A 57671-nucleotide genomic window follows, 5' to 3' on the forward strand; every position below is an offset into this window, starting at 1 on the left:
AGGTAGACGGTAATATCAGCGCCGACGACTTGAACGGTTTGTCCAAAAACAACCCCGGGCTCTCGGGGGCGCTCAAGCAATCCTGCAACACGTGGGCACAGCCGGGCTTTCTCGGCCAGCTTGACGAGGCGGGGATGAGCGGGCGCGCCAAGGCCGCACACAGCCCCGACCTGTTGTTCAACGCCAAGAACCTGAGTGAGTGGATCAAGAAGAGTGCCCCCACCAACGGCGGGCAGTTCGCCGGCATGCTCAGCGATGCGGCAACCCTCAATGCAGTGGCCGGCATCGATATCAGCAAGCTTGATGAGAAGGTGTTCACCAAGCCCAAGTCCTACACGGGGGCGCAGAAAGCCGCCGTCATGGTCAAGTTGCAACAGACCCAGCAGAGCGTGATTGCCGGACGCGGCTTGCGCAACACCGAAAAAACCGAGCAGGGCCTGGCCGATAGAATCGCGCAACTACAGGCCGATCCAGACGTGCAGGCGTACCTCAACAAGAGTATTCCCGAGCAGGAACGCGCCCTGGTGGGCAGCGATGCCGCACTGCAAAAAGCGGTGAAAGAACAGGCGAAGAACGTCAACAGCGGCAAGGCGTTGCAAACCGACATGGAGACAGCCGACCGGGCCGTCGACAAACATAACCCCGTAGCCGACTACAGTGACGCCATCAGCGGACTCTCTGCCCAGTTGGAGTTGCAGAAAGACCTGTTTCCGCAAACCAAGGTGCCCAGCGCTGCCGACGTACTGGATCGCCGGGTGGACCTGCACGCGCGAATCGGCGACTCCTATGCGCGTAACTTCAGTGAAGGTGGCGCACTCAAGCAATTGCTCGGACAGAAAAAAGTCGATGCTGATCTGGCCCTGCAAACAGCGGATGCACGCAAGGCTATCTACGACAGTGTGATGCCCAGCGATCTCACTGAAGGCCAGCACGAGAACTATCTGGACGCCACGTTTGCCCAGCTACAGAACTCGAAAAAGGGCCGCAAGCTGCTCGAAGGCAAGACCGATGACGGTGATAAGGGGCCCTCGATGGCGAGCCAGATCGCCGCGCAAATGGGCCCCAAGGCGCTGCAGTCGGTCATGGGCTTCGCCTCGGTCTCCGACATGCTCGCCCACGGCGACAAGCTGGGCGCCGCGCAAACCATTTACGACAGCACCAAACTGGCTGGGCAGGCGGCCAAGGAGGGCGTCGAGGTCGGGGCCAAGCTGCTCGGACGCGAGGCTTCGGGTGGCCTTGGCCGCATGGCGGGTCAACTGGTCGGCCGTGCCGTGGGCATGGTTGCCGGCGAAGCCACCGGCCTTGCTGCCGGGGCCGCGCTGGGGGCGGCGATTCCGGTGATCGGCTGGGCCATCGACGGTGCCATGGCGTTGGGGTTCGGCATCTCGATGATTGTCGACGCCGTGAAGAAGCACAAGGCGCAGAAGGCGTTCGACCATAACGTCGACCCGGTACTGAACCAGTTCGGTATCGCCAAGGCGCATTGATCCATCCGCGGAGATTATTTGATGAGACCCATCGGTGGCCCTGGGCCGCGTTACCAACCACCTGAACCTTTAACGCAGGCCTCGGCTTCGCGACCGACCCAACAGCCGCAGACTCCAACCAACGCTTCGGAAGAAGCGCCTGCGGCGCCGAGGTTGGGCAATCTGCAGCGCTACCCCGGTGGGCGCTATGCCCATCTGGGCGAAGCGATCGTTCACATGAAGGTTGCCGACCCAGGCAAGAAGCGCCAGGGCGAACATGGAGCGAGTGCCGCTACCGCAACACCCGTGGCCATTCCTCAGAATGTTGCTTCATCCTCTCGGCAGACCGCCGGGGGAACGGTTGAAAGCGTTTTCTGCGCAGACCTTGCAGAGTTGGCGAGCAGGAGCGAGAGAACGCATACCTATCTGGCTGATCCCGCCGTAGCTTATGGCCATGCCGCAAAAGTACCTCATGCGATAGGCCATAAGATTCTTGGTGATGCAAAACGGTATATGGAATCGAGACTTCAACCGTATGGGCTGAAACTGGACGATGTGTTGACGAAGGCCACCGATAAACGCCTTGAGATTAATCTCAATTACCTCGAAATGAGGGATTACGTAGGCCGGGAGGGGGTCTGGGTTCAAGCAGATGGCGATCGACTCAGAGAAAAGCTGATGGACAAAGCGGATGCTTACCTCAATCACTTCCTTGCCCTGGACCTGCCCGCGCTTGCTCCACTGGCTGGGTTAAAGAGCAAAAACAGCCTTGGCGTCATGCGCGAGCTGCTTCAGGACGCCCCAGGCCTGGTGATTGGCGAAGCGCACAGCTCCACATCCAGCAAGCGTGTGGTGATCGACAACATTAAAGCGTTGAAGGCCGCCGGCGTGACCACGCTCTACCTTGAGCACCTGTGCGCAGATTCCCATGGCAAGGCTCTGGACGATTATCTGGCGGCGCCCAAAGGCAGCCCGATGCCTGCCAGGTTGAAGGTCTACCTCGACACGCTGACCATGGGCAATCTGCCTCCCAATGCAAAAAAACCTGCGCAGGGTTTCACCGAGCTGGTCCAGGCGGCGAAGGAGGGCGGGTTGAACATCATCCCACTTGATACTGCCGAAACCTATGCCACGTCAGAGGCCTCCGGCAATACGCGCACCAAAGTGATGAACTACTATGCCGCAGAAAAAATACGGTTGAGCAAACCCGAAGGCAAATGGATTGCTTTCGTTGGTTCTACACATGCCACCACTTTCAAGGAGGTGCCGGGGCTTGCGCAGTTGCACGGGGTCAGGAGTTTGATTGTGGATGATTTCGGCAGTAAGTCCCGGGGGGCGGAGATTGAGGTAAATGTGAAGGGCTATGGCGAGGAGATTAATCCGGATGTGGTGATGTCTTATAAGGTTTGATGGGCAGGTGCTGCTGACTATTGAAAACCTCCAGGTTGGGCTGGTTTAGCGAACTCCAGGGAGGTGAGTGAACGGGTGCTAAGCCAAGTCCAGCGTTCCTGACTGCTGAACGTGAATGGCATGGCGAAGAAAAGCAGCCGCTACGGGACTGTGGTTGTCAAAAGGTCGGTCGCTCTCCTTGGAATCCCTCTTGAGACACCCCAAAAACAGGTCCAGAATCAAGACTTTTCCTGCTCCGGCAAGAAAATAAACCCCGCTCCAATTATTGTTCTATTGGCCTCCATTGAAGTCTGTAGAAATTGAAAAAAGAGACTTCGGTCTCTTTTTTTGTTTCCGGTAAGTTCCACTCGATACCACGACTAGCCGCTCCGTTTCACCTAGTCTCATTCCTCGCATTCGATCGATCCGTTCAGCTACCTGGTAAGCCGCCTCCAACTCCGAGCAGCCGGTGTTCTGCATGATTCTCCAACGTTCGGCTTTTTCCTCTGGCTCCGTCATAGCCAGGGCGAGGTAAAGACTCGGCGGCACGGCTCGAAACAGCGTTTCGAGCTTCTTCGACGTATCCGTCCGGCCAACACACCTTCCTGACGCAACCGCCGAAGGCCACACTGCGCTTATCTGTTCGCCAACCGCCGCGCCACCCGCATGAAAGTCCTGGTGCACGACGGGTTGGGCATCTGGTTAGCGGCGCGTCGGCTCCACCAAGGCAAATTCGCTTGGCCTGGCACGCGCCACGGTTCACAAATGGAGCTGAGTGCCGAACTCGCGGTCTGACTTTCCACGCTGAAAAAATCCAAAGTAACATGCGGACACATACCAGCATCCCCTTACCCAAAAATCAGCTCCCGCTGATGGCGGCTGATTCTGCAAGACTGCATCCTTGAACCCATGTCAACTAAGAGGTGTAGGTTCCCTCTCTCGGCTTTGCCGTGCGTTCGACATGTTACGTGCCGCTCCCAGGAAGGAAGCCCGTGTTCGGTTGTCTATGTGCCCCTACATAGCTCAGCCGAACATGGGGTCCCTGCGACTCGCGGGGATGGCAGTTTTGTGCCGCTCCTAGGAAAGGAGTCCATGGTCTGTTGTTTATGTACCCCTACATAGCTCGACCGAACATGGGTCCCCGCTACTTGCGGGGATGGCTTTTTTTGTTTTTTCGGTAATCCGTGAAGAACCTTTTTCACGCAGCTATCAAGAGACAGGCGCCGGAAAATCCGTCACGTCACTGTGCAATATCCTGCGGGGCAGTCGCTAACCAGGCGGCATGTGACGATGGAAGACGGATGCTGCTGGCCTGTTATTGGTGCTAGCAATGCAAAAGCAATGTACGGCAGGGAAGGATAGTCGAGCTGGCATTTAATCACCCGAAGCGGATGTTCAATCTTCGTATGCGTCCGGGCTTTGCAATAGTCGAATTTCCGTTGGCCTTGTAGTTCAGGCTGCGCTGACTCATCTATACATCAATGTGGCGGCCAGCGAGCGAGGGTGCATCCAGCACATCTCAGGACTTGTTCGGAGAGTCCAAGACACCCCTTGCAAGAGAAAATCTGAAGGAATTTAAGAAGGGCTGCCGATACAGGTGATGTCCTGATATCGCCTGGGCTCCTTCGTGAAGAACCGTTTAAACCTCTATCTCTAATCCATCGAGTTTGTCACGTGAGCCTTCTGAATCAGTCCAAATTCTCGACCAAGCTTTTGTCCTCGTTCGTCATTTGCGCCCTGATCACCCTAGCCGTTGGTGGGGTGGGAATGGTGGGGATCAATCGTTTGGCCGCTGCACTGTCGTTGACCTTTTCCAACAACCTGGTTTCAGCGAGCAACACCGGCGAGGCCTTGATCAGTCTGACCAATCATAATCGCGGGCTCTATCAGTTGCTCGACGCTCAGATCAGCGACCTGCCCGAAGCGGACAGAATGCTTGTTCGCCAGGCCCTGACGACGGATTTGGCCCGCGCAGAAAAGGCCTTTGCGACCTACCGTACCACGCCCATGGAGGCGGATGAGCAGGCCGCGGGGGACAGGTACGAAGAACTGTGGCCCACTTATGTGGTAAGTGCCCAGAAAGTCATTGAGTTGATGGACGCCGGCGATGTTGCTCAGGCACGCACTCGTTTGCACGCGCTGTCGGCGGGCGCGTTCAAGAGTGCCCGCGAGTACCTACGGGTCATGATCGACTCGACCAATCGACAGATCAAAGAACGTGCTGAAGACGCCCGGGAACTCGAAGCCAGTTCCAGGCTGATGTTGCTGGTCGGGATCGGGGTCGCCTTTCTGGTGGCCGTCGCTCTGGGCATTCTAAGTACGCGAATGATCACTCGCCCACTAGCAGTGGCGGTCGCTAGTGCCCGGCGCATTGCCAGTGGCGATCTGACCCAAAGCATTTCCACTACCCGTGGCGATGAAGCGGGGCAACTGCTTAATGCCTTGGCGGACATGCAGGGCGGTTTGAGGCGCACCATTCAGCAGATCGCCAACGCTTCGAATCAGTTGTCCTCGGCCTCCGAAGATCTGAGCGCTGTGACCGAGGAGAGTACCCGGGGTCTGACGCGGCAAAATGACGAAATCCAGCAGGCGGCCACGGCTGTCAATGAAATGACCGCGGCAGTCGAGGAGGTGGCGCGCAACGCTGTGTCGACTTCCGAGGCCTCTAAAGCCGCGACCGAAGACGCCGCTCATGGCCGCAGTCGGGTCGACCAGACGTTCATGGGCATCAGCACCATGGTGGAAGAGATCACCGTGTCGACCGAGACGGTGACCGAGCTGGCTGGACACATTCTGGAAGTCAGCAAGGTGCTGGACGTGATCCGTAGCATCGCCGAACAAACTAACCTGCTGGCGCTCAACGCTGCCATTGAAGCCGCCCGTGCTGGCGAACAGGGACGTGGGTTTGCGGTGGTGGCCGATGAAGTACGCGCGCTCGCTCACCGCACCCAAGCCTCGACCGTCGAAATCGAAGGCATGATCAGTACCGTGCAATCGGGTGCTGATGGAGCCGTCGTTGCTATGGGCAAGAGTCTGTCGCTGGCCACCAACACCCAGAAACTGGCCCAGAGCGCCGGAGCGGCGCTGGAGAAAATTACAGACAGGGCCGTGACCATCAACGAGCGCAATCTGGTGATCGCTTCGGCGTCCGAAGAACAGGCCCAGGTCGCCCGTGAGGTGGACCGTAATCTGCTGAATATCCAGGGCCTCTCGACCCAGACCGCTGCGGGTGCCAACCAGACCAGCGCCTCCAGCCAGGAACTGTCGCGGCTGGCCGGGTCCTTCAATGTCCTGGTAGCGCAGTTCAAGCTTTAAGGTTCTGAGCACTGTTTCACGTCGCCCAGCGGCCCATGTCCATTGGCATCATGCGGTTGGGCGTGGCGATGTCGGAACGCGAGAAGCGGGGCGGGGGAAGCGCGGGGGGGGGCTAACGGCCAGCGCTGCTTGGATAGACGGGGCATCGGTTGTCTGGGCACGGCCTCGCCGAGTTCTCTTGACCAGCAATCATCCGAGGGCGATTCATCGAGCGCTGGTTGGCACGGGCACGCCACATGGCCTGCGCGGTCAGCCACAGCACGCCGTGCTCAATGTAGGGCAATCCTTACTGCCGACTCCAAAATGCTCACTCAAAAACCAGCAGGGTCTGATAGCTGATCGTTGGTTATAACCTACATCATGACTACTGGCATTCTGCCGTAAATCTTTCGACGCATAGCGAGCGATACCGGTATCCCCCAGCGACCCGATCAATATGTGGCGGATCCGTATCGAGCATGGCATTCGATCATGCCGTGGTCCGCGCATCTTTCCAGTTTTCGTCGCCTGGCGATTCCGCGTGTCGCCTGCACCCTGGTGACAGGGGGGCGGGCGTCCATGGCAGGCGCGACTATGTTGGCTCGGAAAAGTCAGGTCTATTAAAGGTAGTAAGAAATGAAGAGTGTTTCCGTTGCGACGAAGCTGGGCTTGGGCTTCGCATCCGTTATATCAATCACTTTGATTATCGCGTTGGTCGGTTTGGCGAGTGGCAATAACATCAACACCATGCTCAACGAAATGTACGCCAATAACCTGACCCCTATCAAAGACGTGGCGAATGCCAACATGCAGGCCATTTACCATAACCGTGGGCTTTATGACTACCTGATTTCCGACAAGGCCGAGCAGGACAAGATTGTCGAGAACATGGAAAAAAATAAAGTACGGATGGCTGAGCTACTCGATAAATATAAAAAGACCTATCTGACTGATCGCGAAAAGGATCTGCTGAAGAAATTTGATACCGCCTGGGGCCCTTATGAGTCTTCGGCTAAGAAGGTCTTGATCCTCGCGCAAACCGATAACCTGAAAGCTACGGATCTCATGAATAACGAGACCACGCAGTTGTTTCAGGTCGTTGATGATCTGTTGTCAGATATCGTCGATTTCAACGACCAGTTGGCTAAAGAGGCTTACGATCAAAGTGATGTGGCCGCAAACAGAGCGCAGCAGATTCTCATCGGTCTGCTGATTGCTGCGGTATTGGTTTCAGTCTTGATCGCCTTCTTTATTACCCGTGGTTTACTCAGGCAGTTAGGCGGCGAGCCGGCGTTTGCGGCGCAGGTGCTGTCCAGGGTTGCAGCGGGGGATCTCGGTGTAACGATACCTTTGCGCAACAACGATACCAGCAGCATGCTCGCCGCAATGAAGAGCATGGTAGAGAAGCTTTCACAAATCATCGGCGAGGTGCGTGGATCGGCCAATGCCTTGACCAGCGCCTCCGAGGAGGTTTCCGCTACCGCACAGTCCTTGAGTCAGGCCTCCAGCGAGCAGGCAGCCAGCGTCGAGGAAACCTCGGCCTCGGTCGAGCAGATGTCCGCTTCCATCGAGCAAAACACCGCAAACGCCCGGGTCACCGACGGTATGGCGGGCAACGCGGCCAAACAGGCCGTTGAAGGCGGCGTGGCGGTCAAGGACACGGTCAGCGCGATGAAGAGCATCGCGGAAAGGATCGGCATCATCGATGACATCGCCTACCAGACCAACCTGCTCGCGCTCAATGCCGCCATCGAGGCCGCCCGTGCCGGTGAACATGGCAAAGGCTTTGCCGTGGTCGCCGCCGAGGTGCGCAAGCTGGCTGAGCGCAGCCAGGTCGCCGCCCAGGAAATCGGTGAGGTAGCCAAAGGCTCGGTGGCCCTGGCCGAGCGTGCCGGCAGCTTGCTCGACGAGATTGTTCCCGGCATTGCCAAGACCAGCGACCTGGTCCAGGAAATTGCCGCCGCATCCGCCGAACAATCTTCCGGCGTGGGCCAGATCAATACGGCGATGAATCAGCTCAACCAGATCACCCAGCAAAACGCCTCTGCCTCAGAGGAACTGGCCGCCACCGCCGAGGAAATGAGTGGACAGGCCGAGCAGTTGCAGCAACTGATGAGTTTTTTCAGCCTCACGGGCCACGGTGAACATGAGCGCGGCGCGCCTCTCTTGACTGCCTCTGCCAGGTCCAGGGCGGTTACCCAGCTGCCGGCCATCAGCCGCTTGGCTGAAACTGGTAATTCGGCGGTGCCGAGCGGTTTCGTGCGTTTCCAGGAGTGACACCGTGGGACAGTCGATCAAGCTGGACAATCACGTAGCCTCCCTACAGACCCGACAGTATCTGACCTTCACCCTGGCCGGCGAGCAGTTTGCCGTGGGCACGCTGAGCGTGAAGGAAATCATTGAGTACGGTGAACTCACCGGTGTGCCGATGATGCCGCCCAGCATCCGCGGCGTGATCAATCTGCGTGGGGCCGTGGTGCCGGTGATCGATCTGGAGGTGCGCTTCGGTGGGCGGCCGGCCGAAGTCGGTCGGCGCACCTGCATCGTCATCCTCGAAGTGGATCGTGGCGATCAGCAACAGGTCATCGGTGTATTGGTCGATGCAGTAAACGAGGTGTTGGAAATCAATCTGTCGGACATCGAGCCGCCACCGGCCTTCGGCGAGCATGTGCGCACCGATTTCATCCAGGGAATGGGCAAGGTCGACGGCCGTCTGGTCATTCTTCTGGACATCGGCCGGGTGCTTTCCGTGGGTGAACTCGCTGCGTTGAATGAGTTGAGCGAGGCGCTTGAGTTCGGAGAGTCGGATAGTTGACTTCTAAAGTTCGTATGAGCATTTCGGCGCGCCTGATGATCGCGGTTACGTTCCCTATCGCGTTGTCAATGATCGGTGGTGGGTTCTTCGTGGGGCTGCATGAAATCGACGTCGCCCACGCGGACCTCAAGCTTTTGAACGAGGAAAAGCTCAAGAGCGTGGAAGAGCTTCTGCAAGTCACCGACACGCTGCTGCGCGACCGTGTGAAGAATGGGATGCGTTTATTGCAAGAGCGCAGTACGTCGATGGGCAGCGCAAGCCTGGGCTCGGATGTCCTGGTCGACAATGTCGCGGTTCCCGACTTGCTGCTCGGAGGGCATCCCCAGGCCAGCGACTTCCGTATCGTCGACTCTGTAGCCGCCGATATGGGGGGGGGCAGCGCGACCTTGTTCGCCAGGAACGGCGAAGATTTCGTGCGCATTTCCACCAACGTCATGCTCGATGATGGGCGGCGGGCGATCGGCACTCGACTGGACCCGAAAGGCAAGGCCATAGCAGCCATCCGCCAGGGGCAAGCGTTCTATGGCCTGGTCGACGTGCTCGGTCATCCCTATCTGGCTGGGTATGAACCGGTCTTCGACGCGCGCGGCGCAGTCATCGGTAGCTGGTATGTCGGTTACAAGATCGAGCTGCAAGCGCTCCGTGAAGCCGTAGGGCGCACCAAGGTCTTGGACAGTGGTTTCATGGCGGTGCTGGATGAAAACAACCGGGTTCTGTTCCGTTCGAAAAACGTCAGCGCCGAGCAGGTGCTCGCTGTGGTCGATGACACTGACGGTGAAGATTGGCAGATCGACACACGCACGTTCGACAAGTGGCCATTTCATCTGATCATGGCTTACCCCAAGGCTGAAGGTGACCGGCAGGGTAACGCGGCGTTCCTGTGTATTGCGGTGAGCGGTGTCCTGTTGTGCCTGTTGGTGATTGCCGTGCTGCAAGTGCTGGTCTCGCGCATGCTCAGCCGCCCCTTGAGTCGGGCGGTCAGTGTGGCCCACCGTCTGGCTGATGGCGACTTGACGATGAAAATCGATGTCACCAGTACGGATGAGGTGGGGCAATTGCTGTCCGCGTTGCAACGTATGCTCAAGCAGCATGTGCAGGTTATCGGCGAAGTACGGGCCGCTGTGAGTATCTTGTCGAGTTCCTCGGAAGAGCTTGCAAGCACTGCCCAGAGCATGAGCCAGGCGAGCGACGAGCAGGCGGCGAGCATGAGCAGGACCGAGGCGTCGACCCAACAGGTCTCGGCCTCGATTCTGCGCAACCGGAGCAACGCCAAAGTGACCGAAGACATCGCGCTCGCTGTCGCCAGGGAAGCCGGGGAGGGCGATCGCGCGGTGAAGGAGACATTGCAGGCGATGAAAAGCATCGCAGAAAGGATCGGCATCATCGATGACATCGCCTATCAGACTGACCTGCTCGCCCTGAATGCCGCCATCGAGGCGGCGCGTGCCGGCGTGCATGGTAAGGGCTTTGCCGTGGTGGCCGGCGAAGTGCGCAAGCTGGCCGAGCGCAGCCAGGTTGCGGCTCAGGAGATCGGTGAGGTGGCAAAGGACAGCGTGGCATTGGCCGAGCGTGCCGGCAGTCTGCTGGACGAGATCGTTCCCGGCATCGCGAAAACCAGCGTTCTGGTCCAGGAGATCGCTGCCGCTTCCGAAGAGCAGTCCTTCGGCGTGGGTCAGATCAGCTCGGCCATGAATCAGCTCAACCAGATTACCCATCAGAACGTTTCGGCCTCCGGAGCGCTGGCGGCCATGGCCGAGGAAATGAGTGGCCAGGCCGAGCGATTGCAGCGATTGATGGGGTTTTTCACGCTTGAGGTTCACCACGAGCGTGCGCGGCCGGGAGCGATGCCATGAGCTCATTGATTGACGCCGGCAACCTGGTGTTCTGGTTACTTGCGTCCCTGGCGCTAGGCATCGTGATATTCGTCGTCTTGAGCATTCGCCACCGGTCGGAGCGGCGCATCGACAGCCAGGCAAGTGTTCCAACTGCGCCGCTGGTCGATGCCGGGTCCGACGACCTTGAGCGCTTCAATCGATACGCGATCGAACAACTCAGCGCTATCTCGCAAGTGCTTGCGACAAAGCACCTCGAGATGCCCTCTAACGGGCAAGAGGACGGCGATTCCCGTCGTCATGTGGGTTATGGGGCCATCGGCGAGCAACCTGATGTTCGGTTACACATGGAACTCAGTGAACTTGACGAAAAAGTGCGCCAGCTGAACGGGCTCGCTGCTCGATTGCTTGATACAGAGCAGCTCTTTGTCGATATGGACAGGGGGGCATTGCCGACCGCCGACACAATTGTCGCCAACAATCACTACCTCTTTTTTACACTTGGGGGCGAGCGGTTCGCGGTGAGTGCATCCAGCGTCGAAACGATCGTCGGAGCCGCTCGAATCGTTGCCGGGTCCGGTCTATCGAAGCGGTTGCGTCGGGCGATCAGAGTTCGCGATGCGCTGGTGCCGGTAATCGACTTGGGTTCACATTTTGGTGGGCCGCCGATAGAGATCGGCCCAGGCACCAGCATCGTCATCTTCGAAGTGATGCGCGACGACGGCATGCAGTCGATCGGTGTTCTGGTCGATGCGGTTGTCAACGTGCTGCCGATCCCTGCGCAGGACATCCAGTCGCCGGCAACATCGAACGGCGGAATTGCGAGCGATTTCATCCGCGGCACCGTCACGATCGACAACCAGGGCGTCACCTTGCTGGATATCGGGCAAGGCCTTTCTGCCAATGAGTTCCTCGCCCTCGGCCCAAGGAGACCTGAAAATGAATAATCCGGTGCTCTCCGATAAAGAGTTCCAGCAGTTTCGCGGCATGATCTTCGAGATCGCCGGAATCAGTATGTCCGATGCCAAGAAACCGCTGATCAGCGGTCGTCTGGCCAAGCGCGTCCGCCAGCATGGCTTGTCCGACTATGGCGAATACTTTCGCCTGCTGATGAGCGAGCGCGCCGAACTGCAGGTCGCGGTGGACCTGTTGACCACCAATGAAACCTACTTTTTTCGCGAACCGAAGCATTTCGACTTCCTTCGTGAACGGATCCTGCCGGAGTTGCTCGACCGTTCCAACTTGCGTGTCTGGAGTGGCGCCTGCTCTTCCGGCGAGGAGCCCTACAGCATTGCCATGACCTTGGCCGACGCCCTCGGCAATCGCCCCTGGGAATTGCTCGCCTCGGACCTCAGCACGCGGATGCTGGAAAAGGCCCGCGCGGGCTTGTACGACATTGCCGATGCGGAAAACATTCCACGGCCGCTGTTGATCAGACATTGCCTCAAGGGGGTTGGCGAGCACGCCGATAAGTTGCTGATAGATCCGGCGTTGCGCAACCGCCTGCGTTTCCAGCAGATCAATCTGAATTCAGCGTTGCCGCAGTTGGGTGAGTTCGAGGTGATTTTCCTGCGTAACGTAATGATCTATTTCGACCTCGAAACCAAGCGTCAAGTAGTGCGGCGCATGCTGCCGCTGCTCAAGCCGGGCGGCTATTTCATCGTCAGTCACTCGGAGAGCCTGAACGGTGTCTGCGACGAGCTTAAAGTCGTGGCCCCTTCCATCTACCGCAAGCCTCATGCGTAGGCCCGACGGCTTCATCGAGATCTTTTTGCAGCCGGGCGATTTGTATTTTGGCGATCGCTACACGCGCATCCGGACATTGCTGGGCTCCTGTGTATCCCTGGTGGTCTGGCATCCCAGGCTGCTGATCGGCGGCATGTGCCACTTCATGCTGCCGACCCGGCCGCACCCGCCAACCGGGGAGCTGGACGGCCGTTATGGCGACGAAGCCATTGAGTTGATGCTGCGTGAAGCTCGCGCTTACGGTGTCTCGCCCTCGGAATTCCGCATCCAGTTATTCGGCGGCGGCAACATGTTTCCCTCTATCGGTAGGCACAAGGACAAGCACGTGGGCAAGAAGAACGTCGACGCTGCCAGGCAATTGCTTCAGGTTCATGGTTTGACGTGCAGCGGCACCCATGTGGAGGGGGTCGGGCACCGCAACCTGATCTTCGACCTGTGGAGCGGCCATGTCTCGCTCAAGCATGTTTCCCCGGCGCTGGATCCGCGTCAGGAGAGGCGTGCATGACACCCATCAAGGTCATGATCGTCGATGACTCCGCCGTGGTGCGTCAGGTGCTGTCGACCGTGCTCGCCGCACAGCCGGGGATCGAGGTGATCGGCGTGGCCATTGATCCGCTGTTTGCTTTGGAAAAGATGCAACGTCAATGGCCCGACGTGCTGGTGCTGGACGTGGAGATGCCACGCATGGACGGCATCACGTTTCTAAGGAAACTGATGGTCGAGCGACCGACGCCGGTGGTGATCTGTTCCACGCTGACCGAGGCCGGGGCGCAGACAACCTTGCAAGCGCTGGCGGAAGGGGCGGTGGGCATCGTTAGTAAGCCCAGGCTGGGGCTCAAGCAATTTCTCCACGATTGCGTCGACGAACTGGTCCAGGCGATTCAGAGCGCGGCGCGGGCCAACCTGCGTCGGCTGGGCCCCCAGGCTGCCATCAAATTGTCCGCCGACGCGATCCTGCCGGCCACAAGCCTGGCGATGGCACGGACCACCGAGACGCTGGTGGCCATCGGCACCTCTACCGGCGGCACCCAGGCGTTGGAGGCAATACTTACCCGCCTGCCGCTGGTCTGTCCGGGGCTGGTCATTGTCCAGCACATGCCGGAACGCTTCACCGCCGCCTTCGCCGAGCGGCTGAATCGGCTGTGTCGAATCGAGGTGCTGGAGGCGCGCAACGGCGACCGGGTCATGCCGGGGCGGGCGCTGATCGCTCCCGGTGGGCGGCACATGCTGCTCACACGAAGTGGTGCCCAGTACCAGGTGGAGGTTCGCGACGGCCCGCCGGTCAGTCGGCACCGCCCTTCGGTCGACGTGCTGTTTCGCTCCACTGCCCGTGCGGCCGGCAGCAACGCGCTGGGGATCATCATGACCGGCATGGGCGATGACGGTGCGCGCGGCCTGAAGGAAATGCGCGAGGCCGGTGCTCGAACCCTGGCCCAGGATGAGGACAGCTGCGTCGTTTTCGGCATGCCGAAGGAGGCGTTCAAGCTGGGCGCGGTGGAGCGCATGCTGCCCCTCGATGAAATCCCCGCGGCGATCCTCGCCGGCATGACGGGTTGGCGATGAATGCCGGCTTTCCAGGAACCCATTCACACGATGGGCACCGATGACGAGCTGTGCGGCTTAAAGCGCGTCAGTGCCCTGAGATTAAAGAATTACCTTCACTTTATGAGCGTCGTCACTCAAATGAACAGTCTTCGTTACATGCCCATCAGTCGCCGGCTGTGGATCCTTCTCTCCGTTGCCATGATCATGCTCTTTTTGCTGGTCTTGACGATGTTGCGCCAGATCTACGCCGAGGAGTTCACCGCCAAGGAAGTCAGGGCCCGGCAAGTGGTTGAAGTCACTATGAACATCCTTGAGCACTACGGCCGTCTGGAAAAATCCGGTGCGCTGAGTCGCAAAGACGCACAGAAAAAGGCCATCGAGATGGTGAGTGAGGTGCGCTACGACGGTGATAACTATCTATGGATCACTGATCTTGAGCCTCGAATGCTGATGTATCCGGCTAATGCCGGCCTCAACGGCCAGGTCCTCTCCGGCTACAAAGATGCGGACGGCAAGTCCATATTCTTGGACATGGCGGCTATTGCCAAGAGCCAGGGCGGTGGCTTGGTGGGTTATCGCTGGCCCAAGCCGGGCACCAGCGAGCCGATGGCGAAGATCTCTTATGTTCAGCTGTTCCAGCCATGGGGCTGGGTGCTGGGCTCGGGCGCGTACACCGATGACGTGCAGGCCGCGTTCCGTGCTCAGATGTGGAAAGCTGGCGCTGTGCTCCTGGGCATTGGCCTGCTGCTGGGCGGCTTGATCATACTGATCAGCAAGAGCATTACCGGGCCATTGAACGACGCGGTGCGCGCGATGGCCGATATTGCCGACGGAGACGGCGACCTTACGCGTCAACTGGACGCTCGCGGTCAAGATGAGCTGGCCGCACTGGCCGGTCACTTCAACGGTTTCACTGGAAAACTGCGCGGCGTAATCGAGCAGTCGTTGCAAGCGGCCAATGCGCTGAATCAGGCGTCGGCTTCGCTCAATGCCATCGCCACCGAAAGCCAGGGGCACAGCGCCCAGCAGTCGCAACAGATGGAGCGGGTGGCGACGGCGATCGATGAGGTGACGTACGGCGTCCAGGATGTGGCGAAGAATGCTGAACAGGCCGCCGGGGAAGTGCGTGACGCCGACGAGCGAGCCCGGTTGGGGCAAAGCAGTATCGACAATTGTTCACGGCAGATCGAGCAGTTGTCTGTGACCATCGAGCAAGCAGTGGCGGTCATTCAGGCCCTTTCGCAGGAAAGCACCCAGATCGGAAGGGTGCTTGAAGTGATTCGCGCCATTGCCGAGCAAACCAACCTGCTGGCCCTCAACGCCGCCATCGAAGCGGCGAGGGCAGGGGAGCAGGGCCGAGGCTTTGCCGTGGTGGCGGACGAAGTGCGCATGCTGGCTCAGCGCACTCAGCTATCGACCACTGAGATCCAGGGCATGATCGAAACCTTGCAGCGTAACTCCGACGCCGCGGTCAAGGTGATCGACGAGAGCCGCCAGGGTTCGCAACTCACCATCGAGCAAGCCAACCTGGTCAGCCGCAGCCTGGATCAAATCGGCCAGTCCCTGCGTAACCTGACCGGGCTCAATGCCTCCATTGCCAGCGCGACCTCTCAACAATCCCAGGCGGTCGAAGACATCAACCGCAATGTCACCCAGGCCAGCGGCCTTGCTCAGGACAACTCTCTGGCCTGCGAACGAACCAGTGCCGCCAGCCAGAACCTGCGGCAATTGGCCGGCCAGTTGGATCGGTTGCTGGGCCAGTTTCGAGTTTGAACCGTAAATCCGAACCTTCTCAATGCAAGCCACTTTCTGGAGTTTCCTTCGTGAACAATTGGACCATCAAGCAAAGAATGACCGTCTTGCTTGCCTCGATCATCCTGGCCTTTGGGGGCTTGACGGTGTTTCTGCTGGGGCGTCAGGCCGCCGCCACGGCCGATATCCATAGTCTGTATGACAATGACTACCATGTAGCGTCAACCATTGGTCAGATTGACGGGCTGCTCACGCGCGTGGACATCAATATCCTGCGAATGATTGCCATTGGGAGTCCGAGCGCAATCGCCGAGTGGAAAGCCCAGAACACCGAGCACTTCAACAAGGTTGACCAGTTGCTGGGGGAGTTGAACACATTGGCTGACTCGACGACGGCGGCATCGGTCAATACCTTGGGTGAGGCCTATGGGCGTATGCGCAAGGGCATGGAGCACCAGGTTGAAGCCATCGAGGCCGGTGACATCAAGCGTGGCGGCGAAATCAACCTCAACGAGGTCAAGGACAATGCGGTGAAGGCCTTCAGTACGCTGTCCGAGCTCAAGAGCGCACAGGACCTGAGGGCCAAGAACAAGGTCGAGACACAGGAGGTGGCGGCATCGTTCGTCCGCACCCTTTCGATCATTACGGCCATTTTGGTTGCGTTATTTTCGCTCGGATTCGGGTTGCTGTTACTGCGTACCTTGCTCAAGCAGCTTGGCGGCGAGCCGGCCTATGTGGTGGAGGTGGTATCGAAGATTGCTGGCGGCGACATGACGGTGGAGGTTCAGACCCGGCCCGGTGATAGGGCCAGCTTGTTGTTCGCCGTCAAAACCATGGTGGGAAAACTCTCGCAAGTCATCGGTGAAGTGCGTGGTTCGGCCAATGCCCTGAGCAGCGCCTCGGAGGAAGTCTCCGCCACGGCCCAATCGATGAGTCAGGCCTCCAGCGAACAGGCCGCCAGTGTCGAGCAGACTTCAGCCTCGGTCGAGCAGATGTCCGCCTCCATCGAGCAAAATGCCGAGAACGCCCGGCTGACCGATGGCATGGCCGGCAACGCCACCAAGCAGGCTCGCGAAGGTGGCGAGGCGGTCAAGGACACTGTCAGCGCGATGAAGAGCATTGCCGACAAGATCGGCATCATCGACGACATCGCTTACCAGACCAACTTGCTGGCGCTCAACGCTGCCATCGAGGCCGCCCGAGCCGGCGAGCATGGTAAAGGCTTTGCGGTGGTCGCCGCCGAGGTGCGCAAGCTGGCCGAGCGCAGTCAGGTCGCTGCCCAGGAAATCGGCGAGGTGGCCAAGAATTCGGTGGCTCTGGCCGAGCGCGCCGGCAGCTTGCTTGACGAGATTGTCCCCGGCATCGTCAGGACCGGCGATCTGGTGCAGGAAATCGCCGTGGCTTGCGAAGAGCAATCCTCCGGTGTCGGCCAGATCAATACGGCGATGAACCAACTCAACCAGATCACCCAGCAGAACGCCTCGGCCTCCGAGGAGTTGGCCGCCACCGCCGAGCAAATGAGCGGTCAGGCTGACCAACTGCAGCAAGTGATCAGCTTCTTCACCCTCGCCCGCCATAGTGAAAGCGAGCGCAACGCAGAAGCCGGTGGGGCGAAGCCGACCCTATCCGTATTCTCCCCGGGCAAGGCGCTGGTTAACAGTCGCGACTCGGCCTTACCCGCCGGTTTCGTGCGCTTCCTGGAGTGATGCCATGAGCCGGTTGATCAAGGAGCATAGCCCCAACGGCGCGCCGCAACCCCGACAGTACCTGACCTTCACCCTCGCGGGTGAGCAGTTCGCCGTGGGCACGCTCAGCGTCAAGGAGATCATCGAATACGGCCGGCTCACCGGCGTACCGATGATGCCACCCAGCATTCGCGGGGTCATTAACCTGCGCGGGGCGGTAGTGCCGGTGATTGATCTGGGGGTGCGGTTCGGTGGTCGGCAGATGGAGATCGGACGGCGTACCTGCATCGTAATTCTCGAGGTGGACCAGGTCGACGAGCGCCAAGTGATCGGCATATTGGTCGACGCGGTGAATGAGGTGTTGGAGATCGACCCGGCGGCCATCGAGCCGCCACCGGCCTTCGGTGCGCATGTGCGCGCTGACTTCATTCATGGTATGGGCAAGGTCGGCGACCGTTTCATCATTCTGCTGGACATCGGCCATGTGCTCTCGGTGAATGAACTTGCCACGCTGGAGAAAGTGAGCGGGGCATCAGGATACGAGGCTGATAATTGAACTCCAAGGTTTCCTGGGAATTGCCCGTACTCTTTTTTTATCGCTGATAGCCGAGCGACCGATTCTCCAGCATGACCGGTAGGTGTCGCTTGAACTTAGAGAGCGCGAGGCTCTACGAGGAAAATTTAGATGAATAAACTGTTGGGTAATCTGAGCATCAATCTGAAGCTTGCACTGGGCTTCTCTTTGGTCTTGCTGCTGACGTTGATCATCGCCTTTGCCGGTTGGTCCGGGTTGGACACCTTGAGCGAGCGTGCAGACAAGCAAATGTCGATATCGGAAATCGAGAAGACCACCAAGGACCTGCGCATCGCGCGTCTGTTTTACACCCTGAATAATGGCGCTGGAGGTGCTGCGCCTGTACTCAGGCAATTGGACACTCTCGATCAGAATCTGCTGCGGGCTCGTGCATTGCATAAATCACCTCGGGATATCGAGGCGATAGGCGAAAGTATCAAGATTGCCGGCAATTATCGCGAGGCCTTCAACCAGTTCAGCCGTGCCCTCGAGGTTCGTGAGATCACTCGCAAGACGCTGGCCGGCGATGCCAATACCGCCGCAGTCGGACAGTTAAACGAGGCACAGCTTGCCGTTCAACAGGCACAGGAGACTCTGGACCGGGAAGTGGCTCGGTTGTTTGAATTATGTAAACAGATGTCAACCGAGCAGGTTGTGAAGCGCGACCAGGCCTCACAGCAAGCCAAGATGCTCCTCGGCGGTACCGCGGGAGCCGCTTTGCTGTTGGGTATGTTGGTCGCCCTGATCATCAGTCGCCAGATCACCCGTCCAATCCGCGCGACGCTCAATGCAGTCGAACGCATTACCGCCGGCGACCTCACGCATAATCTGGTGGTCACCCGCCGTGATGAACTGGGCGTGCTGCAACAAGGTATCCAACACATGGGCGAGACCCTGCGCAACCTGATCGGCGGTGTTCGCGACGGTGTGACGCAGATCGCCAGCGCGGCCGAAGAGCTGTCGGCCGTGACCGAGCAAACCAGTGTCGGGGTCAACCAACAGAAAATCGAGACCGATCAGGTCGCCGCCGCCATGCATGAAATGACCGCCACGGGGCAGGAAGTCGCGCGTAACGCCCAGCAGGCCTCGCAAGCGGCCGCAGCCGCCGACGACGAGGCGCGCGAAGGCGACAGGGTAGTCGCCCAGGTCATTGCACACATCGACAACCTGGCCACGGAAGTTGTCCGTTCCAGCGAAGCCGTGGCCGTGCTGCAGCAGGAGAGCAAAAAGATCGGCAGCGTGATGGACGTCATCAAAGCGGTGGCCGAGCAGACCAATCTGTTGGCGCTCAATGCCGCCATCGAGGCCGCTCGCGCCGGTGACGCGGGACGCGGTTTTGCCGTGGTGGCCGACGAGGTCCGTGGCCTGGCCCAGCGGACCCAGAGATCCACCGAAGAGATTGAAGACCTGGTTGCCGGCTTGCAGAGCGGAACCGAGCGGGTGGCCCTCGTGATGAAAAACAGTCGCAGCCTGACCGACAGCTGTGTCGATCTGACCCGAAATGCTGGTTTGTCACTGGCCAGCATCACTCGCACGGCGTCGGACATTCAATCGATGAACCAACGGATAGCGACCGCCGCCGAACAACAAAGCATCGTGGCCGACGAGATCAGCCGCAGCATCACGAGTGTGCGTGACGTTTGCGAACAAACTGCCGCTGCCAGCGACGAAACGGCGGCCTCAAGTGTCGAGTTGGCGCGACTGGGAAATCAATTGCAGATGATGGTCGGTCATTTCAAAGTCTGAAGGGGAAGTGTGGAGTAGGGGGAGCCCTACAAGCGTAATCCCTTTGCCTAGTTAAAATCAGGCGCACCTGATAGTCCCCGCGCCTTATCCCCGGCATCATCGCCACTGTTTTGATATCGCCGCTTCCGAAGCTGAACGGTGATCGTATTTGTCGCTGCGTTGCTCTGACCGATTGCCTGATGTTGATCCATGGCATTCGGAATGCACCGTCATGCGTTCATCACTTATAAGGGGAGAGGCGTACACTTGAGTCAGGTTTCCTTGGCAATCCGGGATCTGCCGGATGAGCAGTTGTTGATGCGTCAAGGAGGACTCTATTGGGTGGCTGTCGACCGTACCCGTGATGTCGAAGCGTTGGCGCTCCAGAGCCTGGCCGCCTTGCCCGAGCGGCACCGGGCGAGTCTGGTGTGGTGTGGCCACCACCCCGAGCAAATGATAAGCGCCTTGGGCGAGCGGACCGGGCTGGTCGATCTGCGGGTTTTTGAAGTGTCAAAGGCCTCCATCCGCGCGGCGCTCAAGTCGCTGCCCGGCGAGTTGAAGCGCGCTGCAACGGTGCCGGGCAGCCTGGTGTTGTTGATGCTGCCGGCCGGCGGCTGGCAGGCCTTTGATGCGGTGCAGCTGCGGCAATGGTGCAGCACGGTGAGGCGCTGGTTGCGCGAACAACGTTGCACGCTCTTGGTGCTGTGCCATGGTGAGGCCCCCGACCTGCATGCCGAGCTGATTCGTCTCAATGAGCATCTGTCCGGTCTTGCGCAGTTGTATCGGCGAGACGGCGTTATCCACTATCAGTCGCACTTTTGGCACAACGAGCGAGGTGTCTGTGGTGCCCAGGCATTCGAACTCGATCTGCAAGCCGCGGGTTTCAGCTTGGCTCGGGCCGAACAGGCTGTGGCGATACCGACACGTACCGATGATCAGCGCATCTATCTTGCCCAGCGCGTCGTGCTGGAAGGTGCTACGGCACTGTCGGAACACTGGCGTGTATTCGAACGGCGTATCGACCTGTTGGAGCAGGCGGCCCAGGCCCGTGCCGCGAGCGTTGTCGTGGCGGTCGACAGTGACCAGCAGGTGGAGGTGCTGGCGCGGGAACTGTATGAATTGCGCGAACGCTGCGGTACGGCGTTGAAAATCATTGTCCGGGAAATGGAGCCTTGCCTGCGCTATCGCGACGAACGTCTGTTGATGTCGTGTGGGGCGAATATCATCGTGCCTTTCGGCATCGCGTTATCCCGATTCTTCAGTCTGGTCGACAGCGTACAGGGGCAGGTTTGGAGGCGCGGTCGCTTGAGCGGTGACCTGGAATCGCTCATCGAACGCCTGCGCGCGCCGAAGGTACGAGGCCTGTTGGCGCCCCGGGAGTTTTTGCCGGCATTGGAGCAGATTTATGGCGGTGCCGCCGGTGAGGTCGAGCACCAATTGTTGCGGCTGCACCCGCGCCCCGCGTTGACGATGGAGCATTGTCTGCACCAGATCAGCCTGCGCCGGTTCGGCGACGTCGCCACCGTGGTGGATGGGGTTTTCTATCTGTTTCTGTTCGCTTGTCGTAGCGATGGCCTGGAAGCGGCGCTGGGTAACATCTGTCGCCTGTCGTGGCGCAGCCTGTTCAGCGATTGCCAGGCTCTAGCCGAGTTCGATGACTTGCCGTATGAGGCATTCAGCAATGCAGCCAGCCTGCCGCAGACGTTGCGCCTGCCCCCGGATCGCACCGACACGGCCCTGCGCACGCAAGCGTTGTTGGGCGCCTACACACCGCAGCGAATCACGCTGGCCCTCGCGGATGCCTGTGAATGAATCTTTTTGAGTTACTCCAAGTGATTGCCGTGAGCAGTCTGTTGACGCTGGCGTGTGTGTGGCTGTCGCGCAGCGTTTGGCGTCAGGGGCAAGCATTGCTTCAGTCCTTGCTGGCACCCCGCTATCTGAAATCCCGTCCCTTGCCTCGACGCACTTGCACCCCAGTGGTCCCGGAGGCGCCCCATGAGTAAGTTCGAACCGGAGATTGCCGCGAGCACCGCCCGGGTCTGGCCCGGCCTGGGGCACTGGAACCTGTATTTCATCCTCAAGTTCGCATTGCAGTGGGGCGGTTATCTGAACATCCAGGTATTGCCCAACCTGTTGTTCGTGGCTTTTTTGCTGGTCCCCCTGCGCAAGCATTCCATTATTGTCATCCGTCGGTGGGTCGCTGTGCCGGTGGCCATGGCGCTGTTCTATCGAGACACCTGGCTGCCACCTCTGGATGAATGGGTCCAATGGTCTTCGGTGATGGACCTGTCTTTAGGCCATTTTTTCAGGATGGCGGGGAATCTGGTCGACTGGAGCCTCTGTGGTTGGCTGCTGGTGTTGGTGATGGCGTACCAGTTCGTCCAGCCCTGGCTGCGCATGACCACGCTGAGCCTGGCCGGCCTGGCGTGGTTGAGTGTCACCCATCCGTCGGTATTGCCGTCAACGCACGGAACGAGTTCGGCCCGCGTCCTGGCCCCGTCAGACAAGACGGCCCCCTCCAGTGAGGCTGTCGACGTTTATCTGAAGCAGTTTTACGACTCGGAGGCCGATCGGCGAGTCTCGTTCTTGCCTGCGACGGCTGCCGCTCAGCCTTTTGACTTGTTGCTGATCAACATCGATTCCATGTCCTGGGACGATCTGGATGCCGTCGGTTTGCGCGACCACCCGCTACTGCGGCAGATGGATGTGCTCTTTGATCAATTCAACTCGGCCGCTTCCGACCAGGTCCCGGCGGCGCTTCGGCTGCTGCGTGCCGGGTGTGGGCAGCCAGCTCGCCGTGACTTGTTCGTTCCGGCGCCAGAGTCTTGCCTGCTGTTCGATGAACTGGGCAAGCAAGGTTTCGTCGGCCAGACGCTGCTCAACCACACGGGGCGTTTCGCGGGCTTTCTGAATGCCGTGCAAACCTTGGGTTCGCTGCCGGAGCCGGAAATGAATACCGGCGATTGGCAGCCGATGCTGTCAGGGCCGGACGGCTCGCCTGTGTGGCGTGATCGCGAGGTGCTGGGCGACTGGTGGAAACACCGTCAAACGCAGCCTCAGGCGCGGGTGGCGCTGTTCTATAACACCCTGACTTTGCACGATGGCAATCATGTCATGGCGGCCGATGGCAACATCCGGCGTGCCGACTACAAGGCACGGGCCCAGGTCCTGCTGGATGACCTGAGCGGGTTTATCGAGCAACTGGAGCTCAGTGGTCGCCGAGTGGTCGTGGTGATGGTGGCTGGTCACGGCGCGGCCCTGCGCGGAGATCGCATGCAGTTCCCCGGCATGCACGAGATACCCAGCCCATCCATCACCCAGGTACCGGTCGGCATCAAGTTGATCGGCATGGGGCGCAATCCTCGTTCCATGCCATTGCACGTCAGCGAACCGAGTAGCTACCTGGCCGTGGCCCAGCTCATTGACCGGTTGTATGGCACGCCATCACCAGTAGGGGGCGAGCAGCCTGACTGGCAACCGCTGCTGGCAGGCCTGGCTCAGGCCCGGCTGGTTTCCGAAAGCGAAGGCAGCATCGTCCTCGATTACGCCGCAACACCCTATGTACGGATTACGGAGAACGACCCATGGCTGCCTTACCGTCCGGTGTCCCAATGAGCGCCAGACTGATGTCGCGCACCGAGCGGGCCGATGACATCGCGCGATTGAAGGTGGAGCTGCAATTGCCCGCCCTGAAGTACGTCGACGTGTCGCTCCAGAGGGAACTGCGCCACGCGTTGGAGCGCTGGCCCTTGTTCGCCGAGCTGGAACAGGCGCAGCACGCGCCGGGCACGCGGGTCTCGTTGGTGCGTCGCGATGAACCGCAGGTGACCGCATGACTTCGTTGGGGTTGTACGGGATACGTGGTGGCACCGGCAGCAGTTCGTTGCTGGCGGCGCTCGGTTATGCCCTGCACACCCTGGAGCAGCGCGTACTGCTGGTGGACATGTGCCCGGAGAATCTGCTGCGCCTGCACTTCAACCTCGCCGTCACGCAAACCGGTGGATGGGCCCGGGCCTTGCTCGATGGTCAGGGCTGGACTGACCAGGTGTGGAGTCTTGCGCCGAATTTGAGTGTGCTGCCCCATGGCCGTCTCATCGGGACCGACCGGGCGCGTCTGGCGCAAGCGTTGGACCACCGGCCCGGACTTTGGGACCGGCGCATGAGCGCTTTGGCAGAGCATTTCGACTGGATCCTGTTCGATCTGCCGCGACGTTTGCCTGGGCAGAACGACGTTACGTCGTGCCAGTTGCAGATCCAGATCATTGAAGCCGATGCCGCGTGTCATGTGTTGCTGCAACAGCAGGAGGAGAGGGCGGACAACTTGTTGCTCAATCGTTTCGATCCGGCCAGCCAGATTCAACGCGATCTCGCGTTGATCTGGCGTCAACACTACGATGCGCGGCTGTTGCCAATAACGGTGCACAGCGATGAAGCGATGCGCGAAGCGCTGGCCAGCAAGCAGCCGGTGGGACGCTATGCGCCGGACAGCCTGGTGGCCCAGGACGTACTGAGCCTGGCGATCTGGTGCCAGGCGCACCAAGGTGAGCTGAGGTGATCGCTCGTTGGTTCCCCTATGGGCAATTGCGCGCTGAACATGATTGTCCGCCGCCGGTTGCGCTGTTGTTGGCTCTGTGGAGTCTCTTGGCCTGGACGGTACTGCGTCTGGAATCACCCGCCTGGCGACAGTTGCTGGAGCATCGCAAACGCTGGTATCCGCAGTTGGCCGACAAGACGCCGAGCATCGGCGATCCGTTGCGTTATGCCCTGCAGAGCCTCTGGTTACTGTTGGTACACCCCGTCGCGCCAGAGCGGCGTTCAAGGGCTTACCCATGGTGGTCGCGAGCCTCGGCGTTCCATCGAGCGTGGTGGGAGCGGCTGACCCAAACGCTTGAGCAACAAACCCGGCGTATTCGTGACCACTCACGCATCACTCAAGGCGTCCATTGGTGGAAAGGCCTGGAGCGGCACCGCCAATGGCTGCTCGGTGGTTTTCTATTCATCCAATTGATTTTGCTGACACTGTTGTGCATCACCGAGCCGTTCGGTTACGTGGAACAACTGGTCTTCGGGCTTTTGCTCTGGGGCTTGGCCCTGCTGGTGCGGGGCATTCCCGGACGGTTCGCGACGTTGCTGATGGTGGTGCTGTCCGTCATCGTTTCCTGCCGTTACCTGTGGTGGCGCTACACCTCGACGTTGAATTGGGATCAACCGCTGGACCTGGCCTGCGGCCTGGGATTGCTGGCGGCGGAAACCTATTCCTGGATCGTGCTGATCTTCGGTTACATCCAGACCTGCTGGCCGCTGAACCGCGAACCGGCGCAGTTGCCGGACGACACGCGTCGTTGGCCGACGGTCGATCTGTTGATTCCGACCTATAACGAGGACCTTTCGGTGGTGCGGGGCACGGTTTATGCGGCTCTGGGCATTGATTGGCCGGAGGACAAGCTACGGATCTATCTGCTCGACGATGGCAAGCGCGAAACCTTCCGCCAGTTCGCCGCCGAGGTCGGGGTCGGCTACATCATTCGTCCGGACAATCGCCACGCCAAGGCCGGCAATCTCAACCATGCCTTGGGCCGCATCGACGGCGAGCTGGTTGCGATATTCGATTGTGACCACATGCCGGTGCGCTCCTTCCTGCAACTGACGGTGGGCTGGTTCCTGCGCGATCCGAAATTGGCGCTGGTGCAGACGCCTCACCACTTTTTGTCGGCCGACCCCTTCGAACGCAACCTTGCGGTATTTCGCAACCGGCCGAACGAAGGCGAGCTGTTCTATGGCTTGATCCAGGACGGCAATGACATGTGGAACGCGGCGTTCTTCTGCGGTTCCTGCGCCGTCCTGCGGCGTTCGGCGCTGGATGAGATCGGCGGGTTCGCGGTGGAGACCGTCACTGAGGATGCCCATACCGCGTTGCGGCTGCACCGCCGGGGGTGGAATTCGGCCTACGTGCGCATTCCCCAGGCCGCCGGCCTGGCAACGGAAAGCCTGTCCGCCCACATCGGCCAGCGCATTCGCTGGGCCCGGGGCATGGCGCAGATTTTCCGTACCGACAACCCGCTGTTGGGCAAGGGCCTGACGTTCTTCCAGCGGATCTGCTATGCGAATGCGATGATGCACTTTCTCGCTGGCTTGCCGCGGTTGATATTCCTGAGCGCGCCCCTGGCTTTCCTGCTGCTGCATGCCTACATCATCTATGCCCCGGCAATGATGATCCTGCTGTATGTATTGCCGCCGATGATTCATGCCAGCCTGACCAATTCGCGGATGCAGGGGCGCTTTCGACAGACGTTCTGGGGCGAGGTCTACGAGACCGTCCTGGCCTGGTACATCGCCCGCCCGACCACGGTGGCGTTGTTCAGCCCGAACAAGGGCTCCTTCAATGTCACCTCTAAGGGCGGGCTGATGGAGCACAACCGATTCGACTGGAAAATCGCCCGGCCCTACCTGGTCCTGGCGGGGCTGAACATCATCGGATTGGGTTTTGCCTGCTGGCGTTTGACCACTGGGCCGGCCAATGAAATCGGTACGGTGCTGGTGAGTTCGCTGTGGGTCATCTACAACCTGCTGATCCTCGGCGCCGCGGTGGCGGTGGCCGCCGAGGTTCGCCAGGTGCGCCAGACGCATCGAGTGCAGACGCGGTTGCCTGTGGCGGTGCGCCTGGACAGTGGCCACTCGTACCCTGGCATGCTGGTGGACTATTCCGATGGCGGTGTCGGCGTGGAAATCGATGTGCCGCTGGCGCTGCCGGTCGGTGGTCGCATTTGGTTGTTGATGCAGCGTGACAAGCGGGAATTCATGTTCCCCGGCCTGGTCAGCCGTAGCCATAAGCAATTTGTCGGTATCAACTTCGCCCATCTGTCCACCCGGCAGAAAATCGATTTCGTGCAGTGCACCTTCGCTCGCGCCGATGCCTGGTTGAACTGGGGCGATAACTATGTGCCGGACAGGCCCCTGCACAGCCTGATCGATATCTTCAAGCTCGGTACCAAGGGTTATTTCCAGCTTTATCAATTCCTGCCGTTGTGGGTCCGCCGTGTGGCCGGTCCGCCGTTACGGCTGGTGGGATGGCTGTTGAGTTACCTGCCACGGATGCCGGCTTCATTTTTCTCGTCTACCTCTCGTTCTGTGAGCCCATCATGAGTCGCTATTCGCGTAGATCCCTGTTCGTCGGCCTGGCGCTCCTGGCCTCTGCTGGTGTCCAGGCCCAAGGCCTGGTAACGCCTTCCGTGGGCGCGCCATCGCTTGAACCGGTCCCCAGCTGGAGCAATACCTATAGCTTCAGTCAGTTGGGCCAGCCCGGCGACAATCTGCTGCTGGGCATCCATGACAGTGAGCAGATCGAGTTCTCGTTACGCCGCGACCGTATCGCCAGCGATGCCAGCTTGCGGCTGGAATACACTCCGTCGCCGGCATTGCTGCCGGTGCTGTCCCATCTGCGGGTCTATCTCAATGACGTGCTCGTCAGCACACTGCCCATCGAGAAAGACCAACTCGGGCGCAAGACCTTCCGCGAAGTGCCGCTCGACCCATTGTTGATCACCGATTTCAACCGGGTACGCCTGGAGTTCATCGGCCATTACACGGACATTTGCGAAGACCCGGCCAACAATGCGCTCTGGGTCAATATCGGGCGCCGCAGCGAGATCGAACTGCATGAACAGGCGTTGTCGCTGAAAAATGATCTGGCGTATTTCCCCCTGCCGTTTTTCGACGCACGGGGCCAGGAAAAACCGACGTTGAGCATGGTGTTCGCAGCGGCGCCGACATTGGGCGAGCAACGCGCGGCGGGCGTCCTGGCGTCTTACTTCGGCAGCCGGGCCGGCTGGCGAGGCATGCGTTTGCCGGTGCTGTTCGACCAGTTGCCACAGGCCGACGACGGTAGTGCGACCACGCCGGCCATCGTCTTTGCGACCAACGACCACCGTCCGTCATTCCTGGCTGACCTGGAGCGTTTTCCAAAGGTGCAAGCCCCGGTGCTGCAGATCATCGAGAACCCTCGCGCGCCGCACAGCAAAGTGTTGCTGGTGTTCGGTCGAAATGATGAGGATCTGCTCGTTGCAACGCGGGCGCTGGCCCTTGGCGGGGACTTGTTGCGCGGTTCGCGGGTGACGGTGGACAAGGTGCAGCAACTGCAACCGAGGCAACCCTACGACGCACCCAATTGGATTCGCACCGACCGTCCGGTTCGATTTGCCGAGCTGATCAGCTACCCTGGGCAATTGCAGGCGAGCGGTCTGCGGCCGGCGCCGATCAGCGTCGACTTGAACCTGCCGCCGGACCTGTTTGTCTGGCGCAGCCAGGGCATCCCCCTCAAGCTCAATTATCGCTACACCCCAAGCGTCGTCACGGATGAATCACGGCTGAACATCAGTCTCAACGATCAATTCATTAGCAGTTTTCCTTTGCCCGCCAATGACAGTTCGAAGCTGCAAGGGCTGAGGCTGGCGGTGCTGTCCAGTGATCCGGCCAACCCCACCGAGAAGGTGTTCGTGCCTGCGTTGAAAGTCGGCGAGCGCAACACGCTGCGTTTTGACTTCAACTTCGCCAGCACGATCGGCAGTGCCCAACGCGATCATTGCCAGACGAGCTTGCCGGCCAGTAATCAGTCGACGATCGATGAAAACTCGACGCTGGATTTGTCCGGCTATCACCATTTCATCGCCATGCCGGACCTGAAGGCTTTTGCTCGCAGCGGGTTTCCGTTCAATCGCATGGCCGACCTGTCGCAAACCCTGGTCATGGTGCCGACCCAGGGCAACGCCGTACAGATCAGCACCTTGCTTGAAACCCTGGCAACCATCGGCGCGCGTTCCGGCGCGCCGGCGCTGGGCCTGCAGTTGTCCGATGATTGGAGCGTGGCGGCCCGCACGGACGCCGATCTGCTGGTGATGGGAGGGCTGGGCGCGGGCGTTGGCGACAGCGCGAATGCGAACCTGATGCTCAATCAACTCAATGATTGGTTGCTGGAGCCTTCCAACCAGATGCCGAGCGGATCGTCGGCGCGCGCCGGGCAGCTCAATGACATCAGGGAGCAAGCGGCCCATCGAGTCGAGGTGTCGGCCCAGGCGCCGATTGCCGCATTCGTCGGCCTCAAGTCGCCGTTCCATGAGCAGCGCAGCATCGTTGCGCTGCTTGCCCACGACGATGCCGATTACCAATTGCTGCGCGATACGCTCGCCGACGGCGCGAAGATGGACGCCGTGGCGGGTTCGGTAGCGCTGCTACGCAGCAGTGGCGTGGAGAGCAGCCAGGTCGGCGAGCAGTACTTCGTCGGGCATCTGCCGTGGTGGCTGTTGCTTTGGTTCCACCTCTCCGAACACCCGGTGCTGTTGGCGATGACGGTGGTGCTGATCGTGCTGCTCATTGCATTCATGTTGTGGCGCTCGCTCAGTTGGATCGCCCGGCGGCGCCTGGCGGGCCGGGAGTGATGGGCGTGAGAGGACTCCTGGTGTTGATGTTGACCTTGAGCGTGATGGCCCCGGTCAAGGCGGCGCAGTGCGGTTGGCCAGCCTGGGACGGTTATCGGCAGGCGTTGATGAGCCCGGAGGGGCGGGTGATCGATGCGTCCACCGATCAGCGGATCACCACATCGGAAGGGCAGAGCTATGGTCTGTTCTTCGCTTTGGTGGCCAATGACCGGGCGAATTTCGAGCGGTTGTTGCGCTGGACCCAGGACAATCTGGCCGACGGCGACTTGTCCCGGCGATTGCCGGCCTGGCAATGGGGCCGTGACAAGGAGGGACAGTGGAAGGTGCTGGACCCCAACAACGCCAGCGATGCCGACTTGTGGATCGCCTACAGCTTGTTGGAAGCCGGTCGGCTGTGGCGACGTCCCGACTATGAAAAGCTGGGGCTCAATATGCTCTGGCTCAGCGCGGCGCAGAGCATGCGTAAAGTGCCGGGGCTGGGGCTGATGTTGCTGCCGGGTGGGCAGGGTTTCGAGAGTGCCGACAGTTGGCGCCTGAACCCCAGTTACCTGCCGCCGCAATTGCTGGCGCGCTTTGCCCAAGTGGCACCGATCTGGGCCGAGCTTGCCGAGAGTTCGCAACGGTTGCTGATCGAGGGCTCCCCACGGGGCCTGGCGCCCGACTGGTTGTCGTGGCGAGCGGGGCAGGGGTGGACGGTCGATAGCGTGACGGGCCCCAAGGGCAGCTACGACGCCATCCGGGTCTACCTGTGGCTCGGCATGCTGGCCGAGCAAGCATCGGGCCGGCGGGAATTGCTCGAGCATTTCCAACCCCTGCCGACGATGATCAAGCGCTTGGGGGCTGTGCCGGAAATACTCGATACCCGCGCCGGCACCGATACCGGCACGGGCCCCGTGGGTTTCTCCGCGGCCATGCTGCCGATGCTGGCCGGCACACCTGATGGCGGCGAAAGCTTGAAGATCCAACGTGAACGGCTGCGTCAGGAGCCGCCCGCGCCCGACGCCTATTACAACCAGTCCCTGGTCTTGTTCGGACAAGGCTGGGACGAGCGGCGCTATCGTTTCGACAAGCAAGGGCGGCTGCTGCCGAACTGGGCGGGCGCATGCAAAAAGTAACGAGGTGGGCGCTGTTGTTGGCAGGGTTGTCTGGGCCTGTCATGGCCCAGTCGACCGGTCCCGTTGACCAGCAACAACGGTTTCTGGAGCAGATGCGGGTCGGCGAGGCGCTCTATCGTGAAGACCTGGTCCGTGACGCCTTGGCGCGCCTGAATCTCATCGCTCCCGACCTGCCTCAAGTGCTGGTGGCCGGGATCCGCCAGGCGCTGCTGCAACAGGATCAGGCGCAGGCCGAGCGACTGCTGGAGCGGTTACAGCGCCAGGCGCCGGATTCTCACGAACTGCTCCAGGCCCGGAGCCTGTTGGCACTGCAAAGCGTGGACGGGCAAAAAGGCCTGAGCCAGGCGCGCAAGTTGGCCCAGTCGGGGAAAGCGCAAGAAGCCGTCGGGGCGTATCGGCAATTGTTCGGCGATGCTCCGCCGGATCTTTCCAGCGCGCTTGAATACTGGCGGGCCCGCAGCGCCGTGGCCGGGCAGCAAGCGATCGCCCTGGAGCACTTGCAAGCGTTGGATCGCCAGTACCCGGGAAATGTCGGGTTGCAACTGGTGCTGGCCAATCTGTTGATCGCCCAGAAAAGAGACGCACAGGGCCTGGCGATCCTGCATCGCCTGGCGAGCAATCCCCTGGCAAGCAGCGCTGCGGCCGAACAGGAATACAACTATCTGGGCCGCCTGCCGGTCAGTCTCGCGAGTGTTCAGGGCTGGCAGGGCTTCCTGACTCATTATCCCGATTCGCCACTCAAGGACGCCGCCGCCGGTCAACTGCTGCGCCAGCAACAACAGTTGGCTGATCCTGCCTGGCAGGCGGCGGCCAAACGCCAACGCGTGGTGAAAGCCGTCGATCATTATTCGGCATGGCTGCGCCAGGGTGACAAGGCCTTGCAGCGCAAGGACCTGGCCGCCGCCGGGACGGCCTACCGGCAGGCACGTAAGGTGAAACCCAATGACGCCAGGGCGCTGATCGGCCTGGCCGCCGTCGCCCAGGCCAATGCCGATGACATCGGCGCCGAAGCCTTGCTGTTGCAGGCGCACCGCTTGCAACCGGACAATTTGGCGGTGACATGGCCGCTGGTGCATCTGTACCAGAAGCAGTCGCCGCAAAAGCTTGAGGCGTTTCTTGACAGCTTGCCTCACGGGCAGCCGCGGGATCTGGTCGCGTTACGTCAAAGCCTGCGGTTCGCGCGCTTGAACGCCTTGGCCGATGCCGCCACGCAACGGTCCGATTGGGCCGAGGTCAGTCGCCTCTTGCTCGAGGCCCGGCCGCTCGACGAGGACAATCCCTGGTTGGCTTTGCGGCTGGCCAAGGCACAACGAGCGTTGGGGCAAACGGCGGCGGCCGATGACAGCCTGCGCCGGTTGCTCCAGCGCCAAGGGAGCAATCCCGAGGCACGTTATGCCCAGGCCCTGTACCTGAGCGCCGATGGGCGAGACAGCGAGGCTTTGCAGGCATTGGCGCGCATCGCGCCGAAGGCCTGGAGCCCGCCCATGCATGAGTTAAACGAACAGTTGCAACGTCGCCGATCGTTGGCGCAGGCCAATGCATTGCACGACGACGCGCGGCTCAATGCCGGGCGCCAACCGCAACGGGCATTGGACCAATACGCCCGGGGGATGGCGGCAGTGGGCTTGCTGACCATCGCCGAAGCCAGCCCACGGGATAACCGTGCGCTGACCCTGGCCAGTCGTAAAAAGGACGGCGATGATGGGTTGCCTCGCAGTTTGCGCGAGGAAGTCGACGCGCTGTATCAGCAGCAGAACCCCACCGTGCATCTCTACCACGACATCGCCTGGCGTTCCGACAACACCACGCCGGGCACCTCCGACCTGCTGGCCCAGACCTCCATTTTGCGCATCGACGCCCCCGTCGCCGCCGGCCAGGGCTTTGTCCAGGTGGAAAATATCGATCTCGATGCCGGCCGATTCGACACCGATACCGATGGCCTGCACCGAGAGCGGTTCGGCACCTGCGCGATCCGCTTGCGCGACCGGGCAAGCGGGGCTGTGGTGTCCGACGGCTGCCGGAGCGACACCCAACGCGCCCGTGGCCATACGATGGCCGTCGGCTGGCACGATGAGCACTGGGCCTTGGACATCGGGCATTCCGCCGAAGGATTCCCCGTCTCGAATTGGTTGGGCGGCGTCAGCTTTGCCAGTGACTGGCGCACCCTGAATTGGAAACTGACGGCGTCTCGCCGTCCCGTGAGCGATTCGCTGCTGTCCCATGCCGGTGCCGTCGACCCTGTCAGCGGCGTGCGTTGGGGCGGTGTTACCAGCAATGGCCTGAGCCTTGACGTCAGTCATGCCACCAGTGCCGTGGATGGTTTCTGGGGTAGCCTCGGCGCGCACTGGTTGCGGGGCGAAAATGTGGCCGATAACCAACGACGTTCCGCCATGGGCGGCTACTATTACCACGTGATCGACCGCGCCGACGAACGTCTGACCTCCGGCCTGACCCTGATGTACTGGGGGTATGACAAGGACTTGAGCGAGTTCACTTTGGGGCAGGGCGGTTACTACAGCCCCCAGCGATACTACTCGGTGGGCGTGCCGTTGAATTATGCCTGGCGCAACGCCGATTGGTCGGTGCGCCTGGACAGTTCGCTCGGCTGGTCGTATGCACGGACCGAGGCCAGCGCGCTTTATCCGCTCGAAGGCGCGGGGGCGAAATGGCTGAGTGGTATCGAACAGGCGGGCTTGATTGCCGACGATATCAACCAGGTGAAAGCCGGGAGCAGCACCAGCGGGGCCAACGTTCGTCTGCAAGGATGGGTTGAGCGTCGTCTGTCCGACCACCTGGTGCTGGGCGGTGGGCTGGCATGGCAACACAGTGAGGACTACGCGCCGAGCCGCGCGCTGCTTTACTTGCGCTACACCTTCGACCCTTGGCAAGGCAACCTGCCTTTGCCGGTGGAGCCTATAACGCCTTATGCGCAAATGCGCTGATCGTCAGGTATCGGGCGGGTCAATCGCCGCCATCGAGAGATGGCGGCAAAGGAGTCGATGATGGTGCAAGAGATCCCCGAGGTCGTCCCCCATAAGCATTCGCTGACGACGCGTGCCCTGCGGCTTGCCACATTCCGCATTGGTCTTGTGTCCCTGGGCGCGGGGGTGATTTCCTACTATGTCAACTCCACCTCGATCGAGAGGGAGGTGACCGGGCAATTGCTGCTGTCCACCGAACAGACCCTGCAACGCGAATCCTTGCCATTTCGGGAAATCAAGGATCTGCAGCGCAACTTCCTTGAAGAGTTCAAGCAGACCCTGGCCCTTCCCGGCATGCGGGCCAAGTTGATGGAAGACTTCGAGCAGATTTTCTATCGCCACGACGATGGTTCTTATACGCAGCGTCCCGGTTTATTCGAAGGAGAACCCTTGGCCGATGGACGGCGCTTTGCCAGGATGTCGGCCACCTACGCGCCTGATATCCCGCCCAGCGACGATACCCGGGCGCGGTTTGCCCTGTCGTATCTGCTGTCCTACAAGTACGGCTCCAGTACCCACGGCCGGCTGTTCAACTTCTATGGTGTGGTACCTGAGAAGGGCTTTCCCATCTATCAGGACGCCGATGTCGCCAAGGTATTCACCTACTCGGGTCCGGATGCCCTGAAGCTCGAGACCTATGAGTTCTACGCGCGCGGCTTCGGTTCACCCGGCAACGAAACCCTGTTCACGCGGATGTACTGGGACTTCTCCAACAATGCCTGGATGACGACGATCGCCACGGCTGATGTGGCCGATGCATCCGGCAGGCACCAGATCCTGGCCAGCGTCGATGTGCTACTGGATGAGCTGATGGCGCGTACCGCCAAACCCGCGATGCAGGGCGCATACAGCAGCTTGTTCATCGCCGATGATGAGGGCACGCTGATTTACCATCCAGACGCCATGGAACAGGTCAAAAGCAGTGCGGGCAAGGCGTCCATCCGCTCTCTCGACATGATTCGCAGCTTTCCATTGCTCAATGTCGCCTCAGCGCTGACGCCGGGCCATGCGCGGATTATCCAGACCCGTGACGATATCGTCGCGATGGGCCGCATTCCCGACACGCCTTGGGTGCTTGCTATCCACTTTCCCCGAACGCTGATGACCCCGGCCATTGTCGATAACTTGGTAATTGTGGTCGTCCTCGGACTGCTGACGTTGCTGGTGGAAATCCTCATCCTGCGTTCCATTCTGCAGAAACAGGTGGCCATTCCGCTGTTCCGGCTGATTGCGGCAACACGACAGCTCGGCGCGGGCAAGGAGCGCTTGTGTGCGGAACAGTTGCCGATACAGTCCGCCGACGAGATCGGTGAACTGGCCCGGGCGTTTGGCAGCATGGCCGAGCGGGTCCAGGGGACCCATGATCATCTTGAACACGAGGTGCGCGACCGTACGCGCGAAGCCCGGCATCTGGCGGCCATCGCCGAAGAACGCAAGCGTGCCGAACAATTGCTGTTGGAAAGCGAGCAGCGTTACCGGGATATTTTCAACAGTTCCCTTGACCCTCTGTTTTTGCTCGAGGTGACCGACCAGGGGTTGCGTTTCATCGAGGTCAACCCGGCCCTTGAGTCGGCCGTGGGCGTGGGACGGGCAGCACTGATCGGCAAGACGATCGAGCAAACGCTGACGCCACCGGCGCTCGCCACCGCCATGGAAAAGTACCAGCGCTGCGTGGACAGCGACGCGCCGCTGGACGAAGAGGACGAGGTCGAGCTGCCTGCCGGCTTGCGCACGTTCTACACCACGCTGATACCGGTACGTGACGCTTATGGACGCGTGCAGCGAGTCGTGTGTATCGCTCGCGACATCACTGAGCGCAAACACGCGGAGCGTGTGCTCCACAGCTATCGCGAAAGCACGCGTGAAGAGGAGCGCAAGCGAATTGCCCGGGAGATTCATGACGAATTGGGACAACAACTCACGGCGTTACGCATGGGGGTTTCCCTGTTGCGCCTGCAATTCGGCAGTGGGCAGCCATTGTTGGTGGAGCGGGTGCAGGTGCTCATGGGGCGGATCGACGCGGTCATTCAGGTCGTTCGTAACGTCGCGACCAGCCTGCGTCCGGCCGCGCTGGACATGGGATTGATTCCGGCGCTCGAATGGCTGGTCTCGGAGTTTTCCCACAATGCCGGCATTGCGTGCTCACTGCGGGCTTCTTCCGATCGATTGGAACTCGACGATGAGCGGGCCACTGCCATTTTCCGTCTGATCCAGGAGTCATTGACCAACGTCGCTCGTCATGCCCAGGCAAGTTGCGTGGAAATACACCTGCAACGCAGTGACGACCACGTGTTCATCGAAGTGCGAGACGACGGCAAGGGCTTCGATCCCAAGCAACTGTCCAAACGCACGCTGGGCATGCTCGGCATGCGTGAGCGAGGGCAGATGCTCGGCGGAACGGTCAGCGTGGAGAGTGCTCCGGGGCAGGGCGTGCGCGTACAGGTAGCGATCCCTTTTCAAACAGACCTGGAGCTTCCCTGACCGGAGTAATCCTTGCCCTACCGGACTATCAGCCGTGCCCGATGGTTACGGGTTCAATCGCCCCCCATGCTGGAGGAATGTATCGAGAATGCCTCGGTGGCGAGTAGGAAATGGTCGTGATCAAACTGAATGTCGGCGCCAAGTTGGGTTTCGGTTTCGCTTTTATCCTGATGCTGGCGACAACGCTTACGTGGTTGAGCACGTCCCAGGTGGCCTATATCAAAGACACCCTTTCGCAGATCAATGACGTCAACAACGTCAAGGCGCGCTATGCGATCAATTTCCGGGGCAGCGTGCACGACAGGGCGATCGTTCTGCGCGATATCCTGTTGATCGCCAACAAGGCCGAGCTGCCCGCGGAGCTGGAAAAAATCAGAGTCCTGGCGCAGAACTATGCCAGCTCGGCCGAAAAGCTCGACCAGATGTTTGCAAATCGCTCCGATATCACCTCGGACGAGCGCAGTGCGCTGGCCCGGATCAAGGCCGTCGAGGCGAGAACCTTGCCGTTGATTGCCCAAGTGATCACGCTTCGAATGAATGACCGTGCGCCAGAAGCCCTTGACCTGTTGATGAGTCAAGCCCGCCCCGCGTTCGTGGAATGGTTGTCTCTGATCAACCAGATGATCGACCTTGAGGAAGGCATGAGCAAGCAGGCCGCCAGCCAGGCGTATGCGGTGGCGAGTGAGTTCAGTGTGCTGATGTGGGGGCTGACCCTGGTTCTTTTCGTGTTGGGCGGCGGCGTGGCTTGGGTGCTGGCCCGCAGCTTTTTACAGCCGCTGACGCGCGCGCTTGCCCTGGCCGAATCGGTCGCGGTGGGCAATTTGACGTCGACACAGGTTACCCATGGGACGGACGAGCCGGCGCGTCTGCTCAAGGCCTTGGAAAGCATGCAACAAAGCTTGAGCAAGACGATCCGCAGAATTTACGCCTCCGCCGATGAACTGACGCATGCCTCCGAAGACATGAAGGTCCTGTCCGAGCAGAGCTCGACGGGCTCGCACCGACAGAACCAGGAACTCGAGCAGGCCGCCAGCGCCGTCACCCAAATGACTTCGGCGGTGGAAGAAGTGGCCCGCAATGCGCTACTGGCCTCTCAGGCGTCGGGCACCGCCAGCAACTCTTCGAGGCAGGGGCGCGACATGGTCGTAGCGACCGTTGGCGCGATTCAGCAAATGACCGAGGAAGTACAAAAGACTTCCACGCAGATCGGTGAGCTGGCGCGCAAAAGCCAGGACATCGGAAAAGTCCTGGAAGTGATTCGCTCGATTGCCGAGCAGACCAATCTGCTGGCGCTTAATGCAGCCATCGAGGCGGCTCGCGCAGGTGACGCCGGGCGCGGTTTTGCGGTGGTTGCCGACGAGGTGCGAGGCCTGGCCCAACGCACCCAGCAATCGACACTGGAAATCGAAGAGATGGTGGCCGGCATCCGAACCGATATTCAGGACGCCGTATTGCTGATGAATGGATGCACCCGCAAAGCCGACCACAGTTTGGAGGTCGCTCGCTCGGCCGGAGAGGCGTTGGATGAAATCACTCAGGCCGTGGAACTGATATCCGAGGGTAATCGCGTCATTGCCGGCGCGATGCAGCAGCAGGCAGAGGTCGCTCGAGAAGTGGACAGCAACTTGCTGAACATTCGCGATTTCTCTGTCCAGGCGCAGGACGTGGCGGTGAAGACCTTCACCACGACTCGGCAGCTCAACCAACTCGCCGGCAACTTGCGCGAAATGATGAAGAGCTTCGTTATCTAGCGCGCGGCATCGTGGTAGGGCAATTCCTACGGCGCCTCGAAGTTCCCCTAGCTCAATATAGGCGTGGCCCGATGGTGCTGTCGTTGCAAGTAAGGCAGTCTGCCATCATTCGCGCAGTGGTTCATTAACGGGTGGCCAGGCGCGCGGTTAAAGCATTCGTCTGCTTGGTTTCCCGAGGCAAGTGCCGTTGATGTCGGCTTGCTCTGAAGCAAGCGAAAACCAAACGAAGTGATTGAGCTTCCAGTCCCAGAGATCTCTATCCAGATCATGTCACCGCACCTTACTTCTAAGCTTCTGACCCGTCACGCTTTGCAGAGCCTCTGCTTGTCGGGCATGTGGCTATTGGCGCGGGCGGCGGCGGCCCAGGATTTGACCGTTGTTCCCTTCGAGCAACTGCTCGAGACCAAAGTCGTGGGCGCGGCCCAATTCTCGCAGCAGCTCACCGACGCGCCCTCGGCTGTCTCGGTGGTCACGGCCGAAGAAATCCACCGCTTCGGCTACAGGACGCTGGCCGAGATCCTGAATAACATGCGCGGCCTCAATATCGGCTTTGACGGGCTTTACTATTTTCTTGGCGGGCGCGGCTACGGTGCGCCTGGTGAGTACGCGGGACGGGTCATGTTGCGCGTCGATGGCCAGCCGGTCGCCGACAACATTTACAACCAGGTCTACCTTGGCGAGGATGGTCTGCTCGACACCGAACTGATCGAGCGGGTCGAGTACGTACCAGGGCCGGGCTCGGCGTTGTACGGCAATGGGGCCTTTCTCGGGGTCATCAACGTCGTGACGCTCAGGGGGCGCGATCTGGACGGCAGCCAGGTCGCCATGACCGCAGGCTCGCACAATGACCGCAAGGTACGCGCCAGTTGGGGAACGCGTCTGGACAATGGTGGGGAGTGGTTGGTCTCGACCTCGGTGTCTCAAGCCGATCTTGCTGATATCCCGCTCTCCGACGGTGCTTTGCAGGATCAGCAGAATGGTCGGCGATTATTCGTCAAAGGCTCGCAGGATGCCTGGAGCGTTGAAGGCGCATTTGCCGAGCGCAAGCAGCAGGAGCAGCAGATCCCCCTGGATAGCAACTTGAGCTTTTCAGACCTGAACGATTTCCTGAAGCTTGGCCACGACGCCGACTTCGGGAGTTTCCGTTCCTCGGTCCGGGTCTCCCATGGCCGTTATCTTTATCGCAGCGCCTATCGTGAGCCGATCGATGATGGGCGCCATTTTATCGAGGACGTTCGCGCGGACGGCCGGTGGTGGGATCTGGAGGGCACGGTCAGCAGCGTGGCCTTTTCCGGGCATCGCCTGGTGCTGGGCAGTGAATACCGTAACGACTACCGACAGGACCAGCAAAGACACCAGTATTTTCCCCGTCGCGATGAACACGAAACAGATCACAGCGAGACGTCGACTCAGACGTTCAGCCTTTACGCCCAGGATGAAATTGCCCTGCGCCATGACCTTGGCCTGAACCTGGGCGTGCGCATGGACCAACGCAGCGGTCAGGATTCGGTGACGCGCAGCAATCCGCGGCTCGCCTTGCTCTATACCGGCCTGACGAACACCAGTCTGTCGTTGTCCCATGGCAGCGCGACCCGCTTCGCGAGCCGGAACGAGACGACCTTGAATGATCTACCCGGCGTGCAGTCGGAGCGCGTCACCACCACCGAGTTCGTGGCCGATCATCGCCGTGGCGACTTCCGTTTGCTGGGCACTCTCTATCGTTATCGCATTACCGATCCTATCGGTCGTTTCTCGCAGCCTTCGCTGGAGCGGATCGACACGCAAGGCGCCGAACTCGAAGCCCAGTGGCAGTGGCGTGACGTTCAACTGAGGGGCAGCCACACTGTGCAGCGCTCGCAGGACAACCTTGGCCATGATCGGGTGAATTCGCCCAGACACTTGAGCAAGCTGCAGGTGTCGGTGCCTCTGGCACAGGAGCGTTTGCGAGCCAGTCTCGCTGCCCGTTACGTGGGGCGCAGGCTGGTCGCTACGGGGATCAGCGCCGGCGGCTATACGATCACTGACCTGACCTTCACCAGTCGGGATGTCGTGCCGGGGGTGAGTGTCACCGCCGCGGTACGCAATCTTTTTGACCGACGTTATGTCGATGCGTCGCTCTTCAGCGTCGAGAGCAGCGCCGATTTGATCGAGAGCGGTGAGCGCAGCCTGTGGTTGAGCGTGGGGTATGCGTTCCCATGAAGATCGCCGTGCGCCACCTGTTGGTCTTGATTGTTCTGTGTCTGCCCACCCAGGTGGTAAGGGCTGACTCGCAGGTGGACGAGCGCGCTATGAAAGCCGCCTATCTGTACAATTTTGCCCTGTTCGCTCAGTGGCCATCTTTGCCTGACGTCAATTTCCAGTTGTGCGTGCTTGGCACCACGCAGTTGGACGGTGAACTCGCCCAATTGCAAGGCAAGCGTGTGCAGAACGGCTTGCCCATCACCATGCGCCGGATTCTGCCTGATGATCCGCTCACGGGCTGCCAGGTCCTTTATATCGATGAACACAACCGTCGTTCCCTTGATGCTCTGCTCCGTCAACTGGCCGCGACACCGGTCCTGACTATCACCGATGCGGCCGGATTCGCCGATCAGGGGGTGATGATCGAGATGCGACGCCAGGGCGGGCACATCGTGTTCGACGTCAATCTGATTGCGGCGCGGCGGGCCCGCCTGGGTTTCAGTTCTCGGCTGCTCAAGCTCGCCAGCTTCGTTGCGGACAGGTCTTGAGCGCATGTCCCGTCTACGTTTCGAGGATCTTCCTTTGCGCGACAAGGTCACTCACACTGGATTCAAGTTGACCTCGGCCGCCATGGCGGTCCTGTTGGTGGCGCTGCTGAGCTATCAATTCGTCAATCAGCGCCGCGCGCTGGCGGAGGACATCACGGCTCATGCCATGGTGGTCGGCAGTAATGGCTCGGCGGCAATCGTATTCGCAAACGCCGACGAGGCGTATGAAACACTGACCTCCCTCCAACACGTCCCGGATATCACGTGGGCAGCGTTCACCCTCAACGATGGTCATAAACTGGCGATCTATCGGCGTGACCCGACCGAAGAGGTTGTGAATCACGATGGGATCGAAGAAATCGGCTGGCGGTCCCTGCTGGTGCGTCGGCCGATAGAGCTTCATGGCCAGGTCATCGGCAGTGTCACGGTGCAGGCAAGTTTTGCCTCGCTCTATCGGAGCCTGGCGCTGCAGGCCCTGTTCGGTGGGTTGGCGGCCGCGGCGGCCTTGTACCTGTCCTTCATGCTCTCTCGGCGAATGGCGTCCAGCATCGTGCGGCCGTTGCAGAACCTGGTAAAACTGACCGAACGGGTGCGCGCTTATCAGGATTTCAGTCTGCGAGCGACGGTCTATGGCAGCGACGAGACCGGCCGACTCGCTCGCAGTTTCAATGACATGATGGATCAGCTCGAAAGTCATGACGCACGCATCAGTGCCGAGCTGCAACAGCGTCGACTGGCCCAGCAGCAACTGAACGAGCTGGCCTATCAAGATCCGGTGACGGGGCTGAACAACCGTCATTATTTCAAGGAAAAACTCGAGACCGCCGTCCTGGAGGTGATGCGCTACGCTACGTCCTGTGCGGTGCTGTTCATCGACCTCGATGACTTCAAGATCGTCAACGATACGCTGGGTCATGAGGCCGGCGACAGCCTGTTGATTCTGGTCGCCGAGCGCCTGCGGGAAACGTTGCGCAGCACCGATGTGGTGTGTCGGATCGGCGGCGACGAGTTCGCCGTCATCCTGGAAAATGGGGTGAATGCCGATCAGGCCAGGCAGGTCGCGTCCAATATCGTCGCCGCGCTGTCCAGCCCCTTCTACATTGAAGGTCGGCGGATCGGCGTTGGCGCCAGCCTGGGTATCAGTCTGTGTCCCGATCATGCCACGGACACCACCAGCCTTTTGCGCAAGGCGGATATCGCCATGTATCAAGCCAAGGGCGGTGGTAAGAACAACTATTGTTTATATGACCACGCTTCGGAAGATACCTGAGTCTGTTTATCGCTCGTTCGAATTCCGGGCATACATCACTTGGTCTTAAGTCTTATGACGAAGAAGTGAACGATGAACCATACTCATGGCAGGTCTTGATGAGCATGCGTCGTAACCGACCGAAAACCGAGCGGTCCTTGTCCATAAGCAACGCTAGAGCGAAGTGCCGATGAAGCTCTCTATGGAAACGGATATTTCCCCCGCACCGCTGGTGCAAGCCCGACTCTTCGACGCCGTCTTCGATCTGGTCTCGGCGGCGCTGGTGCTGTTGGATGGTCAGGGCCGGATACTGAAAGCCAACGGCGTTTTTGCCGAGCTGTTGGGCTACACGCCGGCGCAACTGACCGACGTTGGCATCCAGGCGTTGCTCCACGACCCCAACGGTCAGTTTCCGCGCGCAGTGGACGGCCGAATCCTGCCGGCTCACTTCGCCGACGCAGCGGGTGAACTGCGCTACCAACGCCAGGACGGCAGCGTGCTGCTCGGACGCACGAAGGCGACTGCGGTCGAGGGAGGGCTTCTTTGCGAGATCGAGCCGTGTGCAGCGGCTCGAAGCTTGAGCAAATGCCTGAAGCAGGACCAGTGGTTGCAGCGGATCGTGGAAACGGCGCCGGGCATCATCGGCATTTTTCGATTGGGAGTCGATGGCGAGGTTTCCATGCCCTGGGCGTCGCCGGGCTACGAAGAGTATTACGGGGTGGCACGGGACGAGCTCGAACGCGACGCCAATATTCTGTTCGAGCGTATCCATGCCGAGGATCTCGATCGAGTCCGGGACTCGATTACCGCATCGGGACGTACGCTGAGTCCCTGGCAGTGCGAATATCGGGTACACCATCCGCTAAAGGGCGAGATCTGGCTCGAGGGGCGCTCCACGCCGACGCTGGAGGCGGATGGGTCGATTATCTGGTTTGGTTTCCTGCACGATATCAGTGAGCGTAAACGCATCGAACAGGCGTTGATGGACAGCGAAGAACGTTTTCGCCTGGCCTTCGAGTCCGTTGCCATCGGCATGGCCTTGCTGGGACTCGACGGGCGCTGGTTGCGAGTCAATCGCTATCTCTGCCAATTGCTCGGTCGCGAGGAAGATGAGCTACTCCAAACCAGCAGCCAGGTGTTGACTCATCCGGATGATTTTTCCGAGGAACTGGACTGGGGTCGGCTGCTTGCCATGGAGGATGTGTCCTACCTGCGAATGGACAAGCGTTACCGGCACCGCAACGGCGAATATGTGAGGGTTCAACTGACCGTCAGTGCGATACGTAGCGGCGACGCCGCGCCTTTGTATTTCGTCGTCCAGATCGAAGACCTCAGCCGTCTTCTCAAAGCCGAAGAGCACCTGTCCTTGCTGGAACTTGCATTGAGCCATGTGCATGAAGCTGCATACCTGATCGACCGCCAGGCCCGATTTCGCTATGTCAACGACGAAGCCTGTCGAAGCCTGGGCTACAGCCGCACGGAACTGCTCGGCATGACGGTCGAAGAAATCGATCCGGACTGGACGAATGAGCAGATATTGGAAGACTGGAACTACACGGCGCAGAGAACGCCCGAGATCATCGAGAGTCGTCACCGTGACAGCGATGGACGCATTTTTCCTGTCGAGTTGAGCGTCACTTATCTTGAGCTGGACGGCCAGAGCTACAGCCTGGAACTGGCCCGTGACATCACCGAACGCAGGTGCCTGCACGCGGCGCAGCAGGAAAGCGAGAAGCGCTATCGGGAAGTCTTCGACAACAGCTCCGACTGCCTCTATCTGCTGGAAATCACCGAAGATCGGCAGTTCCGCTACATGGAGGTCAATGCAGCCTTTGAACGTGTGTCGGGGCTCGACCGCCGACAATTGATCGGTCGCTGCCTGGGGGAGGTCGCGCCGCAGGCGGGGCAAAAGGTCATGGAAGGTTTGATGAGCTGCCTGGCCCGTGGCGAAAGCATCGAGTGGAGCACCGAAATCGATCTTCCGGCCGGGTCGGTGTCCCTCCACTCGACGTTCATTCCCGTGCATGACGAGCAGGGGCATATCTATCGGATTGTCGGGATCAGCCGCGATATCAGTGAGCGCAGGCGCATGGAGACTCGTCTGCTGAACAGCGAGCAGCAGTTCCGAGCCTTGGCGGAGAATTCTCTGAACATGATCATCCGTTACGACCTCGATTGTCGACGCACTTACGTCAACCCCGCTTTTGAGCGGTATACAGGTATACCAGCTGCCCGAGCGCTGCAAATGCCGATCGAGGATGGCTGGACCGCCAACATGGCGGTGGAGGACTATCTGGCGCTGCTGCATCAAGTGATACGTACCGGCGAACCGCTGGAAACCGTTCTGGAGTGGCCGAACGCTGCAAGCGGAGAAAGGGTGGTGCACGCCTTCCAGGTAAACGCCGAGCGAGGCGCGGACGGATCGGTTACCAGCGTTTTGGTCAAGGGTTACGACATTACCGCACTCAAGCGTCACGAGCGCCTGGAGGAGGCCCGGCTGCGCATTTTCGAGCGGCTGGCACAGGGCGCTCCGCTGGTTGAGGTGCTATCGCTGGTGACGGCTTATGTCGAGCAGGCCCGGCCGGAGTTCCTCGCCAGTATCAGGGTGGTGAGCGATGACGCTCGCCATTTGAATCTCGTTACCGCAACGAGCCTGCCGGCCGACTATCTACAGGCGGTGGGAGATATCGATATCTCGGAGGGGGGCGATGCAGCGGGCTGGCGCAACACTACGATTATTTTCGAAGATCTGATTGTCGATCGTTGTTGCGCCGCCATCAGGGAACCGGCCGTCAAGGCCGGATTGCGAGCCTGGTGGTCAGCGCCGATCAAAGACTCTTCCGGGAAGGTCCTGGGTATCTTCAGCATCTTTTTACGCCGGCCGGGCCGGCCGACCGACAGCGACCTCAAGCTGATTTATCAAGCCAGCCACTTGGCTGCCATCGCCATCGAGCGCAACTACGCCGAGACGCTGCTGCGCGAAAGCGAGAAGCGTTACCGGGAAATCTTCGATAACACTCCTGACGTCATTGCCCGGTTCGATTCGAAGGGGCGCTTCCTATACGCCAATCCGGCAGCGGAAGGCATGCTCAATCAGTCGCAGGGGGCTCTGCTCGGCAGAACTTTCAGGCAGGTGTCGCCCCACTCGGGTCTGGCGCGATCGTTTCAGGGAAGGGTCGAGCAGGTCCTGCGCAGCGGCCGGGCCGGTGAAGCGGAACTGACGCTGGACCTGCCGGCAGGACAAGACTTGGAGCCGGTCTGTTATCAGGTCCGTCTGGTGCCAGAGCGCGATCAGAGTGGCGCGTTGATCGGTGTTCTTACCGTCGGTCGCGACGTCAGTGCCTGGCGCGCGGCGGAACGACGACTCAAGGAATCGCACGTGCAATTGCGTCTGCTGTCCAGTCGTCGCGAAACCACGCGCGAGGAAGAGCGCAAGCACATCGCTCGGGAAATTCACGACGAGTTGGGGCAGCAGCTGTCCGCGTTGCGAATGGGCATCTCGTTGCTGCGCCTGCAATTCGGCAATGACCAGCCGCTGTTGGTGGAGCGTGTCCAGGCATTGATGCTGCGGGTTGACGAAATACTTCAGGTCGTGCGCAACGTTGCCACCAGCCTGCGCCCCTCCGCGCTCAACATGGGCCTGATCTCCGCGCTCGAATGGCTGGTGTCCGAGTGCACTCGCAATACCGGTATCGAGTGTCGGCTCAGGGCGCCCACCACTCGACTGGTACTCGACGACGAGCGCGCCACCGCGATCTTCCGGGTGATCCAGGAGTCCCTGACCAATGTAGGTCGCCATTCCCGTGCCCGACGGGTCAATATTCACCTGGCGCACGATGCCGAGCACTTGCAGATCGAGGTGTGTGACGACGGTCGAGGTTTCGATCCTCAGCGATTGCCCGAGGGGTCGTTGGGGTTGCTCGGCATGCGCGAGCGCGGACACATGGTGGGTGGAACGGTAACCATAAACAGTGCACCCGGGCAGGGGACCCGTGTCCGAGTGTACATTCCCTTTCAGCCGGGCCCGGAACTCCTATGATACGACTGATGATCACTGACGATCACGCCATCATGCGTGAAGGCCTGAAGCAACTGTTCGCCCTGGCGGCTGATGTGCGGGTTGTCGCCGAAGCGGAAAACGGTGCGATGCTGCTCGAGCAACTGCGAGTGACCGACATCGACCTGCTACTGCTCGACATGAGCATGCCGGGCATCTGCGGCGACGATCTGGTGGCGCGTATTCGCTTTCGCTATCCGAAGTTGCCGATCCTGGTGCTGAGCATGCACAACGAAGTGCAGATTGCCCAGCGCGCGTTCAGGTCGGGGGCTTCAGGCTACCTGACCAAGGACCGTGACCCCGAAACCCTGCTCGCGGCGATTCGCCGGGTGGCGGCCGGAGGCCGATACATCGATGCCGGGCTGGCCGAGCAAATGGCGTTTGCGGCCAGCGGGTTGGGCCCGCTTAGCCAGCACGATGGGCTCACCGATCGGGAACTGCAGGTCATGCGCCAACTTGCCCAGGGGTTGAGCGTCTCGCGGATCGCGGCGGAACTGGCGATCAGTCACAAGACCGTCAGCACCCACAAGGCGCGCCTGATGGAAAAAATGGGCTTCACCAGTACGGCCGATATCGTTCGCTATGCCATCAAGCATGGGGTGCTCTGAGTCATCAGGGTGTTGCCTCTGTTTCATTCGCAAAACCACCGCTGAAAACCTTCCGGGCATCCATTGCCCACCTGATCGAGGCGCTTGACGACGAGCGCCCCGGGCACCTTTCTTCGCCCTTTGTTCTCCTCCGCAGTGGCCCAGCCTCTTTGAGTGGGTAGGGTAATCCCTACTGAAGTCGCCGTGGCGCCTACCGCAAAACCAGCCTGGTCCGATGGTCGCGGTATACGCAGGTTCTTCATGATGGGTGGGTGGCATTTTGCTGCCAGATTTTTTGACGCAAGACTGCCGGCGTTCGCCTCTGCTGTCAGTTCCGGCCGTCGGATGGAGAGTCCACATTGAGCGCAACAATCAATACCCAGGTATCCGACGCGTCGGGAGCTCCAATCGCATTTGTGGTGCTGGCGATCCTGGGAGCTGCCTGTGTACTGGCGGGCGGAGTGATGGACATGCAGGCCGTAGGGCTTGCCGTTCTGCTTTTGGCGCTGGGCGTGGCTACGGCTTTTTATTACCACTCGCGTAACCATGCCCTACGTATCGAAATCGATTCAATCAACCATGAGCGACAAGCGCGGCAATCCCTCGTCCCTCTGTGTCGCTGTGGCCTGGAACCGGTATGCCAAGGCGTGCTGCCGATATGGGCTGGCCAGATTGAAGTCGCCCGCAGCCACACTGAAGAGGCTATCACCACGTTGGCGGCGCGCTTTGCCGATATATCCATGCGTGTCGAGCGGGCTGTTTCGGACGCGCAGGATGGCGCAGCGGCGGAAGGGGGGCTGGTCGAGTTATTCGGTACCAGTCAGCGGGAACTCGATGCAATCATCGCTTCGTTGCGCGCCGCATTGACCACCAAGGAAACGCTCTTGCATGAGGTGATAGCACTCTCCAGTCTCACCGAACAGTTGCAAACGATGGCCCAGGATGTCGGCAATATCGCCAAGCAGACCAACCTGGTCGCGCTCAACGCCGCCATCGAGGCCGCCCGTGCCGGTGAGGTCGGTCGTGGTTTTGCCGTGGTGGCGGATGAAATTCGTAAACTGTCGAGCCTGTCCGGTGAAACCGGCAAGCGCATCGGCGACACGGTGAACACGGTGAGTGCGGCCATCGCCAATACCTTGGAAATCTCTCGTCGATATGCCGAGCAGGACGAAGCCACCGTGAACCGTTCCGGCCAAGTCATCGAACAGGTGATCGAACGTTTCCGCGGCGCCACCACCACGCTCTGCGACTCTTCTCATGAGTTGCGCAAGGAAAGCCAGTCCGTCGGCCAGGAAATAGCCCAGGTGCTGGTCAGCCTGCAGTTCCAGGATCGTGTCAACCAAGTGCTGTGCCTTGTCCGTAGTGACATGGAAAAACTCCACGAGCACCTTGCCCAGGGGCAACGGGCCAGCGCCACGGGTCAGCTTCCAGCTCCGATTGACGCCGATGCCTGGCTGGAGCAATTGGCCCGAACCTACACCATGCCCGAGCTGCATGACGTGCACCGGGGCAATGCCAACGGTACGTCGGGCAACGAATCCGAAATCACCTTTTTCTAGGAGCCCTTATGGCCAAGACCATCATGATCGTCGACGACTCCGCGTCTCTGCGCCAGGTTGTCAGCATCGCCTTGAAAAGCGCCGGTTACGACACCGTTGAAGCCTGCGACGGCAAAGACGCCCTGAGCAAACTCGACGGTCGCAAGCTGCACCTGATCATCAGCGACGTGAACATGCCGAACATGGACGGCCTTTCCTTCGTCCGGGCGGCCAAGCAATTGCCGGCCTACAAATTTACCCCGGTCATCATGCTCACCACCGAGGTGAGCGACGCCAGGAAACAGGAAGGCCAGGCGGCCGGGGCCAGGGCGTGGGTGGTCAAACCCTTCCAGCCGGCGCAGATGCTTACGGCGGTGTCCAAGCTCGTTCTGCCCTGAAACTTCGCAATCCTATCGATGCCGCACGCGATATGCCGGCATTGGTTGAAGAGAATCCAACACATGTATCCCAACGCTCATCAGCGCCTCTTCATCGAGGGCGAGCTGAACATCTACACCGCGGCTGAATGGAAAAAACGCCTGGACGATCTGATCGCCCAGGATGAAGACCTCGAACTGGACTTGGGCGGGGTACAGGAACTGGATACCGCCGGGTTGCAACTGCTGATCATGGCGAAGAAGGAGACGAACCTGCGCAACCGGCAACTGCGATTGGCCAATCACAGCCCCGCGGTGTTGGAGGTGTTCGCGCTGTGCGATCTAGCCGTCCTGTTCGGCGACCCTGTTCCGTTGCAATCCAACCGGTGGTGAAAAGGCAATGCTCATGAACCTGGACGACGCACAGCAGACCTTCATCGTCGAAAGCCTGGAACTGCTGCAAGAGATGGAAGAAGCCTTGTTGCGGATCGAGTCGGCGGCGGACGACCCCGACACGATCAACGCGATCTTTCGCGCCGCCCATACCATCAAAGGCTCGGCAGGTCTGTTTGGTCTGGATGACATCGTTTCCTTCACCCACGTCGCAGAGAGTGTGCTGGATCGTGTTCGTGACCGGCAGTTGCAATTCAACGCGCAGTTGACCGCGCTGTTCTTGCAGGCCTGCGATCACGTCGGTGTATTGGTGAGGCTGGTGGCGGACGGCAACGAGTCCGCGCCGCAGACCGTTCGTGACAACGGCGCCAACCTGCTCAGCGTGCTGCGTGGATTTCTGGGCGACGAATCTGAATCGACGCCAGGTCTCGGCACCCAGCCGGGCGGTACGTCGACGGTCGAGCATGAACCCGGCATCGAAAGCGGCGGTGAATCCAGGACTGCCGACCATTGGCACATTTCCTTGCGTTTTAGTCTTGACCTGCTGCGCAACGGTATGGACCCCCTGGCGTTCATCCGTTACCTGGCCACGCTGGGGCGAATCTGCAACATTGTCACCCTCGGCGATCATCTGCCCTGCGCGGCGCAAATGGATCCGGAGAGTTGCTACCTGGGCTTCGAGATCGGCTTTCACGGCGATGTCGATCAAGCCACCCTTGAGAATGTCTTCGAGTTCATTCGCGACGACAGTCAGGTGCATATTCTGTCGCCGCACTGCAAGACCGATGAATACCGTCAGATGGTTCGGGAACTGCCGGAGGAGCGCCAGCGCCTGGCTGAAATTATTTTCATCCGTTGTTGCGAGCTCACTGCCGCTACGGGCGCAGGGCCACTCGAACAGCCGCCACTGCCGCCTGCGGCGTTGGTGATTGATCCGGTGCCGGTCGAGCATCCGATTCCCGCTGCGATACCCGACGATCCTGTGTCGAACTCACCACAGGTCCAGGACGGACGCAGAAGCGAGAACAGTCTGATCCGCGTCGATGCCGGCAAGCTCGATCAATTGATCAACCTGATCGGCGAACTGATCATCGCCGGCGCTGGCGCCAACCTCGCTGCCAGGAACACCGGCGCCAGTGAGCTGGTGGAAGCCACGGCGGTCCTGGCGCGTCTGGTGGAAGAAGTGCGCGATTCAGCACTGACCCTGCGCATGGTGCAGATCGGCTCCACCTTCAACCGTTTCCAACGGGTGGTCCGCGATGTGTCCAGGGAGATGGGCAAGGATATTCGCCTGGAAATCAGCGGCGGCGAGACCGAGCTGGACAAGACCCTGGTGGAGCGCATTGGTGATCCGTTGACCCACCTGGTGCGCAATGCCATGGACCACGGCATCGAACCCGCCGAGGTGCGGCTGGCCCACGGCAAGCCGGCCCACGGCACGTTGCGCCTCAACGCCTATCACGATGCGGGGAGCATCGTCATCGAGGTCGCCGACGACGGCGGTGGCTTGCACAAGGAAAAGATCTTGCGCAAGGCCATTGAGCGCGGGCTGGTCGGCGAAGGGCAACATCTGGCGGAAAACGACATCTTCAACCTGATCTTCGAGCCGGGTTTTTCCACCGCCGAGCAGATCAGCAACCTCTCCGGGCGCGGCGTCGGCATGGACGTGGTCAAGCGCAACATCACCGCGTTGCGCGGCAGCCTGGAGCTGGACAGCATCGAAGGGCAGGGCACCCAGCTGCGCATTCGCCTGCCGCTGACCCTGGCGATCATCGACGGTTTCATGGTCGGTGTCGGCAATGCCAGCTATGTGATCCCACAGGACATGGTGGTGGAGTGCATCGAACTGCCGGCCAATGACGGGCTGGACTATCTCAATCTGCGTGGCGAGGTGTTGCCTTTCATCCGCCTGCGCGAGCTGTTCGATGTCCAAGGCAAGCCCCCGCGCAGGGAAAACGTGGTGGTGGTGCAATTCGCCGGGCAGCGTGCCGGCTTTGTGGTGGATCGACTATTGGGCGAGTTCCAGACGGTGATCAAGCCGCTGGGCAAGCTCTTTGGCCAACTGGGTGGCTTGGGTGGTTTCACCATCCTGGGCAACGGCGAAGTGGCGCTGATCCTGGATGTTGCTGGATTGATCAAGCGAATCGCGGGAACGAAACAACGAACACTGGCCACGCGCAGATGATCGCGATCCAGGCTCCGTGCCCAGATTCGTCTCAACCATAAATCTCAACCATAAAGAAGAGAAGTCCGATGATGAGCGTTTTTTCCAACATGCGGGTCGCCACCAAGCTCGGTTCAGGCTACGCCGTCATGCTTGTGATGATGCTGGCGTTGTCCCTTATCAGCCTCAATGGTCTGTTCAACGTCCATATGATCGTGGACGACATTACCGACAACGCCTATCCCAAAGTCCAGGTCAGCAACGACATCAGCAATGGAGTGAACGATACCGGCGTAAGGTTGCGCGATATGATTCTCAAGACCGATGAACAGCAACTCAAATTGCAGGGTGACCAATACCTGGCGGTCCGCCAGGACCAGCAAAAGAATATGGATATCCTGGAGAAGTTACTGGACAACGCTCAGGAGCAGAGCCTGTTCAAGGATATCCAGAACGCACGAGCAGCCTATATTCGGCTCGCGGACCGGCTTGTCGAATTGGCGACGGCCAACGTGAACGATCAAGCGGCCGACTTGCTCTATGGTGACCTGGCCCCGGCGCAAGCCCTATACACCAAGTTGCTCAACGACATGATCGAATTGCAGGAAGCCTCCTTCGCCGACAACGACAAACAGGAACAAGCCGAATACGATCAGACCCGTCTCCTGTCCTTTGTGTTGCTCGGCGCCGCGCTGCTCATCGGCATTGGCCTGGCTCTCTGGATCACTCGCAGCCTTACCCGTCAACTGGGCGGCGAGCCGCAACTGGCTGCCGAGATTGCCCAGCGTATTGCCGCCGGCGACCTCAACGTGGCGATTCCACTGCGCCAAAACGATTCGAGCAGCATGCTCGCCGCCATGAAAGCCATGGTCGAGAAGTTGTCGCAAATCATCGGCGAGGTGCGTGGCTCGGCCAACGCCTTGAGCAGCGCTTCGGAACAAGTCTCCGCCACTGCCCAGTCGATGAGCCACGCCTCTAGCGAGCAGGCCGCCAGCGTCGAGGAAACGTCGGCCTCGGTCGAGCAGATGTCGGCCTCCATCGAGCAGAACACCGAGAACGCACGGGTGACCGACGGCATGGCCGGCAACGCCTCTCGGCAGGCCCGCGAAGGGGGCGAGGCGGTCAAGGACACGGTCATTGCGATGAAGAGCATCGCCGAGAAAATCGGCATCATCGATGACATTGCTTACCAGACCAATCTGCTCGCGCTCAACGCTGCCATCGAAGCGGCCCGCGCCGGCGAACACGGCAAGGGTTTTGCCGTGGTTGCCGCCGAGGTGCGCAAGTTGGCCGAGCGCAGCCAGGTCGCCGCCCAGGAAATCGGCGAGGTCGCCAAGGGCTCCGTCGCCCTGGCCGAGCGCGCCGGCAGCCTGCTCGGTGAGATCGTGCCGGGCATCGCCAAGACCAGTGACTTGGTGCAGGAAATTTCCGCCGCGTCCCAAGAGCAGTCCTCGGGCGTCAGCCAAATCAATACGGCGATGAATCAGCTCAACCAGATCACCCAACAAAATGCCTCTGCCTCAGAGGAGTTGGCCGCCACCGCCGAAGAAATGAGCGGTCAGGCCGAGCAGTTGCAGCAGCTCATGGGGTTCTTCCGTCTTGAGGAACAAAGGGGTGACGAGCGCGCAGTCCCGTCTTCCACTCGTTCGGCCTCCCCGCGCAAGGACGTGATCCCACTGGCGCTCAATGGGCGGCCAGGCCGTCACGGCCAGGCTGTGCCGGCCGGTTTCGTGCGTTTCGAGGAATAATGGCATGGGCCAGTCGATAAGAACGCAACACCCTGACGCCGCGCCGCAGGCCCGGCAGTACCTGACGTTCACCCTCGGCGACGAACAGTTCGCCGTTGGCACCCTCAGCGTCATGGAAATCATCGAGCATGGTCGGCTCACAGGTGTTCCGATGATGCCGCCCAGTATCCGCGGGGTCATCAACCTGCGGGGAGCGGTGGTGCCGGTCATCGACCTGGGCGCTCGCTTCGGTGGACAGCAAACCGAGGTCGGTCGGCGTACCTGCATCGTCATTCTCGAAGTCGTCCATGCCGGTGAACAGCAAGTGATCGGTGTACTGGTTGACGCGGTGAATGAAGTGCTGGAAATCGCCTCGGCGGACATCGAACCGCCGCCGGCCTTCGGCGCGCATATTCGCTGCGACTTCATCCAGGGCATGGGCAAGGTTGGCGGGCGGTTCGTCATTCTGCTGGACATCGGACGCGTGCTGTCGGTGGATGAACTCGCGGTGCTCCAGGGTGCGGTCGACGATCGAGCGGTCGATGCATGACTGGTCGTGATTTGACGCTCTGGCTGTGCCTTGCCATGACCCCGGGTATGCTGATGCTCGTCGCCCTGATTGTTTACTACCGAGGCTACTCGCGCACTGCCCGTCAGACGTCTATGTCGATCGAACCGTTTGCCGCAGGTGGGCTCGATGAACTGGCGCCGCTACCGGGGAACACCGCCGAACCACGAGGCGAGCTAGGTACACGGGGCAATGACGAGGTGACAGTGGTGGACAAAGACCCGATCGGCGACCAATCGAGTCGCGCCGTCACGCAGCAGACGCTGCCATTGGCGATGAGAGGGATGAGTGCTGCTGAACTCGCGGAAAAATTGCTTTATCTGGCGGACCTGACCGAACACATGCTTGAAAAAAAAGAAACGCTCAGCCGTGCGGCCGTTGCGCCCCGTCGGGTTGCCGATGGGGTTGCCCCCAACAGGCTTTACCTGTCTTTCATGCTCGGTGGTGCAGCGTTTGCGGTGAGCATGAGCAGCGTCCATTCCGTGATCCAGGGCGCTCGTCTCATTGGCGGGGCTGGTCTGTCGGGGCCGGTTCGCAGGGCAATCGCCATGGACGGTGCCTTGGTGCCGGTGGTCGACCTGGGTGTTCAGGTGCATGGACGGCCCACCCTGATCGGGGAGCGTACAAAAATCGCCATCCTGGAAGTGCCGGTCGGCGAGCACCTGCAAAGAGTCGGGGTGCTGGCTGATGGGGTGGGCGCAATACTGCAAATCCCTTCGATCGGGATCGACCCGACCGCACGCTTCGACAGCCGGGTTGGCGTCGACTTCAGCTTCGTCACCGTCACGGTCAATGAGCAGAGGACGACGTTGTTGGTTGTCGCGCCTGGATCCTCGGCAAGTCAATCCAACGCCGTGCGATAGCTGAGCCGATCCGTAGTACAGCGAAGCTTTGCCTACACGACGTTAGACCCATGGCTTGGGTACCTGATTTCTCTTTACCTCCGAGAGCCCCTTCATGAACATGCTCGATCGATTGTCCTTGCCCGGCAAGTTTTCCTTGTTGGCGGTGCTGTGCCTGGTGCTGGTCGCCGCGCCTACGTCGTTATTCGTCCTTGGCGCCATGGGTCAGAGTCGCCAGGCGGTGCAAGAATCTCTCGGCATGCAACCGGTGCAGGAACTGTTGCACCTGATTCAGCTGACGCAACAGCACAGCAGTCTTTCATCCGCGGTGCTGGGCGGTAGCCGGGCATTGACTGAAACGAGGCAGAAAAAACAGGCCGAAGTTGAACAAGCCTTTGACTTGACCGAACGTGAATTGAGCGAATCTCAGGTTCCTTCCGGCATTCTGGATGCCCTGCGCAAGACTCATCGGCAATGGAGTGAATTGGCTGGCCAGATCTCACAAGGTACGGTCAATGGTGCTCATAGCCAGGCGTTGCATGGACAGTTGGTCGCCGCCTGTCTCCAACTGGAGGATTCGCTGCTCGACCACTTCGAACTGTCACTGGATCCGATCTTTGAAACCTATTACCTGATCACCGGCACGTTGGTCGAACTGCCACAGACCAGTGAATTGCTCGCGCAATTGAGCACGACGGGCGCGCTGCTGCTCTCGCAAGGGCAAATCCAATCTGAACAACGTGCCACCCTCAGCAGCTTGACGACCCAGGCAGCGAACAGCTTCGGCAAGCTGACCAGAGCTTTCACCAAGGTCAATGGTGCCAGCCCGTCATTCAGCGCATTGCTCGCTGGTCCTTTGGCAACACTGGGGCCGCAGGTCGAGCAGGCCCTCAAGCTGACCGACACTCAATTGATTTCGGCCAATGAGCTCAACTATCCGGTCGCCGACTATCTGGCGATCTACACGCGGACCATCGACGCGTTGTTTGCCTTCAACCGGCCGGCGTTGGATGCACTCGCGCAAGCGCTTGAAGCCCGACGTGATAGCGCCCGCAACGACATCATGCTGGTGTCCGGCGGTCTGTTGGTGATGTTGCTGGCCGGGGCTGCGCTGGCGACATCCATGGTGCTTCGGCTTTTGCGGCAGCTGACCGCTGCCTTGACGGCCGCGGAGCGCATCACCGCAGGCGACCTGAGCCATCCGATCGACTCGCCCGGCGCGGATGAACCGGCACGCTTGCTGGGTGCTTTGAACCAGATGCAGCAAGGATTGCGCAGCACCGTCCAGCACATCGTGGGTTGCGCCGCGCGCCTTGCTTCGACGGCCGGCGAACTGAGCTCGGTATCCGATGAGGCCAGCCGGGGCCTGACGCGCCAGAACAATGATCTGGATCAAGCCGTGACCGCCGTCACTGAACTGACCGTGGCAATCGAGGAGGTGGCGCGCAATGCCGTCTCGGCTTCCGAGGCGGCCCAATCAGCTGACCAAAGCTCCCGCGAAGGACAGGAGAGTGTCGGTCGGGCAGTCGATGCCATGGCATCGCTGACCGGTGACATTGAACACACCACCGATGCCCTCCAGGTGCTGGATGGGCAGATAGGTGGCATTGCCTCCGTACTGGATGTCATTCGAGGCATCGCCGAGCAAACCAACATGTTGGCCCTGAACGCGGCGATCGAAGCCGCGAGGGCCGGGGAAAGCGGACGCGGCTTCGCCGTGGTCGCGGATGAAGTGCGGGCGTTGGCACAGCGGACGCAGGAGTCGACGCGGCAGATTGAAAACATCATCGGCGCGGTGCGCAAGGGCAGCCAGGACGCCCTCGGCGCCATGCACGACAGCAATGGCAGGACCCGGGACACGCTGGGAGTGACTCGCCAGGCGGGCACCGCCCTCGGCGCGATTGCAGTCGCCATCGCTCAGATCAACGAGCGCAACGTGAGCATCGCCAGCTCGACCCAGGAGCAGTCCCATGTCGCGCGCGAGGTGGACAGCAATCTGCTCGACATTCGGGATGTCTCGGCACGGACCTCAAGTGCGGCGAACCAGACCCATGCTTCCAGTCGAGAGCTTGCGACACTCGCTGACGAGCTCAATGCCGGGGTCAAGCATTTCATTGTCTGACAAAGGACGCTACTTCATGGAACTGCGCCGTTGAACCTGTTTTTGCCCTTCGAGCGGTCGCGGTTCCCTTACACACATTTACCCCGTGGACAGCTCCGCAACCAGACGGGCATGAAGCCGTTCAAGGTGATGATCGTCAATCACCGAATACCAAAGGTCACGAACATGTGCAACAAACCACTCCTATCCACTCACTCGACGCTGCTTGCCAATGATTGATCATTCAGAATGGCAACTGCCAAGCGACCACCAGACCTTGCGGACCCTGGTCGAGTACAACCCGGATATCATCGTACGGTACGATCACAACTGTCTGCGGATTTACGTCAACCAGGCCTTTGTACGCGTATCTGGGGTACCGGCCATGACGCTGCTGGGCAAGAAACCCAGCGATGGTGGAAACACGCCTGAAATACTCGCCTATGAAGCCAAATTGCTGTCGGTTTTAAACAGTGGGCAGCCTGACGAGCATGAATTGTGCTGGCCCGGCGTGGACGGCACGTTGAGCACCAGCCATATCCGCATCGTGCCGGATAGAGACGCTAGCGGGGCAGTGATCGGTGTCCTGGCCGTGGGCCGGGACATCTCCAGGCTCAAGGCCGCCGAGCGGCGACTCGAACAGGCCGAGGCCCTGGCCCGCTTCGGTCATTGGCAGCAGGATTTTCGGCGAGGTCGCTTGCAGCTGTCCGCGGAACTCTGTCGCATGCTCGATAAACCGCGGCATTGGGCGCCGACCCAGCAAGAACTCCTGGACATGCTCATACTCAAGGACCGTGCCCGTGTTCTGGAGAGCGTGTACCACGCCTTCTCGAAGCACAGCGCATTTCTGGCGCTGGAATATTGCATGGCGGTGGGGGGGCGGGAGCTGCACTTGCAGACCTGCCTGACCATCGAATACGACGCCGGTGGCGTGCCTTTGCGGATGTTTGGGACAGCCCAGGACGTCAGCGAGCTGAAAAACTATCAGCAACGGCTGCATGTACTGGCGTTCTACGACGCATTGACAGGTCTGCCCAACCGCGAACGATTCAAGGAGTGCTTGCAAGAAGCCTTGTTGCAAGCGGGGCGCAACGGGCGTCAGGTCGCGGTCGCGATTCTCGATCTCGACAACTTCAAGGCGGTCAATGATACCTTGGGTCATGGTGCCGGAGATGAGCTGCTGTGCGAAGCCGCCAGGCGCCTGCGACGCTCAGTGTGTGGTCGCGATAACGTGGCCCGCCTGGGCGGCGACGAATTCGCTCTGATCCTGTCTACGCCGCTCGAAACTGTCCTTGAGCTGGAGGACAAGGGGCGCAAAATTCTGAAGTCCATCACGGGCGTTTATCAGATCCAGGGCAGGGAAATTTTTGTCTCAGGCAGCCTCGGTATCGCCCAGGGTACGGCGGGCGTCGAGAACATCGATGAGCTGGTGCAGTTCGCCGACTCGGCCATGTACAGCGCCAAGACTCACGGGCGTAACAATGTACAACTGTACTCGCCGAGCATGACCCAAAGATCCACCGAACGACTGGTGCTGGCGGCGAGCTTGCGCCATGCCCAGCGCAATGGTGAGCTGGTATTGCATTACCAGCCGCAGATCGATCTGATCAGTGGCCGCGTGATCGGTGCCGAAGCCTTGTTGCGCTGGCAACATCCGCAACATGGGCTGATCGCCCCGGACACCTTCATTCCCATTGCCGAGGAAACCGGATTGATCGTCGGCATCGGTGAATGGGTGTTGGAAAGTGCCTGCCGCC

At 60.3% G+C, this 57671-nt stretch carries 36 protein-coding genes and 10 pseudogenes (2 of these 46 running past the window's edge); all 46 read left to right on the forward strand.

The annotated features are described in order from the left end of the window. Nucleotides 1-1487 carry the 3' portion of a type III effector HrpK domain-containing protein gene (locus AC515T_RS11435; protein ID WP_496532555.1) on the forward strand. 805 nt of this gene lie to the left of the window's left edge, so only the last 1487 of its 2292 coding nucleotides appear in the window; its start codon lies beyond the left edge, outside the window; its stop codon occupies nucleotides 1485-1487. Nucleotides 1488-1703: 216 nt separating this feature from the next. Then, nucleotides 1704-2876 carry a membrane-targeted effector domain-containing toxin gene (locus AC515T_RS11440; protein WP_496532556.1) on the forward strand — a complete coding sequence of 391 codons (1173 nt, stop codon included), beginning with the start codon at nucleotides 1704-1706 and terminating at the stop codon, nucleotides 2874-2876. Between the two features lie 612 nt (nucleotides 2877-3488). Beyond that, nucleotides 3489-3650, forward strand: a pseudogene (gene tnpB / locus AC515T_RS11445) (IS66 family insertion sequence element accessory protein TnpB); the annotation flags it as partial. 879 nt (nucleotides 3651-4529) lie between these two features. Next, a pseudogene (locus tag AC515T_RS11450) lies at nucleotides 4530-5312 on the forward strand (MCP four helix bundle domain-containing protein); the annotation flags it as partial. A 258-nt stretch (nucleotides 5313-5570) separates the two neighbouring features. Further along, a pseudogene (locus tag AC515T_RS11455) lies at nucleotides 5571-6170 on the forward strand (methyl-accepting chemotaxis protein); the annotation flags it as partial. A gap of 615 nt (nucleotides 6171-6785) precedes the next feature. Further along, nucleotides 6786-8426 (forward strand): methyl-accepting chemotaxis protein, encoded by a 1641-nt coding sequence (locus AC515T_RS11460; protein ID WP_496532557.1) that lies wholly within the window; start codon nucleotides 6786-6788, stop codon nucleotides 8424-8426. A gap of 4 nt (nucleotides 8427-8430) precedes the next feature. After that, nucleotides 8431-8964: a chemotaxis protein CheW gene (locus AC515T_RS11465; RefSeq protein ID WP_496532558.1), complete on the forward strand. Its 534-nt coding sequence runs from the start codon at nucleotides 8431-8433 to the stop codon at nucleotides 8962-8964. A gap of 68 nt (nucleotides 8965-9032) precedes the next feature. Next, nucleotides 9033-9710 (forward strand): annotated as a pseudogene (locus AC515T_RS11470) (Cache 3/Cache 2 fusion domain-containing protein); the annotation flags it as partial. A gap of 183 nt (nucleotides 9711-9893) precedes the next feature. Then, nucleotides 9894-10817 (forward strand): annotated as a pseudogene (locus tag AC515T_RS11475) (methyl-accepting chemotaxis protein); the annotation flags it as partial. Continuing rightward, a complete protein-coding gene (locus tag AC515T_RS11480) occupies nucleotides 10814-11743 on the forward strand; it encodes a chemotaxis protein CheW (RefSeq protein ID WP_496532559.1) in 930 nt (309 codons plus the stop codon). The pseudogene AC515T_RS11475 and the gene AC515T_RS11480, both read left to right, overlap by 4 nt. Continuing rightward, nucleotides 11736-12542: a CheR family methyltransferase gene (locus tag AC515T_RS11485; RefSeq protein WP_496532560.1), complete on the forward strand. Its 807-nt coding sequence runs from the start codon at nucleotides 11736-11738 to the stop codon at nucleotides 12540-12542. Before AC515T_RS11480 ends, AC515T_RS11485 begins: the two co-directional genes overlap by 8 nt. Further along, nucleotides 12535-13047 carry a chemotaxis protein CheD gene (locus tag AC515T_RS11490; RefSeq protein WP_496532561.1) on the forward strand — a complete coding sequence of 171 codons (513 nt, stop codon included), beginning with the start codon at nucleotides 12535-12537 and terminating at the stop codon, nucleotides 13045-13047. The genes AC515T_RS11485 and AC515T_RS11490 overlap by 8 nt, the downstream gene beginning before the upstream one ends. Next, nucleotides 13044-14105, forward strand: a complete 1062-nt coding sequence (locus AC515T_RS11495) for a protein-glutamate methylesterase/protein-glutamine glutaminase (RefSeq protein WP_496532562.1) — start codon at nucleotides 13044-13046, stop codon at nucleotides 14103-14105. The genes AC515T_RS11490 and AC515T_RS11495 overlap by 4 nt, the downstream gene beginning before the upstream one ends. Nucleotides 14106-14315: 210 nt before the next feature. Continuing rightward, nucleotides 14316-15002, forward strand: a pseudogene (locus AC515T_RS11500) (cache domain-containing protein); the annotation flags it as partial. 123 nt (nucleotides 15003-15125) lie between these two features. Further along, the gene (locus tag AC515T_RS11505; RefSeq protein WP_496533113.1) at nucleotides 15126-15860 is read left to right on the forward strand and encodes a methyl-accepting chemotaxis protein; all 735 of its coding nucleotides are present in this window, start codon (nucleotides 15126-15128) and stop codon (nucleotides 15858-15860) included. A 50-nt stretch (nucleotides 15861-15910) separates the two neighbouring features. After that, nucleotides 15911-16420, forward strand: a pseudogene (locus AC515T_RS11510) (Tar ligand binding domain-containing protein); the annotation flags it as partial. Nucleotides 16421-16705: 285 nt separating this feature from the next. Then, nucleotides 16706-17545: pseudogene (locus tag AC515T_RS11515) on the forward strand (methyl-accepting chemotaxis protein); the annotation flags it as partial. A gap of 4 nt (nucleotides 17546-17549) precedes the next feature. Next, nucleotides 17550-18080: a chemotaxis protein CheW gene (locus AC515T_RS11520; protein WP_496532563.1), complete on the forward strand. Its 531-nt coding sequence runs from the start codon at nucleotides 17550-17552 to the stop codon at nucleotides 18078-18080. Nucleotides 18081-18290: 210 nt separating this feature from the next. Next, complete coding sequence (locus AC515T_RS11525; RefSeq protein WP_496533114.1) at nucleotides 18291-19844, forward strand: methyl-accepting chemotaxis protein; 1554 nt, start codon at nucleotides 18291-18293, stop codon at nucleotides 19842-19844. Between the two features lie 246 nt (nucleotides 19845-20090). After that, on the forward strand, nucleotides 20091-21635 hold the full coding sequence (bcsE, locus tag AC515T_RS11530) for a cellulose biosynthesis protein BcsE (protein WP_496532564.1): 1545 nt from the start codon (nucleotides 20091-20093) through the stop codon (nucleotides 21633-21635). Next, on the forward strand, nucleotides 21632-21826 hold the full coding sequence (gene bcsF / locus AC515T_RS11535) for a cellulose biosynthesis protein BcsF (protein ID WP_496532565.1): 195 nt from the start codon (nucleotides 21632-21634) through the stop codon (nucleotides 21824-21826). The genes bcsE and bcsF overlap by 4 nt, the downstream gene beginning before the upstream one ends. After that, nucleotides 21819-23438, forward strand: coding sequence for a cellulose biosynthesis protein BcsG (bcsG, locus tag AC515T_RS11540; protein ID WP_496532566.1), 1620 nt, complete (start codon nucleotides 21819-21821; stop codon nucleotides 23436-23438). The genes bcsF and bcsG overlap by 8 nt, the downstream gene beginning before the upstream one ends. Then, nucleotides 23435-23659 (forward strand): cellulose biosynthesis protein BcsR, encoded by a 225-nt coding sequence (bcsR, locus tag AC515T_RS11545; RefSeq protein ID WP_496532567.1) that lies wholly within the window; start codon nucleotides 23435-23437, stop codon nucleotides 23657-23659. The genes bcsG and bcsR overlap by 4 nt, the downstream gene beginning before the upstream one ends. Beyond that, the gene (gene bcsQ / locus AC515T_RS11550; RefSeq protein WP_496532568.1) at nucleotides 23656-24378 is read left to right on the forward strand and encodes a cellulose biosynthesis protein BcsQ; all 723 of its coding nucleotides are present in this window, start codon (nucleotides 23656-23658) and stop codon (nucleotides 24376-24378) included. The genes bcsR and bcsQ overlap by 4 nt, the downstream gene beginning before the upstream one ends. Continuing rightward, nucleotides 24375-26966 (forward strand): UDP-forming cellulose synthase catalytic subunit, encoded by a 2592-nt coding sequence (gene bcsA / locus AC515T_RS11555; RefSeq protein ID WP_496532569.1) that lies wholly within the window; start codon nucleotides 24375-24377, stop codon nucleotides 26964-26966. The genes bcsQ and bcsA overlap by 4 nt, the downstream gene beginning before the upstream one ends. Then, nucleotides 26963-29254: a cellulose biosynthesis cyclic di-GMP-binding regulatory protein BcsB gene (bcsB, locus tag AC515T_RS11560; RefSeq protein ID WP_496532570.1), complete on the forward strand. Its 2292-nt coding sequence runs from the start codon at nucleotides 26963-26965 to the stop codon at nucleotides 29252-29254. The genes bcsA and bcsB overlap by 4 nt, the downstream gene beginning before the upstream one ends. After that, nucleotides 29254-30369 (forward strand): cellulose synthase complex periplasmic endoglucanase BcsZ, encoded by a 1116-nt coding sequence (bcsZ, locus tag AC515T_RS11565; RefSeq protein ID WP_496532571.1) that lies wholly within the window; start codon nucleotides 29254-29256, stop codon nucleotides 30367-30369. The genes bcsB and bcsZ overlap by 1 nt, the downstream gene beginning before the upstream one ends. Before the next feature lie 41 nt (nucleotides 30370-30410). After that, nucleotides 30411-33311 (forward strand): cellulose synthase subunit BcsC-related outer membrane protein, encoded by a 2901-nt coding sequence (locus tag AC515T_RS11570; RefSeq protein ID WP_496532572.1) that lies wholly within the window; start codon nucleotides 30411-30413, stop codon nucleotides 33309-33311. A 60-nt stretch (nucleotides 33312-33371) separates the two neighbouring features. Continuing rightward, nucleotides 33372-35831, forward strand: a complete 2460-nt coding sequence (locus tag AC515T_RS11575; RefSeq protein ID WP_496532573.1) for a sensor histidine kinase — start codon at nucleotides 33372-33374, stop codon at nucleotides 35829-35831. Between the two features lie 110 nt (nucleotides 35832-35941). Next, nucleotides 35942-36724: pseudogene (locus AC515T_RS11580) on the forward strand (MCP four helix bundle domain-containing protein); the annotation flags it as partial. Between the two features lie 69 nt (nucleotides 36725-36793). Further along, complete coding sequence (locus AC515T_RS11585) at nucleotides 36794-37582, forward strand: methyl-accepting chemotaxis protein (RefSeq protein ID WP_496533115.1); 789 nt, start codon at nucleotides 36794-36796, stop codon at nucleotides 37580-37582. Between the two features lie 333 nt (nucleotides 37583-37915). Then, nucleotides 37916-39781 carry a TonB-dependent receptor plug domain-containing protein gene (locus AC515T_RS11590; protein ID WP_496533116.1) on the forward strand — a complete coding sequence of 622 codons (1866 nt, stop codon included), beginning with the start codon at nucleotides 37916-37918 and terminating at the stop codon, nucleotides 39779-39781. Beyond that, nucleotides 39778-40311 carry a YfiR family protein gene (locus tag AC515T_RS11595; protein ID WP_496532574.1) on the forward strand — a complete coding sequence of 178 codons (534 nt, stop codon included), beginning with the start codon at nucleotides 39778-39780 and terminating at the stop codon, nucleotides 40309-40311. Before AC515T_RS11590 ends, AC515T_RS11595 begins: the two co-directional genes overlap by 4 nt. A gap of 4 nt (nucleotides 40312-40315) precedes the next feature. Then, a complete protein-coding gene (locus tag AC515T_RS11600) occupies nucleotides 40316-41581 on the forward strand; it encodes a diguanylate cyclase domain-containing protein (RefSeq protein ID WP_496532575.1) in 1266 nt (421 codons plus the stop codon). A 181-nt stretch (nucleotides 41582-41762) separates the two neighbouring features. Beyond that, nucleotides 41763-45599 (forward strand): PAS domain S-box protein, encoded by a 3837-nt coding sequence (locus AC515T_RS11605; protein WP_496532576.1) that lies wholly within the window; start codon nucleotides 41763-41765, stop codon nucleotides 45597-45599. Next, entirely contained in the window at nucleotides 45596-46225 is a 630-nt protein-coding gene (locus AC515T_RS11610) for a response regulator (RefSeq protein ID WP_429546540.1), read from the forward strand. The genes AC515T_RS11605 and AC515T_RS11610 overlap by 4 nt, the downstream gene beginning before the upstream one ends. Before the next feature lie 719 nt (nucleotides 46226-46944). After that, nucleotides 46945-47763 (forward strand): methyl-accepting chemotaxis protein, encoded by an 819-nt coding sequence (locus AC515T_RS11615; protein WP_496533117.1) that lies wholly within the window; start codon nucleotides 46945-46947, stop codon nucleotides 47761-47763. An 8-nt stretch (nucleotides 47764-47771) separates the two neighbouring features. Then, on the forward strand, nucleotides 47772-48140 hold the full coding sequence (locus AC515T_RS11620; RefSeq protein ID WP_204126558.1) for a response regulator: 369 nt from the start codon (nucleotides 47772-47774) through the stop codon (nucleotides 48138-48140). A gap of 63 nt (nucleotides 48141-48203) precedes the next feature. Continuing rightward, nucleotides 48204-48512, forward strand: coding sequence for an STAS domain-containing protein (locus AC515T_RS11625; RefSeq protein WP_496532577.1), 309 nt, complete (start codon nucleotides 48204-48206; stop codon nucleotides 48510-48512). 13 nt (nucleotides 48513-48525) lie between these two features. Continuing rightward, nucleotides 48526-50697 carry a chemotaxis protein CheA gene (locus tag AC515T_RS11630; protein ID WP_496532578.1) on the forward strand — a complete coding sequence of 724 codons (2172 nt, stop codon included), beginning with the start codon at nucleotides 48526-48528 and terminating at the stop codon, nucleotides 50695-50697. Nucleotides 50698-50768: 71 nt separating this feature from the next. Further along, a complete protein-coding gene (locus AC515T_RS11635) occupies nucleotides 50769-52424 on the forward strand; it encodes a methyl-accepting chemotaxis protein (RefSeq protein WP_496532579.1) in 1656 nt (551 codons plus the stop codon). Nucleotides 52425-52428: 4 nt separating this feature from the next. Next, a complete protein-coding gene (locus AC515T_RS11640; RefSeq protein ID WP_496532580.1) occupies nucleotides 52429-52953 on the forward strand; it encodes a chemotaxis protein CheW in 525 nt (174 codons plus the stop codon). Then, a complete protein-coding gene (locus AC515T_RS11645) occupies nucleotides 52950-53834 on the forward strand; it encodes a chemotaxis protein CheW (protein ID WP_496532581.1) in 885 nt (294 codons plus the stop codon). Before AC515T_RS11640 ends, AC515T_RS11645 begins: the two co-directional genes overlap by 4 nt. A 1102-nt stretch (nucleotides 53835-54936) precedes the next feature. After that, nucleotides 54937-55077 (forward strand): annotated as a pseudogene (locus AC515T_RS11650) (HAMP domain-containing protein); the annotation flags it as partial. Beyond that, a complete protein-coding gene (locus tag AC515T_RS11655) occupies nucleotides 55072-55935 on the forward strand; it encodes a methyl-accepting chemotaxis protein (protein ID WP_496533118.1) in 864 nt (287 codons plus the stop codon). The pseudogene AC515T_RS11650 and the gene AC515T_RS11655, both read left to right, overlap by 6 nt. 211 nt (nucleotides 55936-56146) lie before the next feature. Next, nucleotides 56147-57671, forward strand: partial view of a putative bifunctional diguanylate cyclase/phosphodiesterase gene (locus AC515T_RS11660; RefSeq protein ID WP_496532582.1) — the 5' portion only. Its footprint extends 548 nt past the window's final position; only the first 1525 of its 2073 coding nucleotides appear in the window; the start codon lies at nucleotides 56147-56149; its stop codon lies off the right edge, out of view.

The sequence above is a fragment of the Pseudomonas sp. FSO-7 genome, from assembly GCF_059579345.1.

Bases quoted from the DNA above. Each gene is read 5' to 3' on its own strand.
- AC515T_RS11440 (WP_496532556.1), top strand. From the start codon at position 1,704: ATGAAGGTTGCCGACCCAGGCAAGAAGCGCCAGGGCGAACATGGAGCG.
- AC515T_RS11460 (WP_496532557.1), top strand. From the start codon at position 6,786: ATGAAGAGTGTTTCCGTTGCGACGAAGCTGGGCTTGGGCTTCGCATCC.
- AC515T_RS11480 (WP_496532559.1), top strand. From the start codon at position 10,814: ATGAGCTCATTGATTGACGCCGGCAACCTGGTGTTCTGGTTACTTGCG.
- AC515T_RS11485 (WP_496532560.1), top strand. From the start codon at position 11,736: ATGAATAATCCGGTGCTCTCCGATAAAGAGTTCCAGCAGTTTCGCGGC.
- AC515T_RS11490 (WP_496532561.1), top strand. From the start codon at position 12,535: ATGCGTAGGCCCGACGGCTTCATCGAGATCTTTTTGCAGCCGGGCGAT.
- AC515T_RS11495 (WP_496532562.1), top strand. From the start codon at position 13,044: ATGACACCCATCAAGGTCATGATCGTCGATGACTCCGCCGTGGTGCGT.
- AC515T_RS11505 (WP_496533113.1), top strand. From the start codon at position 15,126: ATGGAGCGGGTGGCGACGGCGATCGATGAGGTGACGTACGGCGTCCAG.
- AC515T_RS11520 (WP_496532563.1), top strand. From the start codon at position 17,550: ATGAGCCGGTTGATCAAGGAGCATAGCCCCAACGGCGCGCCGCAACCC.
- bcsF (WP_496532565.1), top strand. From the start codon at position 21,632: ATGAATCTTTTTGAGTTACTCCAAGTGATTGCCGTGAGCAGTCTGTTG.
- bcsG (WP_496532566.1), top strand. From the start codon at position 21,819: ATGAGTAAGTTCGAACCGGAGATTGCCGCGAGCACCGCCCGGGTCTGG.
- bcsR (WP_496532567.1), top strand. From the start codon at position 23,435: ATGAGCGCCAGACTGATGTCGCGCACCGAGCGGGCCGATGACATCGCG.
- bcsQ (WP_496532568.1), top strand. From the start codon at position 23,656: ATGACTTCGTTGGGGTTGTACGGGATACGTGGTGGCACCGGCAGCAGT.
- bcsB (WP_496532570.1), top strand. From the start codon at position 26,963: ATGAGTCGCTATTCGCGTAGATCCCTGTTCGTCGGCCTGGCGCTCCTG.
- bcsZ (WP_496532571.1), top strand. From the start codon at position 29,254: ATGGGCGTGAGAGGACTCCTGGTGTTGATGTTGACCTTGAGCGTGATG.
- AC515T_RS11570 (WP_496532572.1), top strand. From the start codon at position 30,411: ATGGCCCAGTCGACCGGTCCCGTTGACCAGCAACAACGGTTTCTGGAG.
- AC515T_RS11575 (WP_496532573.1), top strand. From the start codon at position 33,372: ATGGTGCAAGAGATCCCCGAGGTCGTCCCCCATAAGCATTCGCTGACG.
- AC515T_RS11585 (WP_496533115.1), top strand. From the start codon at position 36,794: ATGAAGGTCCTGTCCGAGCAGAGCTCGACGGGCTCGCACCGACAGAAC.
- AC515T_RS11590 (WP_496533116.1), top strand. From the start codon at position 37,916: ATGTGGCTATTGGCGCGGGCGGCGGCGGCCCAGGATTTGACCGTTGTT.
- AC515T_RS11595 (WP_496532574.1), top strand. From the start codon at position 39,778: ATGAAGATCGCCGTGCGCCACCTGTTGGTCTTGATTGTTCTGTGTCTG.
- AC515T_RS11600 (WP_496532575.1), top strand. From the start codon at position 40,316: ATGTCCCGTCTACGTTTCGAGGATCTTCCTTTGCGCGACAAGGTCACT.
- AC515T_RS11605 (WP_496532576.1), top strand. From the start codon at position 41,763: ATGGAAACGGATATTTCCCCCGCACCGCTGGTGCAAGCCCGACTCTTC.
- AC515T_RS11610 (WP_429546540.1), top strand. From the start codon at position 45,596: ATGATACGACTGATGATCACTGACGATCACGCCATCATGCGTGAAGGC.
- AC515T_RS11615 (WP_496533117.1), top strand. From the start codon at position 46,945: ATGCGTGTCGAGCGGGCTGTTTCGGACGCGCAGGATGGCGCAGCGGCG.
- AC515T_RS11620 (WP_204126558.1), top strand. From the start codon at position 47,772: ATGGCCAAGACCATCATGATCGTCGACGACTCCGCGTCTCTGCGCCAG.
- AC515T_RS11625 (WP_496532577.1), top strand. From the start codon at position 48,204: ATGTATCCCAACGCTCATCAGCGCCTCTTCATCGAGGGCGAGCTGAAC.
- AC515T_RS11630 (WP_496532578.1), top strand. From the start codon at position 48,526: ATGAACCTGGACGACGCACAGCAGACCTTCATCGTCGAAAGCCTGGAA.
- AC515T_RS11635 (WP_496532579.1), top strand. From the start codon at position 50,769: ATGAGCGTTTTTTCCAACATGCGGGTCGCCACCAAGCTCGGTTCAGGC.
- AC515T_RS11640 (WP_496532580.1), top strand. From the start codon at position 52,429: ATGGGCCAGTCGATAAGAACGCAACACCCTGACGCCGCGCCGCAGGCC.
- AC515T_RS11645 (WP_496532581.1), top strand. From the start codon at position 52,950: ATGACTGGTCGTGATTTGACGCTCTGGCTGTGCCTTGCCATGACCCCG.
- AC515T_RS11655 (WP_496533118.1), top strand. From the start codon at position 55,072: ATGCAGCAAGGATTGCGCAGCACCGTCCAGCACATCGTGGGTTGCGCC.